This is a genomic window from Actinomycetota bacterium (assembly GCA_018333515.1).
Classification (GTDB): Bacteria; Actinomycetota; Aquicultoria; order Aquicultorales; family Aquicultoraceae; genus Aquicultor.
Genome location: JAGXSZ010000019.1, coordinates 1 through 46260 on the forward strand (window position 1 = coordinate 1; position 46260 = coordinate 46260).

The 46260-nt window shown below is 55.4% G+C and carries 41 protein-coding genes, 1 tRNA gene and 2 riboswitches; of the genes, 23 read left to right on the plus strand and 19 right to left on the minus strand.

Features of this window, described 5'->3' with window-relative positions; genetic code table 11:
- The 7 genes from KGZ93_04335 to fdhF form a co-directional block, all read left to right on the plus strand.
- The coding region (locus tag KGZ93_04335) for a hydrogenase iron-sulfur subunit (protein MBS3908836.1) at positions 1 to 840 on the plus strand (840 nt) is incomplete at its 5' end.
- A 1-nt stretch (position 841) separates the two neighbouring features.
- Positions 842 to 1492 (plus strand): methylenetetrahydrofolate reductase C-terminal domain-containing protein, encoded by a 651-nt coding sequence (locus KGZ93_04340; GenBank protein ID MBS3908837.1) that lies wholly within the window; start codon positions 842 to 844, stop codon positions 1490 to 1492.
- Between the two features lie 12 nt (positions 1493 to 1504).
- Entirely contained in the window at positions 1505 to 2377 is an 873-nt protein-coding gene (locus tag KGZ93_04345) for a methylenetetrahydrofolate reductase (GenBank protein MBS3908838.1), read from the plus strand.
- A 92-nt stretch (positions 2378 to 2469) separates the two neighbouring features.
- A complete protein-coding gene (locus KGZ93_04350) occupies positions 2470 to 3258 on the plus strand; it encodes an AAA family ATPase (protein ID MBS3908839.1) in 789 nt (262 codons plus the stop codon).
- Positions 3259 to 3439: 181 nt separating this feature from the next.
- Positions 3440 to 4255, plus strand: coding sequence for a dihydropteroate synthase (locus KGZ93_04355; protein ID MBS3908840.1), 816 nt, complete (start codon positions 3440 to 3442; stop codon positions 4253 to 4255).
- Between the two features lie 193 nt (positions 4256 to 4448).
- Positions 4449 to 6923, plus strand: a complete 2475-nt coding sequence (locus tag KGZ93_04360) for an FAD-dependent oxidoreductase (GenBank protein ID MBS3908841.1) — start codon at positions 4449 to 4451, stop codon at positions 6921 to 6923.
- 12 nt (positions 6924 to 6935) lie between these two features.
- Positions 6936 to 8552, plus strand: coding sequence for a formate dehydrogenase subunit alpha (fdhF, locus tag KGZ93_04365; protein MBS3908842.1), 1617 nt, complete (start codon positions 6936 to 6938; stop codon positions 8550 to 8552).
- A 117-nt stretch (positions 8553 to 8669) separates the two neighbouring features.
- Here fdhF and KGZ93_04370 read toward each other — a convergent pair whose 3' ends face one another.
- On the minus strand, positions 8670 to 9092 hold the full coding sequence (locus KGZ93_04370) for a hemerythrin family protein (protein ID MBS3908843.1): 423 nt from the start codon (positions 9090 to 9092) through the stop codon (positions 8670 to 8672).
- A 271-nt stretch (positions 9093 to 9363) separates the two neighbouring features.
- Positions 9364 to 9473: riboswitch (TPP riboswitch) on the plus strand.
- 99 nt (positions 9474 to 9572) lie between these two features.
- Here KGZ93_04370 and KGZ93_04375 point away from each other — a divergent pair.
- From KGZ93_04375 to KGZ93_04390, 4 genes are all read left to right on the plus strand, one after another.
- Entirely contained in the window at positions 9573 to 10388 is an 816-nt protein-coding gene (locus tag KGZ93_04375; protein MBS3908844.1) for a sulfide-dependent adenosine diphosphate thiazole synthase, read from the plus strand.
- Positions 10389 to 10939: 551 nt separating this feature from the next.
- Positions 10940 to 11722, plus strand: a complete 783-nt coding sequence (locus KGZ93_04380) for a C_GCAxxG_C_C family protein (protein MBS3908845.1) — start codon at positions 10940 to 10942, stop codon at positions 11720 to 11722.
- A gap of 76 nt (positions 11723 to 11798) precedes the next feature.
- The gene (locus KGZ93_04385; protein ID MBS3908846.1) at positions 11799 to 12395 is read left to right on the plus strand and encodes a DUF5317 domain-containing protein; all 597 of its coding nucleotides are present in this window, start codon (positions 11799 to 11801) and stop codon (positions 12393 to 12395) included.
- Positions 12396 to 12990: 595 nt separating this feature from the next.
- Positions 12991 to 13590, plus strand: a complete 600-nt coding sequence (locus KGZ93_04390) for a hypothetical protein (protein ID MBS3908847.1) — start codon at positions 12991 to 12993, stop codon at positions 13588 to 13590.
- A 266-nt stretch (positions 13591 to 13856) separates the two neighbouring features.
- Here KGZ93_04390 and KGZ93_04395 read toward each other — a convergent pair whose 3' ends face one another.
- The 4 genes from KGZ93_04395 to KGZ93_04410 all read right to left on the minus strand — a co-directional run bounded on the left by KGZ93_04395 (position 13857) and on the right by KGZ93_04410 (position 17319).
- A complete protein-coding gene (locus KGZ93_04395) occupies positions 13857 to 14240 on the minus strand; it encodes an aspartate 1-decarboxylase (GenBank protein ID MBS3908848.1) in 384 nt (127 codons plus the stop codon).
- Between the two features lie 91 nt (positions 14241 to 14331).
- Positions 14332 to 15180: a pantoate--beta-alanine ligase gene (gene panC, locus KGZ93_04400; protein MBS3908849.1), complete on the minus strand. Its 849-nt coding sequence runs from the start codon at positions 15178 to 15180 to the stop codon at positions 14332 to 14334.
- 137 nt (positions 15181 to 15317) lie between these two features.
- Positions 15318 to 16181 carry a 3-methyl-2-oxobutanoate hydroxymethyltransferase gene (gene panB, locus KGZ93_04405; GenBank protein ID MBS3908850.1) on the minus strand — a complete coding sequence of 288 codons (864 nt, stop codon included), beginning with the start codon at positions 16179 to 16181 and terminating at the stop codon, positions 15318 to 15320.
- Between the two features lie 229 nt (positions 16182 to 16410).
- Positions 16411 to 17319 (minus strand): DUF2520 domain-containing protein, encoded by a 909-nt coding sequence (locus tag KGZ93_04410; protein ID MBS3908851.1) that lies wholly within the window; start codon positions 17317 to 17319, stop codon positions 16411 to 16413.
- A 334-nt stretch (positions 17320 to 17653) separates the two neighbouring features.
- On the opposite strand from KGZ93_04410, the gene KGZ93_04415 reads away from it, so the two are divergent.
- Positions 17654 to 19921: a PQQ-binding-like beta-propeller repeat protein gene (locus KGZ93_04415; protein MBS3908852.1), complete on the plus strand. Its 2268-nt coding sequence runs from the start codon at positions 17654 to 17656 to the stop codon at positions 19919 to 19921.
- A 202-nt stretch (positions 19922 to 20123) separates the two neighbouring features.
- Here the strand turns inward: KGZ93_04415 and KGZ93_04420 are convergent, their stop codons facing one another.
- Positions 20124 to 22013: an Ig-like domain-containing protein gene (locus KGZ93_04420; GenBank protein MBS3908853.1), complete on the minus strand. Its 1890-nt coding sequence runs from the start codon at positions 22011 to 22013 to the stop codon at positions 20124 to 20126.
- A gap of 672 nt (positions 22014 to 22685) precedes the next feature.
- Between KGZ93_04420 and KGZ93_04425 the strand changes: the two genes are divergently transcribed.
- The 5 genes from KGZ93_04425 to KGZ93_04445 all read left to right on the plus strand — a co-directional run bounded on the left by KGZ93_04425 (position 22686) and on the right by KGZ93_04445 (position 27991).
- Entirely contained in the window at positions 22686 to 23504 is an 819-nt protein-coding gene (locus KGZ93_04425; protein ID MBS3908854.1) for a phosphate ABC transporter substrate-binding protein, read from the plus strand.
- A 387-nt stretch (positions 23505 to 23891) separates the two neighbouring features.
- Positions 23892 to 24827, plus strand: coding sequence for a phosphate ABC transporter permease subunit PstC (gene pstC / locus KGZ93_04430; GenBank protein MBS3908855.1), 936 nt, complete (start codon positions 23892 to 23894; stop codon positions 24825 to 24827).
- Positions 24824 to 25765: a phosphate ABC transporter permease PstA gene (pstA, locus tag KGZ93_04435; protein ID MBS3908856.1), complete on the plus strand. Its 942-nt coding sequence runs from the start codon at positions 24824 to 24826 to the stop codon at positions 25763 to 25765. Before pstC ends, pstA begins: the two co-directional genes overlap by 4 nt.
- A 144-nt stretch (positions 25766 to 25909) precedes the next feature.
- Positions 25910 to 26683: a phosphate ABC transporter ATP-binding protein gene (gene pstB / locus KGZ93_04440; protein ID MBS3908857.1), complete on the plus strand. Its 774-nt coding sequence runs from the start codon at positions 25910 to 25912 to the stop codon at positions 26681 to 26683.
- Positions 26684 to 27175: 492 nt separating this feature from the next.
- Positions 27176 to 27991, plus strand: a complete 816-nt coding sequence (locus KGZ93_04445; protein ID MBS3908858.1) for an S-layer homology domain-containing protein — start codon at positions 27176 to 27178, stop codon at positions 27989 to 27991.
- Between the two features lie 105 nt (positions 27992 to 28096).
- Here the strand turns inward: KGZ93_04445 and thiC are convergent, their stop codons facing one another.
- The 11 genes from thiC to KGZ93_04500 all read right to left on the minus strand — a co-directional run bounded on the left by thiC (position 28097) and on the right by KGZ93_04500 (position 36717).
- Positions 28097 to 29380 carry a phosphomethylpyrimidine synthase ThiC gene (gene thiC / locus KGZ93_04450; GenBank protein ID MBS3908859.1) on the minus strand — a complete coding sequence of 428 codons (1284 nt, stop codon included), beginning with the start codon at positions 29378 to 29380 and terminating at the stop codon, positions 28097 to 28099.
- Positions 29381 to 29520: 140 nt separating this feature from the next.
- Positions 29521 to 29817, minus strand: a riboswitch (cobalamin riboswitch).
- Positions 29818 to 29947: 130 nt separating this feature from the next.
- The gene (locus KGZ93_04455; GenBank protein MBS3908860.1) at positions 29948 to 30688 is read right to left on the minus strand and encodes an ABC transporter ATP-binding protein; all 741 of its coding nucleotides are present in this window, start codon (positions 30686 to 30688) and stop codon (positions 29948 to 29950) included.
- A 39-nt stretch (positions 30689 to 30727) separates the two neighbouring features.
- Complete coding sequence (gene cbiQ / locus KGZ93_04460) at positions 30728 to 31642, minus strand: cobalt ECF transporter T component CbiQ (protein MBS3908861.1); 915 nt, start codon at positions 31640 to 31642, stop codon at positions 30728 to 30730.
- A gap of 72 nt (positions 31643 to 31714) precedes the next feature.
- Positions 31715 to 32632, minus strand: a complete 918-nt coding sequence (locus tag KGZ93_04465) for an energy-coupling factor ABC transporter permease (protein MBS3908862.1) — start codon at positions 32630 to 32632, stop codon at positions 31715 to 31717.
- 85 nt (positions 32633 to 32717) lie between these two features.
- Positions 32718 to 32966, minus strand: a complete 249-nt coding sequence (locus tag KGZ93_04470; GenBank protein ID MBS3908863.1) for a hypothetical protein — start codon at positions 32964 to 32966, stop codon at positions 32718 to 32720.
- Between the two features lie 245 nt (positions 32967 to 33211).
- Positions 33212 to 33403 (minus strand): CooT family nickel-binding protein, encoded by a 192-nt coding sequence (locus KGZ93_04475; protein MBS3908864.1) that lies wholly within the window; start codon positions 33401 to 33403, stop codon positions 33212 to 33214.
- Entirely contained in the window at positions 33396 to 33848 is a 453-nt protein-coding gene (locus tag KGZ93_04480; protein ID MBS3908865.1) for a DUF3842 family protein, read from the minus strand. The genes KGZ93_04475 and KGZ93_04480 overlap by 8 nt, the downstream gene beginning before the upstream one ends.
- 3 nt (positions 33849 to 33851) lie before the next feature.
- Complete coding sequence (trxA, locus tag KGZ93_04485) at positions 33852 to 34181, minus strand: thioredoxin (GenBank protein MBS3908866.1); 330 nt, start codon at positions 34179 to 34181, stop codon at positions 33852 to 33854.
- A gap of 19 nt (positions 34182 to 34200) precedes the next feature.
- On the minus strand, positions 34201 to 35118 hold the full coding sequence (gene trxB, locus KGZ93_04490) for a thioredoxin-disulfide reductase (protein MBS3908867.1): 918 nt from the start codon (positions 35116 to 35118) through the stop codon (positions 34201 to 34203).
- A gap of 5 nt (positions 35119 to 35123) precedes the next feature.
- Entirely contained in the window at positions 35124 to 36257 is a 1134-nt protein-coding gene (locus KGZ93_04495) for a hypothetical protein (protein ID MBS3908868.1), read from the minus strand.
- Between the two features lie 97 nt (positions 36258 to 36354).
- A complete protein-coding gene (locus KGZ93_04500) occupies positions 36355 to 36717 on the minus strand; it encodes a hypothetical protein (GenBank protein ID MBS3908869.1) in 363 nt (120 codons plus the stop codon).
- A gap of 253 nt (positions 36718 to 36970) precedes the next feature.
- On the opposite strand from KGZ93_04500, the gene lon reads away from it, so the two are divergent.
- The 4 genes from lon (at position 36971) to KGZ93_04520 (ending at position 42917) form a co-directional block, all read left to right on the plus strand.
- Entirely contained in the window at positions 36971 to 39346 is a 2376-nt protein-coding gene (gene lon / locus KGZ93_04505) for an endopeptidase La (GenBank protein MBS3908870.1), read from the plus strand.
- 138 nt (positions 39347 to 39484) lie between these two features.
- Positions 39485 to 40525, plus strand: coding sequence for a peptidoglycan-binding protein (locus KGZ93_04510; protein ID MBS3908871.1), 1041 nt, complete (start codon positions 39485 to 39487; stop codon positions 40523 to 40525).
- A 210-nt stretch (positions 40526 to 40735) separates the two neighbouring features.
- Positions 40736 to 41716: a C40 family peptidase gene (locus tag KGZ93_04515; protein ID MBS3908872.1), complete on the plus strand. Its 981-nt coding sequence runs from the start codon at positions 40736 to 40738 to the stop codon at positions 41714 to 41716.
- Between the two features lie 127 nt (positions 41717 to 41843).
- Positions 41844 to 42917: a PilT/PilU family type 4a pilus ATPase gene (locus tag KGZ93_04520; GenBank protein MBS3908873.1), complete on the plus strand. Its 1074-nt coding sequence runs from the start codon at positions 41844 to 41846 to the stop codon at positions 42915 to 42917.
- On the opposite strand, the gene KGZ93_04525 is transcribed toward KGZ93_04520, so the two are convergent.
- Positions 42914 to 43105 carry a ferredoxin gene (locus KGZ93_04525; protein MBS3908874.1) on the minus strand — a complete coding sequence of 64 codons (192 nt, stop codon included), beginning with the start codon at positions 43103 to 43105 and terminating at the stop codon, positions 42914 to 42916. The two genes, KGZ93_04520 and KGZ93_04525, sit on opposite strands and share 4 nt — an antisense overlap.
- Positions 43106 to 43295: 190 nt before the next feature.
- Between KGZ93_04525 and KGZ93_04530 the strand changes: the two genes are divergently transcribed.
- Positions 43296 to 44444 carry a site-2 protease family protein gene (locus KGZ93_04530; GenBank protein MBS3908875.1) on the plus strand — a complete coding sequence of 383 codons (1149 nt, stop codon included), beginning with the start codon at positions 43296 to 43298 and terminating at the stop codon, positions 44442 to 44444.
- Positions 44445 to 44466: 22 nt separating this feature from the next.
- Here KGZ93_04530 and KGZ93_04535 read toward each other — a convergent pair whose 3' ends face one another.
- The gene (locus KGZ93_04535) at positions 44467 to 45576 is read right to left on the minus strand and encodes a glycosyltransferase family 4 protein (GenBank protein ID MBS3908876.1); all 1110 of its coding nucleotides are present in this window, start codon (positions 45574 to 45576) and stop codon (positions 44467 to 44469) included.
- A 156-nt stretch (positions 45577 to 45732) separates the two neighbouring features.
- On the opposite strand from KGZ93_04535, the gene KGZ93_04540 reads away from it, so the two are divergent.
- Positions 45733 to 45806, plus strand: a tRNA-Pro gene (locus KGZ93_04540).
- The last annotated feature ends 454 nt before the right edge of the window (positions 45807 to 46260 follow it).

The window sequence follows — 46260 nt, forward strand, 5'->3', positions numbered from 1 at the left end:
CGTTTTTTGACCACCGGCCCCGCCGGCGCGGTTGTCGTGCCCGAGCCGCTCGCTATCGGCAGGCTTCCGCGGCACACCGTCGACGCGATAGTGCGCAGAGAGAAGAACCATGTCCCCGTCGTCGACCCGGCGGAGCGCGTCAAGAGCTTTGTGGAGGCCGAGGGCGGCTTCGATATCGATATGGCTATCTACGAGGCGGGGCGCTGCATGAACTGCGGGCGCGGCGCCGAGATAATCGCCGAGAAATGCGCGGCTTGTCTGACCTGCGTGCGGGTCTGCCCGTTCGGCGCGCCGTATATCACCGAGGCGCGCGTAGCCGGTTTCAATTGGGATAGCTGCCAGTCCTGCGGCATTTGCGCGGCGGAATGCCCCGGCATGGCGATACATGTCGGCTTCAATGATGATACACTTATAAATGAGCGGATAGACGCGGCTACGAGCGGTATCGTTGCCTTCGGCTGCCAGCTTGGCAAGCCCGAGATATATAACCCGGTCTCCAAGGCGACATCCGCGCCGCCCGGTCTCAACTTCGTAAAACTGATGTGCGCGAGTCGCCTCGACATGCGGCACATCCTGCGCGCGATTGAGAACGGTGTCGACGGCGTGGCCGTCATGGCCTGCCCCGATGACAAATGCCGCTATCGCAAGGGCGTCAACTGGGCCGAGGTTCGCGCCAATCGCGTGAAGCGGCTCCTCGACGAGATAGGCATCGGCGGTGAGCGCGTCGAGTTCATGGGCTCGTTCGCGACCCCGGAAGAGGCGCGGCAAGCTATAGGTGCGTTCAGGGCCGCGCTCGCCGAGCTGGGGCCGAATCCTCTCAATAAAGTGATGGTGAAATAAGATGATTGTTGCGGAGCCAAAGAGCCTGGATGAGATAGAAGCTATGGTCGACGGATATGACCGCGTCCTTATGGTCGGTTGCGGTACCTGTGTAGAGGTCTGCCTTACCGGCGGCGAGCGCTCCGTCAACCTCACCGCGACCGCCCTGCGCCTCGCGCGCAAGGTCGACGGGCGCGATATCGAGGTCGGCGAGCAGACCGTCATCCGCCAATGCGATTTCGAATACCTCGATGAGGTCAAAGATACCGATAAGTACCAAGCCATCGTCTCCCTGGCGTGCGGTGTCGGGATTCAGGGCATCGCCCGAAAGTTCCCGGATTTGCCGGTCTTCCCCGGGGTCAACACGACCTTTATGGGGTTCAACGAAGAGTACGGGTACTATACCGAGATGTGTAAAGGCTGCGGCGAGTGTATTTTGCACTTGACCGGCGGCGTTTGCCCGGTCGCCCGCTGCGCGAAGAGCCTGCTCAACGGGCCGTGCGGCGGCACCAACAACGGCAAGTGTGAGATAGGAAACGATAAGGACTGCGGTTGGGTCCTTATCTATAATAAGATGGAGCAGCTCGGCACGCTCGACAAGTTTATGGAGATAAACATGCCCAAGAACTACGGCAAAGCCGGGAATATCCGCTCGATGGATTTGAGGAAGTAGGAGGGTAGCACAGTGGGATTTAAAGAAGAGATTCAAAGTGGGAATTTTGTGGTCACCGCTGAAGTCGGCCCTCCGAAAGGCACCGACATCAGCGAGATGGTTCATCATATTAAAGGACTAAAAGGCAAGGTAACGGCGCTCAACGTCACCGATAACCAGAGCGCGGTCATGCGTATCTGCACTCTGGCGACGGCTAAAGAGATCATGGACATCGGTATCGAGCCGATTTATCAGATGACCTGCCGCGACCGGAACCGCCTGGGGCTCCAATCCGACCTGCTCGGTGCGGCCATCATGGGGATTAAGAACGTCCTCGCGCTCACCGGCGACCATCCGGTCCTCGGCGACCACAAGGACGCCAAAGCGGTCTTCGATATCGAGTCGGTTCAGCTCCTCGAGGTCATCAACGGCCTAAACGAAGGGCGCGACATGGCCGGACTCGAGCTGCGAGGCGCGACCGATTTCTTCGCGGGCGCGATTGTGACGCCCGAGTCGATTCCGTTCGAGCCGCAGCTCGCTAAGTTTAAGAAGAAGGTCAACGCCGGCGCCAAGTTCTTTCAGACGCAGGCCATATACGATATGCCCAAGTTCATGACCTTCATGGAGCGGGCCAAAGAACTCGATGTGCCGATTCTCGCGGGTATCTTGCTCTTGAAATCGGCCGGTATGGCTAAGTATCTCAATAAGTTTGTGGCCGGTGTTTCAGTGCCGCAAGAGCTTATAGATCAACTCGCGCCGCTCAAGGGCGAAGACGTGCTCAAGAAGGGTATCGAGATAGCGGGCGACCAAATCGCCCAGCTAAAAGATGTCTGCGCGGGTGTCCATGTAATGGCCATCGGCGCTGAAGACAGGGTGCCGGATATTTTAGCCGCGGCCGGCTTATAGGATCAAGGGTAAGGGCCGGCTCCCGTAGCTCGGCCCCTAAGGACCGATGTTTTTAATGTATTGACAACTTTAATTTGGCGGGATGATGTAGAGTGAAAATAGCGGTAACCGGTAAGGGCGGCGTCGGCAAGACGACAGTCGCCGCGGGCCTGGCAAGGCTTCTTGCGCAAGAGGGCTACAATGTCATAGCAATCGACGCCGACCCGGACGCCAATCTGGCCGCGGCGCTCGGCATCGACCCGACCGCCGCCGCAAATATAGTGCCGATCGCCGGGATGAGCGAGCTTATCGCCGAGCGCACGGGCGGCGTACCGGGGACCATGGGGGGCTTTTTCAAGCTCAACCCCAAGGTCGACGATATCCCGGATGAACTCAGCGTCGAGGCCGACGGGGTAAAACTCCTCGTTCTCGGCACGGTGGAGTCGGGCGGCGCGGGGTGCATCTGTCCCGAATCGACGATGCTCAAAGCGCTTTTAAAGCACGTCATCGTGGGGCGCAACGAAGCGGTCATCATGGATATGGAGGCCGGCATCGAGCACCTCGGGCGCGGCACCAGCCAGTCGGTCGATGCGATGTTAATCGTGATAGAGCCGGGCCAGCGGAGCATCCAGACCGCGCGCCAGATTGAAAAGTTGGCGAAAGACTTAGGCATACCGCGCATCTTTCTCGTCCTCAACAAGGTACACGACCGCGACGAGGAAGAGACGATGCGCAAGCATATACCGGATTTACCGGTAATCGGCACACTTCGCGAGAGCGAGACGATACGCAAGGCGGACCTCGAGGGGAAATCACCGTTCGACAGCGACGCGGAGTATGTCGAGGATATACGGGCCATCAAAGAGCGGCTCCAGGCCGAAATCGGCGAGAGCGACGCGTAGCCGTATTGCATATTCGAGAGCAACCGGGGTCTTGAGCCTTGATACGAGAGGGCGCAGCGAGACGCGACAAACACCATGATTCATCGCGTCGCCGCAGTTCTCTAACGATATGTAGGGGTGCGGGACTGCTCGAGTTTCCGGTATCTGATATACAAAGCTTACGAGGGAAGGAGAAACAAGTATGCTGATTATTGCCGAGAAGATTAATATTATGTCGAAGACGATTGGTCCGGCTATGCGCGAGCGCAATGCCAAACCTATCCAGGACTTGGCGCTCGCCGAGGTCGCGGGCGGCTCGCGTTGCCTTGACCTTAACCTTGGGCCGGCGACCAAAGACGGTTCGGCTATGATGGAATGGCTCGTTAAGACAGTCGAGGAGGTTGTCGACGACTCTATCCAACTATGCCTCGATACCAAGAACACCGAGGCGATGGAGGCGGGCCTCAAAGTGGTCACCAAGCACAAACCGATGATCAACTCGACCAACGCCGACGAGGACGTGCTCGACAAGTACATGCCGATGGCGGCGACATTCGACGCCGATATCATCGCGCTCGCTATGACCTCCGCCGGTATCCCGCGTGACTGCAACGAGCGCCTTGTAAACGCCGCGACCATCATGGGTAAAGCGATGGAGCACGGCGTGGGCCTCGAGAGAATCTACCTCGACCCGCTCGTTCTGCCTATCGGGGTGGCCCAGATGGATGCGATGGAGGTCGTTGAGACCATCCGCCAATTCCAGATGCTCAACGACCCACCGATGAAATCGGTCGTCGGTTTGAGCAATATTTACAACGGTACGCCGAAGGACCTTCACACGCGCTTCGGCTACACCTTCATGACGATGCTGGCAGCCGCGGGTCTTACCGCCGCAATCGCCGACTCGCTCGACAAAGAACTGATGTCGGTCGTCAAGACCGTCGAGGTTCTCAAGAACGAGATGCTCTACGCCGCGTCATACCTCGATGACATTCTTGGCGCGAAGGCCGAAGCGTAATAGGCGGTTCACGATATGAGTGAGTAATCGACGAATAGAAGGACGGAGAGGAGAGGGCGGACTACGCGTCCGCCCTTCCGATACGTCTTCTGCGCATAAGAAAATATCGCCGAGCATCGGCGGCGCGCGAGTTTTTCTTGTTTTCAGAAGACCTAGGCACATCTTTATCTGATCTTAAAAGCTGGGAGGACTTATGTCGGAGACACTGGTACGCGAACAACTCAACATAACAATAGACGGGGAGTCCCTTATGGCTCAGTCGGGCCAGACTATCCTCGACGTTGCGCGGGCACGCGGGGTCTATATCCCGAGCCTCTGCGGCGACCCGCGCCTCAAACCGAATGAGCGCTGCGGCATGTGTGTCGTAGAGGTGTCCGGTGAAAGCGAGCCCGTCAAGGCATGCGCGACCGCGCTAGTCGAAGGCATGAGCGTGCGCACCGACACCCCCGCGCTCATCGACATACGAAAGAGCCGCCTCAAGGAACTCTTTGCCGACCACTGGGCCGACTGCATCGCGCCCTGCACTCTGGCCTGCCCGGCGGGGACCGACGCCCAGGGCTACATCGGCCTCATCGCGCGGAAACGCTACCGCGACGCGGTAGAGCTTATAAAGCGGACCAACCCGCTCCCCGGCATCATCGGGCGGGTCTGCACCCGTCCCTGTGAGGATGTGTGCCGGCGCAACCTGGTGGAAGAGCGCATCAGCATCTGCTGGCTCAAGCGATTCACCGCCGACCGGGATAAATTCTCGGCGATGCGCTTTCGCCCCGATGTAAAGCCCGCGACCGGCAAGAAGGTCGCTATCATCGGCGCCGGTCCGGCCGGCCTCTCATGCGCGTATTACCTCGCCATCGAGGGCCATAAACCGGTCATCTTCGAGGCGATGCCCCAGGCCGGCGGTATGCTCCGCTACGGCATCCCCGCCTATCGTCTCCCGAAAGACATTATCGACGACGAGGTCCACGAGATACTCGAACTCGGCGCGGAGCTTCATACCAACAAACGCCTCGGCGCGGACTTCACAATAGAGGAGCTACAAAACGAATACGACGCGGTCTTTCTCGGTATCGGCGCACAGGCCGGCACGAAGATGTGGATTGAGAACGAAGATATTCCCGGCGTGATGAGCGGCGTCGATTTTTTGCGCTCCATCGGCCTCAACGACCCGATAAAAATCGGAAAAACAGTTGCCGTAGTCGGCGGCGGAAACGTTGCTATCGACGCGGCGCGAAGCTCGCTTCGTCTCGGCGCCGAGAAGGTCTACCTTATCTACCGCCGCGGCCGCGCTGAGATGCCGGCCCATGATATAGAGATAGAAGAGGCCGAGCACGAGGGCGTCGAACTATTGCTCCTGGCGAACCCGACCCGCGTCATCGGCACGGATAGGGTCGAGGCGGTCGAGTGTGTGCGGATGGCGCTTGGCGAACCCGACGCATCGGGGCGCCGCCGTCCCGAGCCGCAGGCGGGGAGTGAGTTCGTTCTCGAAGTCGATAATCTCATCGCCGCAATCGGCCAGGCCATCGACGGCACCGGCGCGGAAGGCGCGATGGACGGAAAATATATGGCGGCCGATGCCGCCACCACGCAGACCTCGCTTACCGGCGTCTTTGCGGCGGGTGACGCGGTGACCGGCCCCGACGCCGCTATCCAGGCGGTCGCCGGCGGTCGCGACTCCGCGTTTGCGATAATCCAATACCTCGACGGCAAAGAGATAGACCTGGGCGCGCGGACGCCCTTTAGCGCGGCGCGCGGCGGGGTCACGAAAGAAGACCTCGGCGTATCGGGAGTCGCGCGTGTAAAAATGCCCGACCTCGAGACGGCTAAAAGACTCGGTGTCGGCAACTTCACCGAGGTCGAATTGGGCCTGAGCGAGGAAGACGCGCTTAAGGAAGCGGAGCGTTGCCTCGAGTGCGGCTGCATCAAACAGAACGACTGTGACCTGCGCGACGCCGCCATAACTTACGAGATTGAGCCGAGCGACGACTATGCGGCCATGCGCCGTTTCAAGATAGACAAGAGCCACCCCATCGTCTTACGCGACCAGAACAAGTGTATCCAGTGTCAAAAGTGCGTCGATATCTGCGATTCGGTGGTCGGGGCTTTTGCGCTAGAGTACCGGGAGGGTGAAAACGATATCGTGCCGACCGGCAATATCCCGCTCGCCGAGACCAAATGCGAAGCGTGCGGCCAGTGCATCTCGGCTTGCCCGACCGCGGCGCTCGTCGAGAACCGGCCGAAATTCGCCCGCGAGTTTCTCTGGCCGCCCGCGGTTACGACAACGACCTGTACTTATTGCGGAGTCGGCTGCACGCTCGAACTCAACACCGACCGCACCGGCAAGGTCTTTCGTGTGACGCAAACGCTGGGCGAGGGAGTCAACAAGGGCAACCTCTGCGGCAAAGGCCGCTTCGGCTACCATTTTATCGGTCACCCCGACCGCCTGACCCACCCGCTGATGCGAAAAGACGGCAAGCTGGTCAAAGTCTCTTGGGTCGAAGCGATAAACACGGTAGCCGGGAGGCTCTACGATGTGAAGAGCACCTATGGGGCGGACACGGTGGCCGGGTTTACCTCGGCCCGCTGCACCAGCGAGGAGAACTATCTCTTCCAGAAGCTTCTGCGGGCGGTGATCGGCACCAACAACGTCGACCACTGCGCCAGGTTGTGACACTCCGCTACTGTGGCCGGTCTGGCCAAAGCGTTTGGTAGCGGTGCGATGACCAACACCATCGAGGACCTGGCGGAAGCCGACGTCATCCTCGCGATAGGAACGAATACGACCGAAGCGCACCCCATCATCGGCTATCAGATGAAGAAGGCGGTACGCGAGCGCGGCGCGAAGATAATCGTAGCCGACCCGCGCCGCATCCCGCTCGTCGACTTCGCCGAGATATGGCTGGCGCAGAGACCAGGCACCGATGTCGCCCTGCTCAACGGTCTCATGAACGTCATTCTCTCCGAAGGCCTGGCCGACCGCGACTTCATCGCGGAACGCACCGAGGGCTTTGCGGAACTCGAAGTCGTCTTGCCGAAATATACCCCCGATGTGGTGGGGAAGATAACCGGCGTTGCCGCCGAAGATATCAGGCAAGCGGCCAGGCTCTACGCGAATGCCGGGCGCGCGGCTATCTGCTACACCATGGGCATTACCCAGCACACCTCGGGTACGGACAATGTGTTGGCCATCGCGAATCTCGCGATGATCACCGGCAACCTCGGCAAGCGGGGCGCGGGCGTAAATCCGCTGCGTGGCCAGAACAACGTCCAGGGTGCGTGCGATATGGGCGGCTTGCCTAACGTATTAACCGCATACCAGCCGGTCGCCGATGAGGCGGTGCGCGAGAAGTTCGAAAAGGCGTGGGGCGTCGAACTCTCGCCGAACCCGGGTTTAACCCTCTCGGAAGTAACAAAAAAAGCCGGCGAAGGCGAGATAAAGGCGCTCTATATCATGGGTGAGAACCCGGCGCTCTCCGACCCGGACAGCACCCACGTCAAGGAGGCGCTCGAGAAACTCGATTTCCTGGTGGTGCAGGATATCTTCCTCACCGAAACGGCGGAGTTGGCCGATGTCGTCCTGCCGAGTGCGTGTTTCGCGGAGAAGGACGGCACTTTCACCAACAGTGAGCGGCGGGTGCAGCGCGTGCGCAAAGCGACCGAGCCGCCGGGTGAGGCAAAGCCCGACTGGCGGATAATCGCGGAAATCGGCCTCGCGCTTCGCTACCCGATGCATTATGAGTCGGCCGAGGAGATATATGAAGAGATGCGAAAGCTTACCCCGAGTTACGCCGGTATCAGCTACGAGCGTCTTGAGAAGGGCGGCCTGCACTGGCCGTGCCCGACCGAGGAGCACCCGGGAACACCCATCCTGCACACGCAGGGCTTCACAAGGGGTAAGGGGCTCTTCCACGCGGTCGACCACCGGGCGCCGGCAGAAGAAGCGGACGAGGAATATCCGATGATACTGACTACCGGGCGCAGCCTGTGGCAGTATCACACCGGGACGATGACGAGGCGCTCCGAAGCACTCAACTCGCTCGCGCCGAGAAGCTGGGTCGAGATGCACCCGGCCGACGCGGCCAAACACGGCATCGCCGACGGCGAGGACGTGGTCTTAACCAGCCGACGCGGTTGTCTGACCAGTACGGCGATGGTCACCGAAGGCATACGGGAAGGCGTAATCTTCATGCCGTTCCACTATGCCGAGTCGGCGGCGAATGTCTTAACGAACACCGCTATCGACCCGGTCGCGAAGATACCCGAACTCAAAGTCTGTGCGGTTAAAATGGCGAAGGCGTAAGGCGCGGCAGACATATATCGGGCCTATCGGGCTGGTCGGATATGAGTATAAGAAGACGGGGCTGTATCGGCCCCCGTCTTTGTGCCCGTCTTTGTGCGTTTCAGTCTATTCTAAACACTAAGCCGCTTTACCGCCCGGGCCACCAGTGATAAAATGAGCCATTTCCCTATCGGCCTTCGTGAAATGCCCGGTCAGCCAGGGGACCATGTAGTGCTGAACGCTTGTCGCAAGAGCCCCGTTGTCGCCGGTCTCGTCAAAATGTTGTACTATCTTGACTACCTCTCCGGCAAATTCATCGTGACCTTTTTTGTGCGATTCGTAGCCCGGATAGCCCGCATCGCGCATTGTTTTTTCTTCACACTGGAAGTGCTCGACGACAAAATCCGCGAGTAGGCTCGTCGCTTCCGCAGCGACTTCACGGTCTTGGGCTTTCTCTGCTATCGCGTAAAGACCGCTGAGCATTCGAACCAGTGCCTTATGTTGGCAATCGACCCCACATACACCGGTTTTGAAATCATCGCTCCATTGAACGATTGGCATGTTACGACCTCCCTGGGTTGAAATAGTGCGGCGCGCACTCAAACACCAACTATCTTTTCTGCTATATCGGCCACAAGAATGATTACTTGACCGCAACAGGCACAGTTTCAAACGGTCCCGCGGAGGTAACGATCTCCGATCATGGGCCCGATAGGGCTTAGGTGTTATAGCGGCATCCGACGGCGTGGAAATCAAATTATAAGCGCGGGCGCTTAGTCGTGATTCGTTCCCTTGACATACTCTGCCCGGCTTGTTAATGTGGGATAAATTCATAAGTATGTGCGGGAGCCACTGATGGTGGCTGAGAGGCTGGGCGAAACCCGGCGACCGTTTGAACCTGATCTGGATTATACCAGCGAAGGGAACGCGTTAGTTAGTAACCGTACCTTTTTCTGGTGCGGCTTTTTTGTTTTATTGAGCAGTACATAAGAAAAGAGTGCGATAGAAGATATGCTAAGTAACTTTAGGAGGTATTTGCAAATGGAAGAGAGAATATTCGCCCCGGTGGGCGAAGCCGCGGTAACGAGGGCTATCGTCGGTGAGTTTATGGAAGAGTTTATGGATTATGTCGAGAGCGATGTTATTGTAGTTGGCGCCGGGCCGAGTGGCTTGATAGCGGCAATGGATATGGCTAACGCCGGGTTAAAAACGCTCGTTATCGAAAGCAATAACTATCTCGGCGGCGGTTTTTGGATAGGCGGCTATCTCATGAACAAGCTGACCGTTCGCGCGCCCGCCCAAGAGGTATTAAATGAGTTGGGCGTGCCCAACAAAGAGATTAGCGCCGGCCTTTATGTCGCCGATGGCCCCCATGCGTGTTCCAGGTTGATAGCGGCCGCGTGCGATGCCGGGGCAAAGGTGATAAACGCGACCAGGTTTGAAGACCTCGTTGTCCGCAACGAGATTGTGCAGGGCGCCGTGATCAACTGGAACGCGGTGGCTTCGCTGCCGCGAGCCATAACCTGCGTCGACCCGGTGGCGATCGAGTCGAAGTTCGTAATCGATGCAACCGGACACGATGCCCATGTCATTGGCGCCTTAGCGAAGCGCGGCGTTTTAGGCTTGCCGGGCTGCGGGAGTATGTGGGTAGAAGAATCCGAAGATGTGTTGGTGAAAAAGACCGGTCTGGTATACCCCGGTCTTCTGGCAACCGGCATGGCGGTTGCTTCGGTTTACGGCCTGCCGCGCATGGGCCCCACCTTCGGCGGGATGCTCTTGTCCGGTCGAAAGGTCGCAAAGATAGCCGTTTCAGCCCTGGAAGAGATGAAATCGGCTAACTTTATCGAGCGGAAATAGAAGCGTAGAAAAGCAAAAGGCGGGCAACAGGGATCTGGGCCTCGATAGTTAATAGGCATTTTTGCCCCAACCGCCTGCAGTCGGCCCCCTCTTTTATTGATGTGCGGATAGCATCAAAATAATGTGCGGATAGCATCGAAAATGCTTTCCATATCAAGACCTCCTTATCGTGTTTACCGGTTATAAACGAGATAGTGTGAGGTCTTGATCTATTTTGCAAGACCTTCACTCGCCTATAAGGAATTTACAGAGAGCTTGACAAGGCAACAAATAGATTGATACAATTGTTACAAAGAATCCTAGTAAGCCGATATGAATAATGGGTTGCAAGCGAACTTAATCCTAGTGTTTCTACATGTATACTAATTTTCTAAGAAAGGAGGTTGGTATTGATTGGAAATTTATTACGTATCCGTAAAAATCCAATGGCATTGGAGCACCGCGCGCACTTTGTCCGGAATTTAGCTCAGGCGGCGGGCCAAAGGGCAGACACATGAGGCAAGGAGGCCTTACTTATCCGCAAAGATTGTGTAAAGGGGAGGTAGGAAATTATGGAGATATACAAGGGGTTAGAAGAGGATAAGTTATCAAGACGACGGTTTCTCGCCAAGGCAGGGGTACTTACTGCGGGAGCAACGACAATGGCGGTGTTATCGGGATGTGGGGTGCAGTCTTCTCAAGTGCCAACCGCGGAAACATCAGCTAAGGCAAAACCTGAATATCCATGGGGGTACAAGAAAATAGATCCCGATAGGGCCGCGGAAATAGCTTACGACAGGTGGTATAAGGGATTTTGTAGTTATTCGGTTGTAAGCGGGATACTCGTTCCTCTCCAGGAAGAGATGGGAGAACCTTATGCCCTACTTCCATTAGAAGCTTTTAAATTTGCCCATGGCGGAGTAGTTGGCTGGGGAACCATGTGTGGAACGTTGATCGCAGCGGGCATCGCCACAAGTTTTATCGCCGGTGAGGAGGGCGAAAAAATACTAAATGATGTTATAAATTGGTATACGACTACTGAGCTGCCGATTTATAAGCCGGCAAATCCAAAGGCGGATATCAAAAATGTAAACAAGAGCGGCTCACCGCTCTGTCACATTTCAGTTGGTAAATGGATGAAAAAGGAGGGAGTTCCAATCGGTTCCCCCCAGAGGAAAGATAGATGCGCAAGGCTTTCTGTCGACGTTACAGTAAAGACCGTAAATCTTCTAAATGAATGGACAGACGGTAAGTTCGTACCAGTGCACGGCTCCCAAGTTAAGACGCACGATATAACATCCCAAAATAACTGCACCAGCTGTCATGGAACGGATGTGCCGATGCCGCCCAGATAATCTATATATCCTAAACCGCGCCGCGCTTTTGCCGAGAATAAATAGTAACGGAAATCCACTCGAAGGAGACGTCGCAATGTTTATTCTCGGCTTTATTATGCTCGCACTTGTTTTTGGCTATCTTCAAGGGGGGAAGCTCGCTTCACTCTCGCAGGTTAGGTTGCGTTATGGTCTGCTTGTCGTGGCGGCTTTCATCTTGCAGGCGACGGTCTATGTGTGGGACACGTCTTACTTGAGCGTTGCCGCTATTGGTATAATCGCAAACGGCGCATCCTACGCGCTCATCATCGTGTTCATGCTTGCCAATCGCGGCATCGCCGGAGCGCCGGTTATCGCCACGGGTCTGCTCCTTAATTTCTTTGCGATACTCTCGAACGGCGGCTATATGCCGGGTTCGATAGCGGTCGCGGGCACCGGCCTCGTTAATCTAGGGTATCCAGCCGACCCTCCGCTCCTCTGGTTTCTCGGTGATGTCTTATCTATGCCCCAGGCATTATCGTTTGGCGGCGCGTTCAGCATAGGCGACGTCTGTGTCGGTATCGGTGTCTTCGCGGGGCTTCGCGAGTTGATGGAGCCCGCGAGCGCGGAGATCCGGATATTGAGGCCGCGCTACCAGCCGAAGCACCTCGCGAGCGCGAGTAAGCGTCTCCTATTGGTGAGGCGCGCGAGCTAGCCCGCTCGCAGGCGTTTCGGTTGACCATGCCTTCGTCTTTTTAGGCCCCTCCGCGGAGGGGCCTTTTTTTGTTCAGCCATGACGGACGAGTTCTCGATTCGATAAAGAGGGCGTAAGATGACAGTCGATAAACTAAAAGACAAAATCAGGCCGGACATCGAGTCGACGTTCGGCGGCTTGACGGCGAATTACCTTGATATAGCGCCGGTAAGATATACTTATATGCAAGAAAAACCCACGAAATAAACATACAAGATACCCTTTACATCCATCCCCCCTCTGGTAGCCTATAAACGTAGTGCTACTTTACGATAGTCGGATTTTCCAATCAGAATCAATTTGCGAGGGGGCGGTGAATCGCGGGATGAATTTTCTTTTTAACGCGGTGATTGTCTTCCATGTTTGAACAAGTGTATGCTGGTTAGGAGGGAACATGAAGAAATTGTTTGTCGCTTTGTTGGTGGTAATGATCGGCGGGACTTTGGTAGTGGGCATTGCTTATGCTTATACGCATACTTTATTAAACAAAGACGCTGCCAGAGCTTCTACCGCTAGGTGGTTTAATTAATATAACAAGTATCGAAAGGAGACAGACATGAAAAAAATAAAAGTAGTCACCTTGCTTCTGACAGCAACCTTAACAGTGAGTGCCCTTGCAGCCTATGGTTACGGGAAAATGATCAGTCCCGGAAAAACAGTTGTTAGCGCAGATGCTAGCTTTGCATATCATGACAAAAACGAACTAGTTAACCTTGCTACTGTTATCGTGTCGGGGGAAGTCGTCTCTTCAGAGGTGCAAGATGATTTAAGAGGTTTTCCTGCAACAGACTATATAGTTAAGGTGGACAAAGTATTTAGGGGCAACCCTGGTGCTGAAGTCGAGGTCCGTACCGAAGGTGGGGAAAACGCCAAAATGATCTACGATCCCGGCGAAGGGTATGTTACCTTTCAAATAGGAGAACAAGTAGTTCTGTTCCTCACTGACGATAAAGGGGATCGTACAGACAAAGATGACTTCGGTTACTACGTACTTGGAGTCCAAGGAAAATTCAAAGAAGAAAACGGCAAACTAACGAACAGGGATTATACATTTGATGCAGCTACCTTTGCGCAAGAACTGGACCAGATTGAGAAAGAAAACAAAGCGAATGGGTTAAAGAAACTCACAGATGTTCCAAGTAGTGATGGAATTTAACCATTTGCAGCTCGGCAACTGCCATAAAGGCATCTAGCTTTCACGTCTAAAACAAAGAATCGCTCTCAGAGCTTTTCAACAAGTTCAACGATATCGCGCGCGGCCTGGGAGACTAGCTTGCGCGCGATATCGCTTATGCCCTCATCGCCGCGAAGCTGGTTGCCATAACCGATGATCAAGACGTTCTTATCCATGGATACCATTATAGCGATAGGGCCGGTGTGCGACGAGTAAAAGTGATAAGAATCTTTGACCTAGCTGCAGCGCTACCGGCTCGTTGTCGGCTGCAAGACATCGGCGGCGGTGACCGGTTTGTTGTCGTTGTCCACCAGGACGACTCTCGGTTGCCACTCCGCTATCTCGCTCTCAGATACTATTGCGTATGAGAGGATGATGACCTTCTCGCCCGGCTGCATCAAGAGCGCCGCGGCGCCGTTGAGGCAGATGACGCCCGAGCCTCGCGCGCCGGCGATGGCGTAGGTCTCCAGGCGGACACCGTTATCGAGGTTGACCACACTTACTTTTTCGTTTTCGAGGATGTCGGCAAGTGCCATAAGCCCGCTATCGATAGTGACGCTCCCGATATAATCGACGTTCGCCTCGGTAATCGTCGCCCTATGGATTTTGCCTCGCAGCATAAAACGTTGCATATGCTCCTACCTGTTTCAACTATACGAAAGGATAACATCTAATTTAAAACAATTCGCCGTATTTTTCAAGCTCCGGCCGTGTGACGGCTTGTTAGGCCGGTCGCACCACTGCGTTATCGATCAAGCGAGTTCCGCCGACCCTGGCCGCTATCGCTATCAAAGTGTCGCCCGCGATTTTGGCGACTTCAGCTAGGCTTTGAGCGTCGCGGACCTCGAGATATTCAATCTCGACGAGACTCTCAGCCTCGATTACGTCACGCATCGCCCGCTCAACCTCGGCCGACTCTCTTATATTCTTATCTACCATCTCCTGCGCGATTTTAAGCGCTTTCGCGAGCACGAGCGCCGCTTTTCGCTCCCCGGCCGAGAGGTAGGCATTGCGCGAGGACATCGCAAGCCCGTCCGCTTCCCGCACCGTCGGTACACCGACGATTTCGCTGTCGATGTTCAAGTCGGCCGCTATCCTGCGCACCACGGCGAGCTGCTGCCAATCTTTTTCGCCGAAGACCGCTATGTCGGGCTCGACTATATTGAGGAGCTTGGCGACGACGGTGGCGACTCCGCTGAAATGCCCGGGACGGCTTTTGCCGCAGAGCACATCGGCGATGCCTTCAACGTTAACCGAGGTCGCATAACCCTCGGGATATATCTCCCCGGCGCTCGGCGTAAATAGTATGTCGACGTCGACGCTCTCCGCCATAGCCCTATCGCGGTCGAGGTCTACCGGATACTTTTCAAAATCCTCGCTTGGCCCGAACTGCGTCGGGTTTACGAAGATGCTCACCACGACTACGTCGGCCCGTTTCTTCGCCTCGCGCATCAGCGTCAGGTGGCCTTCGTGGAAGTAGCCCATCGTCGGCACAAACCCGACTCTTCTATTCTCCGCGCGAGCCGCGCCCAGCTTCTTTCGCAGCTCAACAATGGTATGTGTCTCAAACATCTCAATGCTCGTCATGGTCGGCGCCGTTACTGTAAAACACCTAGTCAGCGGTGCTATTATATCAGCGTACTGTTACAATTGCAAGGCAAACGCCAACTATGCGCAAACACGTAACACCACGATGTTACATGCTATTATTAAGACTCCTCCAGCCCCTTATCGATCATCTTTATAAACGTATCGAGGACGGCTTCATCCATGCCGTAGGAGTGCTCGGGGGTTGGGAAGACGTCGGTTCGAACCTCGGTGATATAGCTTTGGACCGCTTCGCCGACGATGGCCCTAAGATTCGTATATTGCTTGGAGAACTTAGGCGTGAACTTCTCGAACATGCCGAGGAGGTCGTTGGTGACAAGCACCTGGCCGTCGCAATTGGGTCCCGCCCCGATGCCGATGGTGGGGATGGAGAGGCCGGCGGTGACCAGCTCGGCGAGTTCCGCCGGGACTTTCTCGAGTACGATGGCGAACGCACCGGCCGCTTCGAGGGCGAGCGCATCGTCAAGGAGGACTCTGGCCTCATCGACGCCGCGCGCCCGCAGGCCGTAGCCGCCGAACTGGTGGAGGGATTGCGGCGTCAGGCCCAGGTGTCCCATGACCGGTATGCCGGCGTCCGTTATCTTCTTAACCAGCCCCACGATACGCGACCCGCCTTCGAGCTTGACCGCTTGCGCGCCCGAGAATTTCATAATAGAGCCGACGTTCTCGAGCGCTTTTTCATCGGATACCTGGTACGACATAAACGGCATATCGGTTATGATCATTGCCTGCGTGGAGCCGCGCGCCACCGCTTTGGTGTGGTGTATCATCTCCTCGACGGTCACGGGCAGCGTGTCCTCGTACCCGAGAGCGACCATGCCGAGCGAATCGCCCACCAACAGAATATCAATGCCCGCCGCATCCAATATTCCGGCGAACGCATAGTCGTATGCGGTGAGCATCGTTATTCGTTCACCCTTCGATTTCATCTCCCGCAGTGTCTGTATGTTCACCCTTCCCGCCATCTGCTATTTCCTCCCCCGTTTGAACATCCTATGCGCTTTATCTAGCGTTTTGCTCTGTTTAGAGCGCTTATTATACAAGCCAAAACGTACCCGCACCATCCACGGGCCCGTTTTTCCGCGCCGCTTTGTCTCACGAATACAAATAGGCGCCTACGGGCCGTCCCCTCCGCCGGCCTCTCCTCTCCCCGCCGCGCTTTGCGCTATAAACAGGCAACCGCAAACACGCCCGCTACCCATGCTCCGCTTTGAGCGCCGCATAGAGTTTGGCCGCGACTTCCGGTCTCAAGCCCCCGTTTGTCACAGCCATATCGACTGTTCTTAGCCCCAGCATGCGGTAGGTCTCGATTATCTCTTCGTCCATGACGACGAGTTTTTTGAGGTGCCGCTCGACAGTCTCGGCGTCCCCGCGGGCAATCGGCCCGGTAAGCGCAGGCGCGGCTCCGACGCTCTCGATGTTTGCGAGCGTCCCTTTTATCAGCGGCATCATCGCTTCTACCGCGGCGCGCTCCTCGAAACCGGCGGCCGCGTAGAGTTTTTGCGCGGTATATACCAGCGTCACCAGGTAGTTCGAGGCCACGCAGGCCGCGGCGTGGTAGAGCGTCTTGTGTCCATCGGCGACCTCCACGACTTTGCCGTCGAGGTCGGCGGCTATTCGCAGGGCGACCTCGCGGGCCGTCCCCTCCGCCGTCAGACCGAAGTAGGAGCCCGGCAGGCGCTCCACGGCAAGCTCGATGCCCGCAAACGATTGTATCGGGTGAAGGCTCGCCACACCGGCGCCGGCCTCTTTGGCGGAGGATAGCAGGTCGAGGCCGGCCGCGCCGCTCATGTGTATTACGGTCTGTGACGGGGTGAGCCCGCCGCCCGCCGCGAGTTTTTTGCAGGCGCTCTCGATTTGACCATCCTTTGTCGTGATAAGGATGACATCAAGATCCGCAGTTATGTATGAATCGGCCGGCGCTTCGCCGGTGTCCCGCACAAGGCGCGCTCCCGGCAGGTACAAGGCGGCCTTCTCGAGCGACGCCTCGCTCGCCGTGACCGCGACGGCAATGCGGTGTCCCTTCCTCCGCAGGAGGTAGCCAACGGCCGCCCCGACTTTTCCCGCCCCGATTATGGCGATATTATAGCCACTCTCACTCATGCGCCACCCGCTATCAAAGCGTAAACATATCAAACGCTTCTTATTTGTACCCTATTGTAATGTCTACCGCGCTTGAAGTCCAAAAAATCCCCGCATATTTACCCGTTCTTGCGGTCGCTCAATCACTCGGACCAGGCCCGAGCAGCGCACATACAGGCGCCGGTTTCATCTGGATAATACGAGCGCAAGGTAGTATAGTTGAGATGCGGATGTTATTATAACAGTCATTTCGGGTAAATAATTCAGGCCTTACTCGGGCACTCGGGCACTATACAGTCGCAAGAAAAGCAGGCTTTTTCGCCGATAGTGATATTTATAGAACAGGAGAAGCCATATGCCGACAGGCCCAGAACGGGAGCGCCGCGCCGGCGGGATACCGAAGATATTCATGCCTCGGCGTGAAAGCGCTTCCCAGACAGAGACCGCCTCGTCTCGCGCGTTGAGCCGTACCTCTATCGCGCTAATCGTTGTTGCGCTCATTCTAATCGCGCTCGTCGCTATCCTCACGACCATCTCGCTTCTGAGAAATACTCAGGCACCCGTTGGTGTCGCGGATACGTCGGGCGCCGTTAATTTCTCAGCCGAGCCGGGACCGCCGCTCCTCAAGGCCTGGGAGTACCAGGCGGGGGGTGCCGTGGTCTCGTCGGTAGCCGTCGCCGATGGACTCGTATATGTCGGTTCGGAAGACGATATGCTTTACGCGCTCGACGCGCAAAGCGGCGAGAAAAAGTGGACATTCAAGACCGGCAAGCGCATCGTCCGGGCACCGGTCGTGGCGGGACGCAGTGCCTATGTCAGCTCAAGCGACGGCTACCTCTACGCGCTCGATTCGGCAGGGGGCCGGCAACTTTGGCGGTTTTCTGCTGGGGCTGATACGAACCTCTCCTCACCGGTATCGGCGCAGCGTAGGCTCTTTGTGTCGGCCTGGGACGCGACCGGCCGCGATGGTGACAGCAGGGTCATCGCGATCAAGCCCGAAGACGGGAAGCGGGTTTGGGATGCCGAGGTAAGCGGGCGGGTCGTAGGGACTCCGACCGTTGGCGTCGGCCAAGTCTACGTCGGCTCGGAGGACGGCGCTATCTTTGCGCTCGATATGCTCGTCGGCACGGTGAAATGGCGGTTTAAGACGGATGGTCCGGTAAGCGCCTCGCCCCTCGCATACGATGACGTTCTCTATGCCGGTTCGTGGAACGGCACGTTCTACTGCGTCGAAACGGCAAGCGGGAAGAAGAGGTGGGAGTTTTCAGCCGGCGGCGCCGTATATGCAAAACCGGCGCTATCCGAGGGTGTCCTAATCGTCGGCGCTAACAACGGGAAGGTTTTCGCGCTAAACCCACACGACGGCACCGAACTCTGGGGCTTCGACACCGGCGATGCCATAACGGTTTCGCCGGTCATATCGGGTTCTAGCGTCTATATCGCAACGAGCGAAGAGCGTATCGTCGTCCTTGACGTTGCGACAGGCGAGCAGAGGTGGGCCTGTAACACGTACTCGCCGATTTATGCCGCGCCCGTCGTGAGTGAGGGTCTCCTTTATCTGGGCACCTCCGATGGCATGGTCTACGCGCTCGGCCGCCGGAGTGACGCCGCGACAAAGAAATCTTTCGCAGGCGATACGGGAGTGTTGAGCGTAAGCCATCTCGAACCGCCGCTTAGTGTAAAATGGCAACTTCAAATCGGCGACGTAATAGAGGTATCCCCGCTCTTGGCCGGAGATACGATATATGTCGGTTCAAACGACGGCAAACTCTACGCGCTCGACGCGGGGAGCGGTCGCGCGAAGTGGGAGTTTAAGACCGGACAGCCGATGAGCGCATCCCCGGTTCGGTCGAAGGATACGATATTCGTAGGGTCGAAGGACGAGTCCGTATACGCGCTCAACGCGGCAAACGGGGCGCGGAAGTGGTCCTTCAAGACCGGCGGCAGGTTGTTCACCTCACCCGCAGTCTCCGACGGGGTCTTATACTGCGGCTCGGCGGATGGCAAGCTCTACGCGCTCGACGCCGAGAGCGGCAAGCTAACATGGCTCCATAAGACCGGCGGCCCGATATTCTCATCACCGGCGGCTTATAAAAAGACCGTGTTTGTCGGCTCAAACGACGGTCATATGTACGCACTCGATACCTCGACCCGGCGGAAGAAGTGGTCCTTCAAGACGGGCGACCACATCTATTGCGACCCGCTCGTCTACCGCGAGACCCTCTATTTCGGCTCAAACGACGGTAAGCTCTACGCGCTCGACGCCGCGAGAGGCTCGAAGAAATGGGAATACGAGACCGGCTTGGCCATCTATGCCACGCCGGCGGCATACGATGGGGTGGTCTATATAGGCTCCGGTGACCGCAATCTCTACGCGCTCGACGCGGCGACCGGCCGGCTCATCTGGCGGTTTGAGACCGGCGGTCCCATATACACCAAGGCGCTGATTACGCGCCAGACGGTCTATGTTTGCTCGAATGACGGTAACCTCTACGCGCTCGACATAAAGAGCGGCGCCAAGAAATGGCGGCGCGCGATGGGCGCCAACGGCTCGCTGGCGGCGCGAGACGACATGCTCTTCGTAGGGCTAGGCGACGGCAAACTTATGGCGCTTGGAGAATAGCGGCGCGCTAGCCGATTAGTGATCGACGCCGACGCCGGTGTGGCGCCTTAAACAGACGCCGTCGAGGTTGCCGGTCGGCTCATCGAGGAGTAATATCTTCGGGTTCATCGAGCACACGGTAGCGAGAAGCCCTCCTCTTTTTAGGGGAGGGCTTGGGCGGCGGTGAATGGCTCCTGATTAAGCAATCATACGACGGTAGCGACTATCTCTTTGTGGTAAACGTTAGGATGAAATCCTCGTCAAGACCTTTCCCCTTGGTATCCGAGACGGCTTCAGCCGGAATGGTAAGCACGTAGGTCGTCTCTCTCTTCAATATCCCGGTTGGCCTGATTCTAAGCATTTTGCCCCAAAGCCTTACGCCGGCTCTTACGACATTGCCGTCCTCATCCGATAAAGTAATACTCGAGAAATCCGGGCCTTTTATAATGCGGGTGTCGAAAGTAACCCGTATTGACGGGTAGCGATGTACGTTAACCGCGCCATCCGGCGGCGTGGCCATACTAACATCCGGATTATCACCCGTCAAATCGTCGGAAGGCCTGTTGGTGGTTACAAAGAAATCCGCCACCGCCTCGGGCCTACCCCAGGCGGGTATATCGGCATATACCGCGTACGCACCGCGCCGGACCCGGTCGGGCACGGTCAGGGTGGCCCTGAACTTGCCGAAGCTATCGGTTTTTACGCTTCTGGAGGGTTCGTTAGCATCTTTTTTGCCGTTGCCGTTGATATCAAACCAAATTCTCCCGGACGACCAGACCTTAAAGTCCCGTCCGTTAACGATGAGTATCGTGCCCGGCGCTCCGCTGTTCACGCTCAAAGAGAGGGTTGGCTCCGCCAGAATCACTATGCTCGCCGAAATCGCGCCAAATCCGCCCCCTGGGATATCGGCAAGGACGGGATAGGTTCCCGCTGCCACCTTAGGTATGGTTAGGGAAGTTACAAAACCACCATGAGCATTAGTGGTCACCTTTTTATAGAACTCGTCGGTGTCCCTGACGCCGTTCTTATTGGCGTCAAACCAGACCCAGCCGGATGTATTTGACGGAAAGCGGCTGCCGACAGCATTGATCGTTCCGCCAGGTATTCCCTTTCTAGCACTCAAAGCCAAGATTGAGCCCTTTACCATGAAGTTTTGAGTAGGCGTAACGGCGTTACCCGCGGGAAGGTCGACCCGGACGGGGTAAGACCCCGGTGGTAAGCCACCGGTAGGTGAAGGCAGGGCGACTATTATTCTACCGAAAGCGTCACTTGTTACCGCCGCGGTAGGCTCACCGGTGTCCCTGACGCCGTTCTTATTGGCGTCAAACCAGACCCAGCCGGGCTTATTCGCCTCAAACCCGCTACCGGTAACAGTAATAAATGTGCCCGGTGAACCGCTGGTCGGGTTTAGATTTATGGAAGGAATGGCGGTAAAGATCGCCTCACCCTCGACATAGGCGCCTTCGGGAAGGTCGGCCCTTACAGGGTAAGCTCCCGCCGCTACGTTGGGGACGGTAATCGAGGCGTAGAATCCGCCGTAGCTGTTGGATGTTACTTGCATAGCCGGCTCGCCGGGGTCTTTAATATAATTGTTGTTGGTATCAAACCAGACCCAGCCCGCCCTACCGGGGGCAAAGTACCTACCGGTAACGATAACCGCTCTGCCGGGCGGCCCGCTGGTCGTCCCTAAGGTTAAGCTTGGATTTCTAACTATAAACAAAGCTTCGCCCTCGATAATGCCCCCGCCGGGAATATCGACCCGGATAGGATAATACCCCGGGGCTACGCCGGGCACGGTCAGAGCGGTGCTAAAATTGCCAAAACCATCGGTAGTCACACTACTTTGGGACTCGGCGGGATCTTTAATGCCGTCGCCGTTGGCGTCAAACCAGACCGAGCCGGCCTGACCCGCGACGAAGCCGCTGCCCGTAACGGTAATCCCCGTGCCTGAAGCACCGCCGAGCGGGCTCAAGTTAAGGCTTGGGGTTGCGAAAGCCGTACCTGGCAGCCAAAACAAAGTCGACAACAATATCGCCGCGAATGTCGCAAATTGCACAAATAGTTCAATAGGTCTAATACTCTCCCGAGACGGCATAACCTTTAGCACCAGCACCTTGCCCCTCCTTGCTCTGTCTCTTTCAGCTACTCCGTAATTTTTCTTTGCCGATTCGATATAAATACCGGAAATACCCGTAACCGATAATATCCGCGGCACTGTTTTCAGGAAAATTTTAACGGATGGACGACGAACAATGGTTAAACTATTGTAAAGAAATTGTTACAATTTCTGGTAATGTTTTAGTAATCCCCGAGCCCATAATTACGCTCGTGACGCCGCGCCGTGTTTAACAATCTTTTTACAATGTTTAAACCTCATTTTAACCAATTCCATAAGGCTCGATGTTAGCATTTCACTGTAGCGCGCTGGTAAATCCGTTACGAGTTGGACGGCCAAATATTAGCCGACATGGAGGTGATAGGGCGGCAAGAAATTGTGTTAGTTCGTGTTGGTTGGTAAGTGTGTTAGCAAGTGTGTTAGCAAGAGTTAAGAGTTAGTTGATTAGCAAGAATTAGTTGACCCGGTCAAGTAAGTGCGATGGTCGAAAACTAGAAGAAATAGAAGAGCGATAATAGAAGAGCGATAAATTGTTTGATCGGGTTTCGAGTTACATCAGGCTATTTAAGCCGTACGGACTTTAAGCGATTGATAAGTTAAAGCAGTCGGATTACACCACAGTATAACTGTGGAAAAGTATGGGAAAAAGTATGGAAAGGGGTTTTTGAAATGTTTGCAAATAAGTTGTTAAGCAAGAAAAAGCTTGTTGCGTCGATAGTCGCCGTTACGCTTATGCTATCCGCGACACCGGCCTTCGCTTCCAAGCTCACAGGAACACTTAATATCAGCGGGTCTACAACAGTTCAGCCGTTGACCGAACAATTGAAGGCCGGTTTCGTGAAAAAGAACAAGGGAGTCAAGGTCAATGTCACCGCTCCCGGTTCAAGCGCGGGCATTAAGGAAGTACAGGCCGGAAAAGTACCCATGGCCGGGTCATCCCGTGAGTTGAAGCCGGCAGAAGTAAAAGACGGCTTGGTAGCGACAAAGATCGCAAATGAGGCGCTCGTGGTTGTTGTTCATAAATCAAACAAGATCAAGGGACTAACTCAAGCTCAGGTTAGAGATATCTACCTTGGAAAGATCACAAACTGGAAAGAGCTTGGCGGCGCCAATGCGCCTATTATGGCGCAGGGACGCGATACGGCGTCGGGTACGTTCGCATACTTCAACGAGCACTTTCTCGGCACGGAAAAGCCGGCGCCAACAGTAAAGGAATTTGCCCACAATGGTTTGGTGCGTCAAGCGGTAACTAAGAATAAAAACGCAATCGGCTATATCGGTGCCAGCTACCTGAACCCGAGCGTAAAGGGATTAGCTATTGACGGCAAGGCGCCCACAAAGAAAAACTTCGCCGCGAAAAACTACCCTGTAATTAGGCCGCTCTTCTTTGTTACCAAGGGAGCGCCTACGGGGCTATCGAAGGCGTTCATCGATTTCAGCATAAGCGCGGCGGGCAAGAAAATAGCAAAAAAGGATTTTATGCCGTAACTTGCCGTAACGGTTAAGGGAAAGTTTCGCGGCCTCTCTCCGGTTGAGGCATTTAAGGTGAGCAGAGTTTGGCCGGAGAAGCACCCATTAAAGCGATAACGCTCAATATTGAAAAGTGCCGGTTTGTCGCCAGAGATGAGACTAGATAATAAGCCGGCACTTTTCAGGGTGTCTTAAGGTAGGTTGTCCGGCCATTACGGGTAGGCCAAAACCGCTCCGTTGGCGGATACAAGAAGTCAATTTCAGCAAAGGTAAATGAGGCGCATGAAAGCTTTTGATTCAAAAACGGCTAGTAGCGTAGAGCAAGAGAATATCGTCCTTAAACAAGTTTATAGCCCCCTCAGGATAGAAAGCGCATCCCGGCGGTATCGTCTCTGGGACAAAATTGTGGAAAAATTGCTCCTCTTGGCCGCGATTATCTCAGGCAGCCTGGTTTTAGTAGTAATCTTTTTCGTTATCAAGGAAGCGATTCCCATCTTTGTGCATAATGGTGTACGCTTTGTCACCGCCGGTGGATGGGATCAAGATATAAGCAAAGCATGGGCCAGTGTCGAGCCTATGTGGCGATTTGGCGCTCTGCCGGTTATCGTCGGTACGTTCATAGCCACGGGCGGGGCGCTTATACTTACTTTTATTTTAGGAATCGGGTGCTCTATTTTTCTAGCCGAACTGGCACCGGATGCTATTCGCTCACCGGTAGAGGCGATAATACGACTTCTCGCGGGAATTCCCTCGGTCGTCTTTGGGTTAATCGGCTTAATGATAGTCGTTCCGCTGATTATGGATTGGTTCATTAGCGATGAGTTAGCATTGAAATACATTAAAATAGTTCCCCTTGACGGACAGAGTTTGCTCGCCGGAATCTTGGTCTTGACATTCATGATCCTTCCTTTTTTTATAACGGTTGCCGTCGATGCTTTAAGGGCCGTACCGAAAACCTACAAGGAGGCAAGCCTCGCTTTAGGTGTAAACGGTTGGAGAACTATAGTGAAAGTGGTTATTCCGGTCGCAACGCCCGGTATAGTCGCGGGGATAGTTCTCGCATCGGGCCGGGCGGTTGGGGAAGCTATTGCCTTATCGATGGTCGCCGGCGCCATGGCTTTTATGCCCGATCCCTCACACGGGGCGGTCTTTTTTCTTGAACCGATTCGCACCATGGCTTCGGCTATCGTAGACAATAAAGAGACTATGGGGGCGGAAACGGTCGAAACGGCGCTATTCGCAATTGGCTCGTTACTTCTACTAGTAAGTGTTTTGCTAAGTTTAACAGCGAGAATTACCTTTAACAGGTTCCAAAAGAGAGTGATGGGGATGGTCGAATGATCGATATAGCGTTGAAGAAAAAGCGAAACCGGACTTCGCCGGGGCCGTTTTTGTGCTGGCTAAGTACGGCGATTATCGTGGTTGTTTGCGCCGGATTGGTTATATACCCGCTAATCGTCGGCGCCAAAGCGATAAATTTAGAGTTTCTATTGACCGATCCGCTGCCAAGCCTTAAAGAAGAATTGAGCGGGGGGATACTTACACCAATCGCCGGAACAATCATCATAATATTGATCACCTCGGTGATCACAACCCCAATAGCCCTTGGTACCGCCATATACCTTACGGAGTATGCGGGTAGAGATAAATTACCAACCCGATTGATGTCTCTCGGCATCGATGTGCTTGCCGGAGTTCCGAGCGCGGTATTGGCGATATTCGGATTGGCGGTATTCAGCCTCCCGCAATTGGCGATCTTCAGCAGTAAAGTTGAAGGGGCCGAGCTGTCATTTGGGAATTCATTTCTTGTCGGGGGGATAGTAATGATACTCCATATTATATCGTTTGTCATAAAAGCCATGGAGGAATCTATAAAATCCGTCCCGTCGAGCTATCGAGACGCGGCTTACGCTCTCGGAACTACGCGCTGGAGAACGATTAAGAGGGCCGTTTTGCCGGCGGCCAGGCCTGGAATAATTACGGGAATAATTCTGGGCATAGGTCTTATAGCCGGCGATACCGCCATTATCTGGCTTTGCGTGGGCGGCAGCATGACGATGACGGGCGCCGAGCAATGGTGGTTGCCATGGAACTGGCTTGCCGTCATCCAGCATTCCGGGAGCACCCTGACCTCCTATATCTTTTATTCGTCTCCCGCCGGAGAAGGAAACTCTCCAAATAAGGCTTTTGGAGCGGTGTTCGTCCTTATGGTTATAATTCTAGCGCTCAATCTGATCGTTGATTATTTGGGCAAAACAAAAAAGATAACACAGGTATGACAGGAAAAGACAACACAGGTATGGCCGGGGTGACCAACAATTATTGAATCGGAGTCTAAAATGGAGAACAAAGATATGCAATTTTTGAGAAACCAATCGTACGGCCCCGCGCCTTTGAGCGAGGAGAATGGCGAGCGAGCTAAAATGGCGGCCAAAACAAATACCGTCAAAATAGAGACGAGAAATCTTAATGCCTGGTATGGGCCGAAACAGGTTATTTTCAGCGTAGACCTTCCCGTGATTGAAAATGAAATCATAGCGTTCATCGGACCTTCGGGTTGCGGCAAGAGCACTTATCTGCGCTGCATGAACCGGATGAACGATATCATAAAATCATTTAGGATAGAGGGAGATATAACCCTCGACGGCTATGATATTTACGCCCGGGATGTCGATCTCGCTACTTTAAGGCGCAAGGTGGGGATGGTGTTTCAGCACCCAAATCCGTTCCCGATGTCAATCTTCGACAATATCGCCTTTGGAGTGCGTGAGAGTAATCGGCGAATTAAGAAAGCGGAACTCGGAGAAATCGTAGAAGAAAGCCTGCGCCAGGCGAGTCTGTGGAACGAAGTGAAAGATAATTTAAACGCATCCGGGCTTTCTCTCTCCGGCGGCCAACAACAACGCCTCTGTATCGCGCGTGCTCTGGCGGTAAAACCGGAGGTCATAATGTTGGACGAACCGTGTTCTTCACTTGACCCGGTCTCAACAGCCCGGATCGAGGAGCTTCTCTTACAGCTGTGTGAAGAGTACACGATAATTATCGTCACCCACAACCTGGGCCAAGCGCGTCGCATCTCCCACCGCATGGCATTTTTCTTGAACGGTCGCTTGATCGAAGAAGGTCCTACGGCCGAGATGTCGATCCGTCCGCGTTGCCGGGAGACGGAGAATTACCTTTGCGGTCGTTTCGGGTAGGCGTCATGGCGGCAGTGATCGTCAGGGCCTTTCTCATCTAGTATTCCATCACACATACATCGACTAGTATCCGTCATTCTGAGGGAGTTGAAAACGACCGAACAATCTCAAGCTTTAGAGATTCTTCGTTTCACTCAGAATGACGACTCATAAAACGTGTGATGGAGTACTAGAGTATGTAACATTTATTTTTCAATTATTTAACAACATATCTACAGTACAGCGATTCAATTCTTAATTATATCCCATAAATTGTAACAATCTATTTACAATACTTTAACCACTCCTTACCGCCTATCCGCTAGTATTTTTTTTAGACAAGGGGCTTGACGAATGGGCACCGACTCTAACAGGGGTTTGAAATATAAAACAACCCGACAACAAAAAAAGGGGGTGGGAATGTGCGGTAATAAAAGGTCGGATTTGGGTGCAGTTAGGTCGGATTTAGATCTTTAAAACCAAGCCAAGATATGATGAAAGGATGAAAATTTCATGCGTACGTTTAGGAGTAAGTTAAAGAAAAAAGCCGCTACTTTGCTTGCGGTAAGCATGCTGGCGACTTCGTTGATGGGAATGTCGATAGCTAGCGCCAATACGGGATTAGAAATGCCGGATGATTTCACAGTGACGCCTTCAAGGGACGCCTTCTTGCCAAGGTTTAGCATGCCTACAGATGTAACAACCACAACAGTAGGCGCAGCCGGGTACCACTGGGCCGCCGCCGATATTTTCGACATGATGGCCGTAGGGTCTCTCAAGGGTTATCCGGATAAAATGTTCCGTCCAAACAAGGCGGTTACCCGTGCGGAGTTCGCAACGGCTATGACGCGCGGTCTTCAGTTGCCCTCTCCCGAGGATAGCGTGGAACTCAGGGATCTCTCCGAGAAGCACTGGGCATTTAAAGACGTCCAGAAAGCCCTCCCTTACCTCGCGATGCTTCCTGATGGTTCATTCCGTCCAGGCACCGCGGCTACCAGAGAAGACGTAGCTGTGGCCTTAGTTATGGCTACCGGTCTCGACAAGAGGGTTGCGGACCCGGTCGCTATCGACTTGATCTTTGCGGACTACAAGACCGTATCTCCGGACCTGAGAGCCCTCGTCGCTGTAGCCGTCGATCAGAAATTGATCAAGGGCTACAAAGTATTAAAGGCGGATGGTCAGTATACTGACGCTGCTGGCCTCAAGTATAACCTCGAAATCAGAGGTCAGAGCTTTGTAACCAGGGGCGAAGTGGCCCACCTGCTCAACGAGTCCAGGAAGAACATGTCGCTCGGATTCAAGTTGGCTCCCGGCACCGAGTTAGAGTAAGAATACGGTATTTACTAGCGCGATTTACTAGTGTGATTTAAGTGAAGGTCTAAGGAGCACCTGGCTGAGGGTAGCATAGCCCTCAGCCAGGTGCTCCTTAACTTATTACATAAAATGCCGGTTCGCGTTGGCCAGCGCGCAGAATTTGCCGCACATCGTACAATTGTGCTCGGCCCCCGGGCTGCGGTCGTCGCGCATCGCCCGTGCGTCCTGGCCGAAGAGCGCGTGCGAGAATTGTCTCTCCCAGTCGAGGTCGCGACGGGCGCGCGACATATCGAGGTCGCGCTCGGCCACCCTGCCGCGCAGCTTCACGATATCACCGGCGTGGGCCGCAACTTTGGCGGCCTTGACCCCGATGCGCACGTCCTCCTCGTTGGGAAGCCCCAGGTGCTCGGCGGGGGTGATGTAGCAGAGAAGGTCGGCCCCGTAGCGGCTCGACATGGCGATGCCGATCGCCGCCGTTATGTGGTCGTAGCCCGCGCCGACATCGGTGACGAGCGGCCCGAGCATGTAGTAGGGCGCGCCTCCCGACATCTTCTTCTCGAGGATGATGCTCGCTTCTACTTCGTCGAGCGGAACGTGGCCGGGGCCCTCGACCATCACCTGACAGTCCATCTCGCGGGCGGCCTCCGCCAGCTCGCAGTTGATGAGCAGCTCCTGAATTTGCGCGCGGTCGAGTGAGTCGGCGATCGCGCCGGCGCGCAGGCCGTTGCCGAGGCTTAAGACCGTATCGTATTTCTTCAGTATCTCGACGACCTTATCGAATCTCTCGTAGAATGGGTTGTCTTTCTCGTTGGCGAGCATCCAGCCGACCATCGTCGCGCCGCCTTTTGAGACGAGGCCCCCGTGACGGTACCCCTGCCGCTTGAGGCGCTCTATCGTGTAGAGGTTGATGCCGCAATGGACGGCCATAAAGGCCACACCGTCGGCGCACTGGCGCTCGAGCACGTCAAAAAGGAGTTCCTCGGTGAGTTTGTTGGGGTCGCCATAGCGCTCGGTCGCCTCACAGAAGGCCTGGTAGAGCGGGACCGTGCCGACCGGCAGCGGTGTCGCCTCGATGATTGCGCGCCGTATCGCGTCGAGGTCGCCACCGACGCTCAGCTCCATGAGCGTGTCCGCGCCGCTCTCGAGCGCGACCGCGGCCTTTCGAAGCTCGAGGTCGAGGTCGGCTATCTCGGTCGAGGTGCCGATGCTTGCGTTGACCTTGCTGCTCAGGCCGTATCCAATGCCTACCGGCCGCGAGTCCTGTCGCAAGCCGCCGACGATGATCACGGTGCCCTTGGCGATACGTTGCCTCAATATTTCCACGTCGATGCCCTCGACGTGTGCTACTTTGCGCATCTCCTCGCTGATGTGACCGTCTCTTGCCAACTCAAGCTGTGTCTTCATTTATACCTCCTGGTTTCTATGGATTGAAGCTGATGGCTGATTACTGAAAGCTTAGAAAAACAAAAAAACCTCAAGCCAAAAATGGCTTGAGGTAATCGACCAGATATATCCTCAAACGCCGCACTCCCAGCGCTCGAAAGTCTTTCGCGGCATACCCAGGCAGGTCTTCTGGCTTACGGTCATTGCCTTTTCCGCGCCTTCCCGGGCCGGTAGATAATTGTAGCTCAGCGCTCGTAGGGCTTTAGCCCTGATACTCTTCAGCCCTAACGGTCAGCACTAAAAGGCTGGTCAGCTACGGAATATCGATTCCTGTTTTATCTACGTGTTGCCCAGTGGCATAATGCGGATGGCTCCCGTTTACAGCGGCGGGCCCGCGCCGGATTCGCACCGGCTTCCCTATTCTCCCACGATGGGGCACCTGGATAGATTCTATATACGATTGTCCAACACCACAGAACTATATAGAAAGCAGGCGGGCTTGTCAAACGCCGGCTTGCCCTCGCAATCCGTGTGTTCTGCCTGGTTTTACTTGGGGTCTTGTGTTAATTGTCAAGCGTCGCGTGCGCCTTAACCCCGCAACCCCTCCAGCTCCGCGCTGAGCGGCAGCTCCAAGCCGTGGGCTTCAAGCAGCTCTCTATCGACCAGCAGCTCCCGCGTCGGGGCGTCGGCTACTATTTTGCCGCCCGAGAGAATCACCGAGCGGTCGCATGTACGCCAGGCGAAATCGAGGTTGTGGGTGGCGATTATCATGGTGTGGCCGAGTTCGAGGATAAGCGTCTCCAGGCGTTTTCTGGCCCGCGGGTCGAGGTTGCTGGTCGGCTCATCGAGCACGAGTATCTTCGGGTTCATCGAGAGGACGGTCGCTAGCGCCACCCGCTTCTTCTCGCCGAAGCTTAGGTGATGCGCCGAGCGGCTGGTAGCCCAGAGCATATCGACTACCTCGAGGGCGTCTTTTACGTGCGCTGCGACCTCAGCCTCATTCAAACCCTGGTTTATCGGGCCGAACGCGACGTCGTCGAAGACGGTCGTCAAAAAAAGCTGGTCGTCAGGGTCTTGAAAGACGAGGCCGACGAGGCCGCGAATCTTCTTAAGGTTCTGCTTGGTCGGCGCCAGGCCGTCTAACAGAAGCTCGCCCTCGCCCCTGAGCGTCCCGTTCAAGTGCATCAGGAAGGTCGATTTTCCGGCGCCGTTCGGGCCAAGGAGCGCGACGCGCTCCCCCTCGCGCACCGCAAGGTCGATGCCTTTGAGCGCGGCGGTCCCGTCCGGGTATCTATAGGTCAAGCCGACTGCTTGAATTACAGTATGCAAAACGGTATCTAAAACAGTATGCAAAACAGTATCCAAAATCTAGAGCCTCCAGAATAAAATAATCGATAGCGTCACGAAAAAGAGCACGGTGAATACCGCGTCGCGGGCGGCAAACGCCGGCACTTCGAGGGTCTTTATCGTCCCGTCGTAACCCCGCGCCGACATCGCCGCGTAGACCCGCTCGGCGCGCTCGTAGGAGCGGATAAAGAGACTCCCAACCATTTGCCCGATGATTTTGAGGTGCCAGATGCGTCCTCCCCCGAAAGCGCGTGCGTCCCTGGCGCGCATCATCGTCTTGACCTCGCTCGTCAGCACCCACATGAAGCGGTAGAGAAACGAGAAGAGCATCGTTAAGACCTGCGGCACCCGGATAAGCTCTAGCCCCTTGACGAATTTAGGAAACGGCGTCGTCGAGTAGAGAAGTATTGTCGTCAGCACCGAAAGCCACGATTTAATGAGCGCGTTGAAGAGGGTGTAGAGACCCCCGTGCGTTATCGAGTAGCGCGCGAATCCCAGATTATAGGTTTCGGGGTGGGGCTTGTCCGGCATAAACACCAGGAGCGCCCCCGCAAAGAGCACGAAAGGGAGGACGATGAGCGAGCGCTTTACACCAAAGGTAATCGGCACTCCGGCTATCATATAGAGCAGCGTTATCGCGGTGAAGTACAGGCCGAAGCGCCAAACTTCCGCCGCCGGGGTAAGCACGACCGCCAGGATAAGCGCGACGAGCGCTATCGTTTTGGTCCGCGCGTCTAAGCGGTGGATGGGGGAGTCGGCGTATGCGTATAGTTCGAATGAGTAGGTGTGCGTATGCCGGTGCGCCTCTTGAAGCTTTTTGTCGGCGGCTTTCTCATGGGCGTGCTGGTGATAGTGGGCATGGCGATGCGTAACCGCCCCGTGCGCGTGGTCGTGAAAGTGTATCTCATTGTCATCGTGCGTGTGTTGCGAATCCATCGGTCGGTTTCCTCTCCCAAGAACCAGGGGTCAGGTCTTTATTTTTTAGCCTAGCCTAGTTGCGAGCCCGTTCTAGCCGGTCTCTCCACCAACCTGCCGGCGCCTGGCAATGCCGGCGAGCCCGAAGCCGACGCCTAGCGCGATACAGACGCCCACCAGGCCGGCCAGGCCGGTCGCCAGCCACTCGTTTCGCAGCCCCGGAACGGCGTAGTCGGGAATGAGCGAATTAAAAAGACCGGTCGCCCTATCGATGAAACCGAGGTCGTGCGCGACCCGCTCGAGACCGTCGGGGAGTGAGGATGCGAGCGGCGACAGAAATACCGCGAGCGCGATCGATATCGACGAAAAGACGGCGATGCTTCGCACGTCGAGCGCGGCATTGCCTTGGATAAGGTCGGGCCGGACTCTGGCTAGGTAGCCGATGGTGGTAGCAGTGATAAGACCCTCGGCCGCCCCGATGACGATATGCCAGCCGGTCATGAGCGAGGCGGTTATCGCCAGCGGCGCCGTGCCGGATAAATAGAGTTCGACCGCGACAACGAGCGCCGTGACTACCGTAGATACCAGCCCGGCCGAAAATGCCGCCACCGGAGTGCTGAAACGTTTTATCACGCCGTAGATTAGATACGCGACGGAGGGGGCTATAATCGCCATGTTGAACACGTTGGCCCCGAGCGCGCTGATGCCGCCGTCGCCGAAGAGAAATGCCTGGACGCCGACGACCGAGAGCATCACGAGCATCGCCCTCCACGGGCCGATGAGAATCGCCGCGAGTGCTGCCCCGAGGAAATGGCCCGAGGTGCCGCCGGCGACCGGGAAGTTGAGCATCTGCGCCGCGAAGATGAACGCCGCGAGGACGCCCATGAGCGGCGGGTCTTTCTCTTCCAACTCTTGGTTGGCACGGCGTACCGCATAGGTTATCGCGATGCCCGCCGCCGCCGCTGTCGTCACCCATGTCTTCGTGTCCAGGAATCCATCGGGGATATGCATTTACGGCTCCTTTAATAATTCCAATGGTTGTTTACTCTTAGACACTTCGGTGTCCGATTGCGGGTGCCCGATTCATCGGGCGAAACTAAACTTCTGTGATATGGACGTGTCCGTGGTTGTGGTGGCGCAAATCCTCCATCGCCGCCTCGAGGAGCGCCCCGGCCTCCGCCGCTTTCGCCCCGGCGTCTTTGAGCTTGCCCGAAAGCTCGTGCTCGTGCGCCGCGTCGGCGAGCCTCGCCCATTGCTCGGCGTTGGTATTCAAGAGCTTGAAATGCTCTAGTAGCTGGTAAATCGCGACCTTAAAGTCGGTCGTATTGAGTCCTGCTTGACACATTTCCACACCTCCGGCTCGGCCTTGAGGCGTTCGCCCCGGATTAGGCGTCGCCGTTGGTCGACCAGTTTGTCGACCAAAAACAAAAACCACGAACTCGCGGGGTTCGCCCCGCTGGACCTTCGTGGTCTGGTTATTAGTTATTAGATTGTCAAAAGCATATCAGGTTTCGAGCGCGCTGCCTAGAGAGCGCACGCAATAATTGCCGATTATTTGCATGCAGCGCCCGCCTGTAGTCTGTACCTACGCTATTCGCTCGGCGTTAAAATAACCATATGGTCGAGGAGCTTCAGCTCTTTGAAATCGGCCTTGACTTGCTTTTGTTCTCCGAAAAGGTCGATGAGGAGAAGTTTATCGCCCGATGGCGTTATCGAAACGACATCTTTCATGAATATCTCTTGCTCGCCGTCCTTCTCGATATATACGTTTGTCTCACACATTCCCTTTAACCTCCACAACTCTACTGGTCTTATTGCCGGTGAGCGTGCTCTTGACCATCCTGAGCATCTCGTCCATGAGGTGGGGGAGCGGCAGGTTGCTCGCCCCCACGATGTCGATATGCGGCTGGCTCATCGGCAGCAGGATTTTCTTGGCTTTCGACAGCGATAAGCTCTCCGCCATCGCGGCGGTAAGCTCACCCATAAACGAATTGGGCATGATTACCGATATCGGGCCGATTATAACGGCGGCCTCGGGCGCGGTTATTCGAAAGGCGTTTTCGCCGCTCGCCCCGCGGTTCGCCCCCGCCTTCATCATATTGCTCGCCGCAATCGCGTTCGTCCCGAGCACTATTATCTCTATCTTATCGGGGAGTTGCTCCCTGAGCCTGGCGACGATTTGCTGGCCTATGCTGCCGCCGGCCCCGTCTACTACGAGTATTTTCATCGGTTATCCAAGCCACTCCGAGAGTTCATCGACAAATCTCTCTTTGGGCATCGCGCCCATGAACCGCCGCTTAGCTTCGCCTTTTTCGAATAGGATGAAGGTGGGGATGCTCAACACCTGAAACTCGCCGGCTATGCGCGGGTTATCATCGACGTTTAACTTGGCGAACTTTACTTTCTCTAAGAATTCACCGGCGAGTTCCTCGATGACCGGGGCGACGATTCTGCACGGTGCGCACCACTGCGCCCAGAAATCGACCAGAACCGGCTTGTCCGAACCGATAATCTCCGCATCCCACGTCTGCTCGCTTACTTCGACCACATTCTCTCCCATTGAGCGTTCCTCTCTATCCTTAAGTCTCTATGAATTTTTCGGCGGATACCGCGGCGAGCGCCCCCTCGGCGGCAGCCCACACTACCTGCTTTAAGTTATTCTTTCTGACGTCGCCCGCGGCGAAGACGCCCGGGATGGAAGCGGTCAACGTATCATCGGTGATAATATAGCCGGCCTCGTCCATACTGAGCGCGCCCGCGAAGAGTTCGGTGTTGGGGATGTTCCCGACGAAGACGAAGATGCCTTCGACGCCGACCTCTCTTTCCTCACCGGTCTTGACGTTTTTTACCGTGACCGCTGAGACCGAGTTCTCGCCGGACACCCCAGAGAGCACCGAATCGAGCAGAAAGTCGATCTTTTCGTTCTTGAACGCGCGGTCTTGGACTATTTTCTCGGCGCGAAGTCGGTCGCGCCGGTGTATAATCGTGACTTTGCTCGCGAATTTCGTCAGGTAGATAGCTTCTTCAACGGCCGAGTTGCCGCCGCCGATGACCATGACCCGCTTGTCCCTAAAGAACGGGCCGTCGCAAGTGGCGCAGTACGAGATGCCGCGCCCGGTAAGCGTCGCCGCGCCCGGTACATCGAGCTTGGTCGGGCGCACGCCGCTAGCGATAATAATCGCTTTAGCGGCATACTCACCGTCGGGAGTCGTTACTTTCTTTAGCGGACCACTCAAATCCGCCGAGGTGACCTCGCTCATATCCAGCTCGACATCGAATTTTTGCGCTTGCTCGCGCATCTTTTCGGCAAGCTCGAACCCGGTGATGCCCTCGGGAAAACCGGGGTAGTTTTCGATAATATCCGTAATCGAGGCCTGCCCCCCGATAAGTTCTTTTTCGAAAAGTTTGGTCTTGAGCATCGAGCGCCCCGCGTAAAGGCCGGCGGCCAGGCCGGCGGGCCCGCCACCGATTATCAGCACATCATATTCGTTATTCAAACGCGTTACCCACCTTTCGATTGTGAATTCAACCGGGCTTCGACCTGTTTCAAATATTCGTCCGCTTGAACGTAGAAAATACTGTCTTTAGGTGCTTTTTCCTTGACCTTAATAAAGTTCGAACGGGCGTTGAGCAGGTCGCTCTCTTCTCGCAGGAGAATCACCCCTAAGTTGAAGTAGGCCTGATAGAAATTGTCGTCCCTGCTTATCACCGTATTGAGTTCGCGAATGGCCAAGTCGGTCGTGCCCAGGTATGAATAGGCGACAGCCATGTCCGTTCGCGTAGAGTTTTGATCAGTGTCGATGTCGAGCACCTTTTTAAAATATTCGATTGCCGTCTGAAAGTTCTTCTTGTCCTGAGTCAAGTGGCCCATGTTGAAATAGGTGTTTCCAAGGCCGATAAGGGCTTGGATATCCTTTGGGTTGTTCTCGATTATCGCGAGGTACGTATCTCGCTGTGTTTCCAGCGCCTTGACGCTATTCTGGTAATCCTGGAAGCCCTGGACCAGCTGTGGCGGCCCTTCCGGGATGCCCGCCCCTTGCTCAAGCCCCAAATAGTCCGTGATTTGCGGGAAGAATGCCAGAGCGATTGCGACCGCCGCGACCGCCGCGATTGCCGTAAGCGCTTTCTTTTGGGCCTTTACCTTAAAGAAGGCCCGTTTGACGCCGCCGTAGGCAAACTCCTCTCCCGGGTGCTCAACGTTGACTCCGAGCGCCTGCGCTTTCAAGAGCATATTCAAATCGTTGGTCACAATAGTCACCGGTCGTCCATTGGTATCTTGTTTTACTTGGTAGACGATGGTCAGAATCCTATCATCCGAGTTCTTCGCACTGAAGGTCTCCGGCGTCCCCTTGCCGGGGTCAAAGCTCATTACCCTCACTATAGAATTTTTGCCGAAGGATATCCCGTCAGTAAGCTTTCCTTTTTCGGACAAGTCGAAGAGAATCCGCGAGATTTGGCGGCTGCGGTAGCGCAACTCACGGTCGGCCCGCGAAGTCTTTACTTTGTCCAGCTCGCTCAAGACGATATCCGGTATTACGACATCCGCGTCCGGGAACGCGTATATCGCCCTTGGATTGTAGAGTAATACGTTGGTGTCTAGTACGTAAATTGGCCGTTTCTTCTTTATTTTTGACATAGTAATAACATTATAAACTTTATTGAGCCTAACCGATAGTTGTTGTTAGCAGAAAAACTGCTGGTCACGAAGAAAAAGAGGAGCTGCCGACGATGGCTTAGTTGGTGGCACTCCGAGCGATCGCTTTACCAGACAAGTAGGCGTCGAAGTAACCGATACGGTGCGCGAACAGGGTTTTCTTAGGGTTAGTCTCGACCTCCACTACCGCGAAACCGTTTTCGACGGCAAAGCCGGTAAGCTTGCTCCGCGTCCGCTCGCACATCTTGTAAGCGGCCATGAGGGCGACCTCTTGCTTGCCCCCGGAGTTTCGATATGCGCCGGCGGTTTCCTCGGCGACCGAGCGGGCGAATTTGTCCGCGAGCCAGTAGTTGGTCGCCACAACGGTTGCATCGTTTATTAGCACTCCTATTATCGCTAAGGATATGATGACCTTTGCGAGCCTCCCGAAACCGTCGTTCATCGCCACACCTCTCGCCCTTGTTGCCGCAAATCCGAAAAAACTGGTAAAGTTATTATCGTCAGCGGCAGCCGGGCTCCTTAGCGTTGTGAGAAAGTTCCCGCACCCGATTAAGGAGCGTTATACGTTATCCGATACTCTGTTAAGTCGAAACGAGATTTACGCCGTCTTGGATTAGCCATGCGGTTACCCGGGGATAAATGTGAGTAGGACCGTACCGCGCGTTGACTAAAATATGTTGAAGAAGGAGAGTCGCATGCTTGAAATAGGCAAAGAAGAAATAGTCATACCAGAAGAATTACCCCTAATCCCGCTGAGGGATATGATAATCTTTCCAAACCTAGTCGTACCCCTCTTCGTAGGAAGAGAACGGTCGATAAACGCGCTGGAAGCGGCGATGAAGGAAGAGCACATCGTTGCGCTGGTCACGCAGAAGATAGCCGATGTCCAGGAGCCGGAGATAGAAGACCTATACCGTCTCGGAACGGCAGCCACGATTATGCAGGAGCTGAAAATACCCGACGGCACGGCTAAAGCGCTTGTAGAAGGACTCAGCCGTATAGAGATCGTCGAGTTCACACAGACCGAGCCTTACTTCAGGGTCAGGATAAAGGTCTTGGACGAAGAAGAAGAAAAAGATATCGAGGTCGAGGCGCTCATGCGAAATCTCGTCTCGCAGTTCGAACGGGCGGCGAGCCTGGGCAAGCCGATACCGCAAGAGGTCTTGCTGGCTACCGCTAATATCGATGAGCCGAGCCGCCTCGCCGATTTTATCGCGTTCCATTTGAGCCTTAAGATAGATGAAAAACAGCGGATAATCGAAGCCGTCAACGCCCGCGAGCGCCTGGAGAGGGTCTCGACTTTCTTAAGCCGCGAGCTTGAGATACTCGAGATAGGCAGCAAGATACAGTCGCGCGTCAAAGAGCAGCTGACGAAGACCCAAAAAGAATATTTCCTGCGCGAGCAGCTAAAAGCCATCCACCAGGAACTCGGCATAGCGGACGAACAGGCCGCGGAGATAGATGAGCTGCGCGCCAAGATAAAATCGGCCAAGATGCCGAAGCCGGTCAACGAGAAGGCGCTCAAAGAACTCGATAGGCTGGCGAAGATGCCTCAAGCGGCCGCGGAGTCATCGGTCATTCGTACCTACCTCGATTGGCTCATCGGTTTGCCCTGGCAGAAAAAATCGAAGCAAAAACTCGACCTTAAAGAGGCGTCTAAGATACTCGATGAAGACCACTACGGTCTGGAGCAGGTCAAGAAGCGCGTACTCGAGTACCTTGCGGTCCATAAATTGACCGAGAAGATGCGCGGGCCAATCCTGTGCTTTGTCGGCCCGCCGGGAACCGGCAAGACCTCCATAGGTAAATCTATCGCGCGCTCTCTCGGGAGAAAGTTCGTGCGGATTTCGCTCGGCGGCGTCCATGACGAGGCCGAGATAAGGGGACACCGACGCACCTACGTCGGGGCGTTGCCCGGTCGCATCATCCAAGCCATACATCAGGCGGGGACCAAAAACCCGGTATTCATGCTCGACGAGATCGATAAAGTCGGGGCCGATTTCAGGGGCGACCCTACCGCGGCGCTCCTGGAGGTGCTCGACCCCGAGCAGAACTTCGCCTTCAGCGACCACTACCTAGAGGTCCCCTTCGACCTCTCCGACGTCGTCTTTATAACGACGGCGAATATGCTGGAGACCATACAGCCGGCGCTCAGAGACCGCATGGAGGTAATACCATACTCGGGCTACACTGAGGAAGACAAGGTACACATAGCGACCGAGTATCTCATCCCCAAGCAGGTAGAGACACATGGCTTAAATGACAAGAACATCTTGATAGAAGAAGCGGCGCTCCGGAAAATCATCCGTGAATATACACGGGAAGCCGGCGTGCGAGACATAGAGCGCAAAATAGCGGGTATTTGCCGCCAAGTGGCGCGAAAAGTCGTCGAAGGCGAGAAAAAGCGCTTGAAGATAACGCAAGAGAACCTCCACGATTACCTGGGGCCGAGCCGGTTCCGCTACGGGCTGGCCGAAGAAGCCGACGAGATCGGTGTCGCGACGGGGCTTGCCTGGACCGAAGCGGGCGGCGACGTCCTCTCCGTCGAGGCGACGACCTTGAGCGGCAAGGGCAAGCTGATTCTCACAGGCCACCTCGGCGAGGTCATGCGCGAGTCGGCGCAAGCGGCCGTGAGCTATGTGCGCTCCCGCGCCGAGGTTCTCAAAATCGACAAACATTTTTACAGCGAGTTCGACACGCACATCCACGTGCCCGGCGGCGCTATCCCCAAGGATGGTCCATCGGCCGGCATCACAATGGCGACGGCTTTGGCCTCGACGCTGACCAAGCGCCCGGTCAAACGCGAGCTGGCGATGACCGGCGAGATAACTTTGAGGGGCCGCGTACTCCCAATCGGCGGCGTCAAAGAAAAAGTTCTGGCCGCGCATCGGGCCGGCATCAAGGAGATAATCCTGCCCGAGGAGAACGAGAAGGACCTCGAACTCGTAGCCAAAGAGGTCAAAGAAGAACTCAAGTTTCACTTCGTCGATCACATGGACGCGGTACTCGAACTGGCGCTCAGGCCGGAGACACCCTCGAAACGGATACGGCAACCGGGAAAACAGGCGTAGCCGGCAACACTAAACACTATCACCGGGGCCGCTCAACGGGCGGTCCTTTTTTTGGTGGTGCGGACACAACGTAACTTTTTGGCGAACACAAAGTAACTTATTTGAAAAACCGACCCCGAAGCTTGTATTATATCTAGCATGATGCGATCTTTTTCCAAAAGCGACCGGGGCGACGAGGTCGTCGATATACAAATAAGGCTCTCCAAGCTCGGCTATAATCTCGGTCCGAGCGGTGTCGATGGGAGCTTCGGCGACGCGACCGAGGCCGCCGTTGTCATGTTCCAGCGCGACCGCGACCTCTTTGTCGACGGGGTCGTCTCCGATGAGACCTGGAGAGCGTTGGTCGAGGCGACTTACAAGCTCGGCGACCGTCTTATCTATTTAAGAAGCCCCTTTTTCCGCGGCGATGACGTAAAAGAGCTGCAGCGCAACTTGAACACACTCGGTTTCAACACCGGGCAGGTCGACGGCGTCTACGGCGAGACTACCGAGCGCGCGGTCCGCGAATACCAGCGAAACCTCGGGTTGCAGAGCGACGGTATCTTCGGTCCCTCGACGCATGCCGCCATAGAGAACTTCCGGCATCTTTTAAAGAGCGAGGCGAGCGCCGTCTATCCCGACCCGCACCGGAATCAAGACTCCGCGCTATCCATCTTCGAAAACAGGCTTATCGTTGTCAATCCCATATTCATACAATACGAACTCGAGGGACCCGCGCGGGATTCAGCGGTGGAGACCAATCGCGACCTCGGGATACGCCTCGGCAATCTTCTGGAACTCCTGGGAGCGCGGGTGGTGTATCTCGATGGAGACGCTATCGGCGGCTTCGACGGGGCGGCCGATATCTACATCGAGTTCAGCCTCAACATCGCCGAAGATGAGGAGCACTCCGGCAGTGTCGTCCACTATGACGACACATTCGATGAGGGCGCCGCGCGCAGTCAGGTGTTGGCAAAGATATTACAGGACGAGCTGGTCTGCGCCCTGGAGCTACAAGACCTCGGAGTCGAGAGGGCAATGCTTGACGTTAAGCCGGGTCAGGCGGTCGCGGCGGTTCGCATAAAGCCGTTTTTCAGCTTGAAATCGGATGAGACGGCGTTTCTCGAAGAAGAGATTCTTAGGCAAAAAATCGCTGTGGCGGTATTTGACGGCATATCCAGCTACCTGCAGCTTTACTGATAACCGCTGGTGGAGCCGGTTTGCCCTCAAAAAATATTTTGTGATAAACTTAGTCGGTTCCACTTTTGAAAAGGATTTGAAGATTAAAGCATAGAATACTTTTTGACGAAGCATAGGATAGCGCTGAAATATAGGAGGAGATGTAGCATTTATCGTAGCAGACGCAGTTTAATCTCAGTCATATCCTTAGTCACCATAGTTTTTACAGCCGTGACCTCACCGGCAACCGCGAATCCGCAAAACACCGGCAGACAAGCGGAAGTCCGCAAAATCAAGTCTCAGATAAGCCAAATCGATCAACGGCTCGATGTGGTTGTCGAAGAGTACAACTCAGCGACCCATTCTCTCAATAATACTAAGAGCGAACTCAAAATAGTCAGCGCTAAGCTAGTCGAAGCCGAGCGGGAATCATCCCAACGGCAAGCGGCGATCAATAAGCGGGTCGCATCCTTGTACCGCGAGGGCGGACTCTCGTATCTAGAGGTGCTCTTGAACACGACCGACCTCGACCAATTTCTATACTGTCTCGAACTAGTCGAGAGGTTGGCCGACCGCGATGCTCGTATTATTGCGGATTTAAAGGAGAGCAAGAAAGAGGCGGCAACGCATAAAGCGGCGCTAGTCGAAAAAGAGAGCGCGCAAAAAGCGTTCCTCACCGAATTGCAGGTCAAGAAGAGCAATATCCAGGCCCAGCTCAATGACCGGAACAAGCTTTTGGCCCGTATCGGCAAGGAGATCGCGAACGAGCGCCGTGTCGAGGCAAGAAAGCAAGCCCAAATGCGCGACAAGATAAAGGTTAGCTACAACAGGGGCGGCGGCGTTTCCGTATCGCGAGGCGAGGGACGCTCGGGTGCCGTAGGTATCGCGATGGGAGAGCTTGGCAAGCCTTATAGCTGGGGCGCCGGCGGACCCAATTCGTTCGACTGCTCGGGTTTGACCCGGTACGTCTATGGCCAATTGGGTGTCAGCCTGCCGCATTCGAGCAGGGCGCAGTATAACAGCGGCCGTCGAGTCAGCCGCGACGACCTTCAATCCGGAGACCTCGTCTTCTTTGCGCGCGGCGGTACGATATCGCACGTCGGCATCTATGTCGGCGGCGGCAGTTTCATCCACGCCCCGCAAACCGGTGACGTCGTAAAGATCAGCAGTCTCGGTAGGCACGGCGGGTACGTCGGCGCCGTGAGGCCGTAAGTCTAAGGAAATCGGGTTCTTCGGGGACTCGCAAATTGATACTGAAGGGTGGAGATATCTCCACCCTTTTTTGCACCATCATGCGGCCGCCGGTAAAGTTTTGTCCGCCCAATCCGAAATATCGTATATGGAAGACTTTTCTCTCTTGCGCTTCCTCGTCGATGCGAGGGGCTCCGATTTGCATATCAAGGCGGGTAGCAAGCCGTGTCTACGTGTGGACGGTGTACTTCGTACCGCCGACCTTCCCGTCTACGACATGGACGAAGTCGAGAGATTCGCGTTCGCGATGATGAATGACCGACAGAAAAATCTCTTCGCCGAGAAAAACGAGATTGATTTTGCGCTTACCCTGCCGGGGATCGGACGGTTTAGGACAAACATTTTCAAACAGCGGGGCAGCGTCGGCTTAGCGATAAGGCGAGTAATGAGCGAGCAGCTCAGTATAGCCGAATTAGACCTGCCGCCCGTCGTCGAAGAGCTGGTTCAAGAACCGAGAGGGCTGATTCTCGTCACTGGTGTTGCCGGCAGCGGCAAAACGACGACTTTGAACACGATGATAGACCATATCAACAAGACGCAACAGCGGCATATCATCACCATCGAAGACCCGATAGAAGTTCTTCACAAGGATATAAACAGTTTCGTCAACCAGCGCGAGATAGGCGTCGATACCGATAGCTATGCGGACGCTCTCAAGCACGTTGTGCGCCAAGACCCCGATGTCATAATGATAGGGGAGATGAGGGATATGGAGACGGCTCAGGCGAGCCTTACGGCCGCCGAGATAGGAAACCTGGTCTTGAGTTCGCTCCACACCATCGACGCGGCCGAGACCATCAACCGAATTATCGACCTATTCCCGCCGTATCAACAGAAACAGGTGCGCATTATGCTTGCGGCCACCTTGAAGGGAATTATCTCGCTGCGTCTGCTCCCGCGTGTCGGCGGCGGCAGGATACCGGCGGTAGAAGTGATGGTGTCGACGGCGACCATCAAGGAGTACATCATAAACGAAGACGAGACCTCGAAGATAAACGAGGCCATCGAGCAGGGCGGCTATTACGGGATGCAAAGCTTTGACCGGGCGCTCTTGTCGCTCATCGAAGCCGACAAAATCCGGAGCGAAGACGCCCTAGCGATGTCTTCACACGCCCATGACTTCAAACTCAAAGCCAAGCAGGCCGGTTTTTTTGTCGCTTAAGGTTCCCGGCGGATGGCGGCTGTCGGGCATTCCTCAATCGCCTCGTCGACTCTTCCGGCCAGGCTCTCGGCGGGCGTTTCGTTTAAGACGTAAGCCATGCCGTCCTCGCGCAGCTCAAAGACTTCGGGCGCGATTTGCTCGCATTGCCCGCAGCCGATGCATTCATCGATGTCGATTACTATTCGCATGATATCTCCTTAGTCGGCGCAACAGAAAGTCTATCGCCCTGAAACGCCCATGTCAACGAATTGCCGCCGCCATCATGGAGAAGCTGACGGTCTCTCGCCGGCAAAGCAATCGTCTAAACGGGAGCTGTGCGTTTTGCATTCAAATAACTGGGTAAAAATGAATAAAATCGACTCGATTGGAGATACTATCATGCGAGAGACGCGAAACGGCCTTAAAATCGGCCGGATTTTAGGCATAGAGATTTCGCTAAACTACAGCTGGTTCATCATCTTCACCCTGATCACATGGGGCTTGTCGGCGGTATTGTTCCCGCAGGCCGCGCCGGGCTTTAGCGCGACCACCTATTTGGCGATGGGCGTTGTTACTTCGCTCCTCTTCTTTGGCTCGGTCCTCTTCCACGAGCTGATGCACTCCGTTGTCGCTAGAAGCTACGGTTTGCCGATAGAAGGGATAACGCTGATGATCTTCGGCGGCGTGTCGCAACTCGCCGACGAACCGCAAAGCCCGGCGGTGGAGTTTAAGATGGCAATCGCCGGTCCGCTAAGCAGCCTGGTAATCGGCGCTTTTTTTGTCGTAGTCTTCCTTGTCGGCCAAGGAGCTAATCTGAGCCCCGTCTTTTTGTCGCCGGTATTATGGTTGGGCTATATCAATATAGTGCTCGCCATATTCAACATGCTCCCAGGGTTTCCGCTCGATGGGGGGAGGGTACTTCGCTCGGCGATTTGGCATTTTACCGGCAACCTGCGGCGCGCGACGGCCATCGCCTCCGGTTTCGGCAAAGCCCTGTCCTACGGGCTGATATCGCTCGGCGTCTTCGGGGTCGTCTCCGGCAATATCGGCCTCTTGTGGTTTCTTCTCCTGGGCTGGATATTGCTGCAGTCCGCCGAAGCCGGCTATCAGCAGGTCGTCTATCGCTTGGCACTCGAAGGAGTCACGGTCGGCCAAGCTATGACCCCCAACCCGCGGACCATAAGCCCCGAGCTGACGCTCGCCGATGCGGTCACTGACTACTTTACCCAGCATTTGTGGGTCGCTTATCCGGTAGTCGATGATAGAGAGGTTCTAGGCATCGTAACGTTCAACAGCGTCAAAGGAGTCTCTAAGCTAGCCTGGGACGAGAAGCGCGTGCGCGACGTCATGCGCCCGCTCTCGCTCGATATCGTCACACAACCGGAAGCCCTGCTAACGGAGGTTCTGCCGAAACTCAACCTCAAGGCGGAGGGACGGATGTTGGTGATGAAAGGCGCCAGTCTGATGGGTATTCTTACCGCGGCCGACGTAACACGCGTGCTCATGCGCCAGATGCGCTACGAAGAAGCGGAGCGGCGAGCCGGCTAGAGTAAATCCGCCCTATTCATTCTCAGACTTCCAGCTGTTTTTGGGAGGCGCTGGTCCGCGACGACGTTACGTTGCGCGATTGCGCCAGCGCTTTTTCGTATGCGACCTCGTGGCGCTCGACAAAGCTTCGCTCGGTATATTCGCGCTCGACGAGGCGGCGGCAGGCCAAGCGGTCTATCTCCCCGATGCGCGCAACCGCTTCTATCATGCCGTCTTCGTCTTCGACTATAAAGCCGGTCTCGCCGTCCTGAATCACCTCGGGAACCGAGCCGTTGCGAATCGCGATAACCGGCGTTCCGCAAGCCATCGATTCTATCATGACCAGCCCGAACGGTTCCGGCCACTGGATGGGGAAGAGCACGCATTCGGCCCCGCGGTAGAGTTCTACTTTGGCGGCGTGCTCGACCTCGCCGAGGTACTCGATGTCGCCGCCGAGGAACGGGCGGACCTTCTCTTCGAAGTAAATCTTCTCGTGCGGCTCACTCGACTTGCCTATCATAATCAGCTTTCGCCCGAGCTTTTTCGCGACCGAAGCCGCGATGTGCGCCCCTTTCTCGTCGTTCATCCGCCCGACAAAGAGGAGGTAGTCGCCGCTTGTCGGCGAGAAACCATAATCGTCTAGCTTGATGGCGTTGGGTATGGTCGCCAGAAAGTCGAGCCCGGTATAGCTCGACCGCTGAGCATCGCTGATGGCGACAAACCGCAAATCATCGCTGACCGAGGTGTAATAATCGAGGCTCGGCTTGTAGGCCGGACCATGCATCGTCGCGAGCACCGGTATCGAGAAGAGCCGGCTAACCAGTGCGCCCAAGAGACGGCTTCCAGAGCCGTCGTGGTCGTGGATTATGTCGAACTCGCGCGCCATCTCGTACGCCGCCAGGCTGTGTATATTTTCAAGATAGACGTTTTCTTTGATGAGCCGGTACGGAGCTTCGTCGAAGACGGAGATCAACCGGGCCTCGGTAACGGAGTCACCCGACGCAAAGAGTGTGATGTCATGGCCCCGGTGGTGCAATCCCTCGGCGAGAATTGAGACCACCAGCTCTATACCGCCATATCCGGGTGGTGGGACCGGGAACCAAGGGGGTGCTACGATTGCGATTTTTAGCTTATTTGTCCTAAAATCATTCATGATTGATAGGATACCCTATATCACGACGGCGTTAACCGGTTCGGCGCGAAAAATCGACTAGGATTATTCCGCACCTTGCGTAGCAGCCGATTTCAATCACAAAATCGGCGCGAAACTGGTGTTTTTGCTAAAAGATGTTATAATAATATCCGCAATCGGGATGTAGCGCAGTTTGGCAGCGCGCCACGTTCGGGACGTGGAGGCCGGAGGTTCAAATCCTCTCATCCCGACAGCATTAAGGGCTTGTGAAAATGCTTTTCGCAAGCCCTTTTTCATGTGCGCCCGGCATGGGCGATAGCTTAGCGGTGAAAGTCCGCTATGGGCTTGGCAGTGGGAACCATTAGCCAAGGGCAAGGGTGTCCATCGCGAGGTGGAATCAACAGGCAAGCCGGAGGCAAAGTCCCGACCCGATGAACAAGAACCGCATATGAGGCTGAATTGGGGCGGACGAGTTTGCGTGACAAAACGAAGTCCAACACTGCACGAACCCCATACAGTAGATGCGGCGGGTACATGGGAGGAAGGCTATCGTTCTTACCCGGGGAGGTCTGGCAGATATGCTATGGAGATGAACTTCGAGATGGCAACCCGTACAGTAATGTACGATTGAAGTGCCAGAAGTCAGCAGAGGCCATATTAGGTTGGCGGTCATGAACACCAACCGAAGGGCCGAACGTCAGGAGG

Excerpts from the sequence above, each read along its gene's own strand:
- KGZ93_04340 (MBS3908837.1), top strand. The coding sequence starts at position 842 with ATGATTGTTGCGGAGCCAAAGAGCCTGGATGAGATAGAAGCTATGGTC.
- KGZ93_04355 (MBS3908840.1), top strand. The coding sequence starts at position 3,440 with ATGCTGATTATTGCCGAGAAGATTAATATTATGTCGAAGACGATTGGT.
- KGZ93_04360 (MBS3908841.1), top strand. The coding sequence starts at position 4,449 with ATGTCGGAGACACTGGTACGCGAACAACTCAACATAACAATAGACGGG.
- KGZ93_04370 (MBS3908843.1), bottom strand. The coding sequence starts at position 9,092 with ATGCCAATCGTTCAATGGAGCGATGATTTCAAAACCGGTGTATGTGGG.
- KGZ93_04375 (MBS3908844.1), top strand. The coding sequence starts at position 9,573 with ATGGAAGAGAGAATATTCGCCCCGGTGGGCGAAGCCGCGGTAACGAGG.
- KGZ93_04380 (MBS3908845.1), top strand. The coding sequence starts at position 10,940 with ATGGAGATATACAAGGGGTTAGAAGAGGATAAGTTATCAAGACGACGG.
- KGZ93_04385 (MBS3908846.1), top strand. The coding sequence starts at position 11,799 with ATGTTTATTCTCGGCTTTATTATGCTCGCACTTGTTTTTGGCTATCTT.
- KGZ93_04390 (MBS3908847.1), top strand. The coding sequence starts at position 12,991 with ATGAAAAAAATAAAAGTAGTCACCTTGCTTCTGACAGCAACCTTAACA.
- KGZ93_04395 (MBS3908848.1), bottom strand. The coding sequence starts at position 14,240 with ATGCAACGTTTTATGCTGCGAGGCAAAATCCATAGGGCGACGATTACC.
- panC (MBS3908849.1), bottom strand. The coding sequence starts at position 15,180 with ATGTTTGAGACACATACCATTGTTGAGCTGCGAAAGAAGCTGGGCGCG.
- panB (MBS3908850.1), bottom strand. The coding sequence starts at position 16,181 with ATGGCGGGAAGGGTGAACATACAGACACTGCGGGAGATGAAATCGAAG.
- KGZ93_04410 (MBS3908851.1), bottom strand. The coding sequence starts at position 17,319 with ATGAGTGAGAGTGGCTATAATATCGCCATAATCGGGGCGGGAAAAGTC.
- KGZ93_04415 (MBS3908852.1), top strand. The coding sequence starts at position 17,654 with ATGCCGACAGGCCCAGAACGGGAGCGCCGCGCCGGCGGGATACCGAAG.
- KGZ93_04425 (MBS3908854.1), top strand. The coding sequence starts at position 22,686 with ATGTTTGCAAATAAGTTGTTAAGCAAGAAAAAGCTTGTTGCGTCGATA.
- pstA (MBS3908856.1), top strand. The coding sequence starts at position 24,824 with ATGATCGATATAGCGTTGAAGAAAAAGCGAAACCGGACTTCGCCGGGG.
- pstB (MBS3908857.1), top strand. The coding sequence starts at position 25,910 with ATGGCGGCCAAAACAAATACCGTCAAAATAGAGACGAGAAATCTTAAT.
- KGZ93_04445 (MBS3908858.1), top strand. The coding sequence starts at position 27,176 with ATGCGTACGTTTAGGAGTAAGTTAAAGAAAAAAGCCGCTACTTTGCTT.
- thiC (MBS3908859.1), bottom strand. The coding sequence starts at position 29,380 with ATGAAGACACAGCTTGAGTTGGCAAGAGACGGTCACATCAGCGAGGAG.
- cbiQ (MBS3908861.1), bottom strand. The coding sequence starts at position 31,642 with ATGGATTCGCAACACACGCACGATGACAATGAGATACACTTTCACGAC.
- KGZ93_04465 (MBS3908862.1), bottom strand. The coding sequence starts at position 32,632 with ATGCATATCCCCGATGGATTCCTGGACACGAAGACATGGGTGACGACA.
- KGZ93_04470 (MBS3908863.1), bottom strand. The coding sequence starts at position 32,966 with ATGTGTCAAGCAGGACTCAATACGACCGACTTTAAGGTCGCGATTTAC.
- KGZ93_04475 (MBS3908864.1), bottom strand. The coding sequence starts at position 33,403 with ATGTGTGAGACAAACGTATATATCGAGAAGGACGGCGAGCAAGAGATA.
- KGZ93_04480 (MBS3908865.1), bottom strand. The coding sequence starts at position 33,848 with ATGAAAATACTCGTAGTAGACGGGGCCGGCGGCAGCATAGGCCAGCAA.
- trxA (MBS3908866.1), bottom strand. The coding sequence starts at position 34,181 with ATGGGAGAGAATGTGGTCGAAGTAAGCGAGCAGACGTGGGATGCGGAG.
- KGZ93_04495 (MBS3908868.1), bottom strand. The coding sequence starts at position 36,257 with ATGTCAAAAATAAAGAAGAAACGGCCAATTTACGTACTAGACACCAAC.
- KGZ93_04500 (MBS3908869.1), bottom strand. The coding sequence starts at position 36,717 with ATGAACGACGGTTTCGGGAGGCTCGCAAAGGTCATCATATCCTTAGCG.
- lon (MBS3908870.1), top strand. The coding sequence starts at position 36,971 with ATGCTTGAAATAGGCAAAGAAGAAATAGTCATACCAGAAGAATTACCC.
- KGZ93_04510 (MBS3908871.1), top strand. The coding sequence starts at position 39,485 with ATGATGCGATCTTTTTCCAAAAGCGACCGGGGCGACGAGGTCGTCGAT.
- KGZ93_04520 (MBS3908873.1), top strand. The coding sequence starts at position 41,844 with ATGGAAGACTTTTCTCTCTTGCGCTTCCTCGTCGATGCGAGGGGCTCC.
- KGZ93_04525 (MBS3908874.1), bottom strand. The coding sequence starts at position 43,105 with ATGCGAATAGTAATCGACATCGATGAATGCATCGGCTGCGGGCAATGC.
- KGZ93_04530 (MBS3908875.1), top strand. The coding sequence starts at position 43,296 with ATGCGAGAGACGCGAAACGGCCTTAAAATCGGCCGGATTTTAGGCATA.
- KGZ93_04535 (MBS3908876.1), bottom strand. The coding sequence starts at position 45,576 with ATGAATGATTTTAGGACAAATAAGCTAAAAATCGCAATCGTAGCACCC.